The 51,398-nt window shown below is 67.1% G+C and carries 41 protein-coding genes and 1 pseudogene (1 of these 42 cut by a window edge); 26 read left to right on the top strand and 16 right to left on the bottom strand.

Annotated elements, in window-relative coordinates:
* Positions 1-345: 345 nt before the first annotated feature.
* The 3 genes from ABZS43_RS20850 to ABZS43_RS20840 form a co-directional block, all read right to left on the bottom strand.
* The gene (locus tag ABZS43_RS20850) at positions 346-1,275 is read right to left on the bottom strand and encodes a hypothetical protein (RefSeq protein WP_355037568.1); all 930 of its coding nucleotides are present in this window, start codon (positions 1,273-1,275) and stop codon (positions 346-348) included.
* Positions 1,276-1,652: 377 nt separating this feature from the next.
* Entirely contained in the window at positions 1,653-2,021 is a 369-nt protein-coding gene (locus tag ABZS43_RS20845) for a hypothetical protein (RefSeq protein ID WP_355037567.1), read from the bottom strand.
* A gap of 1,028 nt (positions 2,022-3,049) precedes the next feature.
* Positions 3,050-3,664 (bottom strand): helix-turn-helix domain-containing protein, encoded by a 615-nt coding sequence (locus ABZS43_RS20840; RefSeq protein WP_355037566.1) that lies wholly within the window; start codon positions 3,662-3,664, stop codon positions 3,050-3,052.
* Positions 3,665-3,730: 66 nt separating this feature from the next.
* Between ABZS43_RS20840 and ABZS43_RS20835 the strand changes: the two genes are divergently transcribed.
* Positions 3,731-4,225, top strand: coding sequence for a tautomerase family protein (locus ABZS43_RS20835; RefSeq protein ID WP_355037565.1), 495 nt, complete (start codon positions 3,731-3,733; stop codon positions 4,223-4,225).
* A 403-nt stretch (positions 4,226-4,628) separates the two neighbouring features.
* Positions 4,629-6,440: an ATP-binding cassette domain-containing protein gene (locus ABZS43_RS20830; RefSeq protein WP_355037564.1), complete on the top strand. Its 1,812-nt coding sequence runs from the start codon at positions 4,629-4,631 to the stop codon at positions 6,438-6,440.
* Positions 6,441-6,574: 134 nt separating this feature from the next.
* On the opposite strand, the gene ABZS43_RS20825 is transcribed toward ABZS43_RS20830, so the two are convergent.
* Complete coding sequence (locus tag ABZS43_RS20825) at positions 6,575-8,167, bottom strand: HD domain-containing phosphohydrolase (RefSeq protein ID WP_355037574.1); 1,593 nt, start codon at positions 8,165-8,167, stop codon at positions 6,575-6,577.
* A 276-nt stretch (positions 8,168-8,443) separates the two neighbouring features.
* Between ABZS43_RS20825 and ABZS43_RS20820 the strand changes: the two genes are divergently transcribed.
* On the top strand, positions 8,444-9,847 hold the full coding sequence (locus ABZS43_RS20820) for a cellulase family glycosylhydrolase (protein WP_355037563.1): 1,404 nt from the start codon (positions 8,444-8,446) through the stop codon (positions 9,845-9,847).
* On the opposite strand, the gene ABZS43_RS20815 is transcribed toward ABZS43_RS20820, so the two are convergent.
* Both ABZS43_RS20815 and ABZS43_RS20810 read right to left on the bottom strand, forming a co-directional pair.
* Positions 9,785-10,372, bottom strand: coding sequence for a VanZ family protein (locus tag ABZS43_RS20815; RefSeq protein WP_355037562.1), 588 nt, complete (start codon positions 10,370-10,372; stop codon positions 9,785-9,787). The two genes, ABZS43_RS20820 and ABZS43_RS20815, sit on opposite strands and share 63 nt — an antisense overlap.
* Positions 10,373-10,579: 207 nt before the next feature.
* On the bottom strand, positions 10,580-10,945 hold the full coding sequence (locus ABZS43_RS20810) for an alpha/beta hydrolase (protein WP_355037561.1): 366 nt from the start codon (positions 10,943-10,945) through the stop codon (positions 10,580-10,582).
* Between the two features lie 170 nt (positions 10,946-11,115).
* Between ABZS43_RS20810 and ABZS43_RS20805 the strand changes: the two genes are divergently transcribed.
* Positions 11,116-11,304, top strand: coding sequence for a hypothetical protein (locus ABZS43_RS20805; protein WP_355037560.1), 189 nt, complete (start codon positions 11,116-11,118; stop codon positions 11,302-11,304).
* 249 nt (positions 11,305-11,553) lie between these two features.
* Positions 11,554-12,078, top strand: coding sequence for a M15 family metallopeptidase (locus ABZS43_RS20800; RefSeq protein WP_355037559.1), 525 nt, complete (start codon positions 11,554-11,556; stop codon positions 12,076-12,078).
* A 6-nt stretch (positions 12,079-12,084) separates the two neighbouring features.
* Here the strand turns inward: ABZS43_RS20800 and ABZS43_RS20795 are convergent, their stop codons facing one another.
* From ABZS43_RS20795 to ABZS43_RS20780, 4 genes are all read right to left on the bottom strand, one after another.
* Positions 12,085-16,305 carry a TIGR02680 family protein gene (locus tag ABZS43_RS20795; RefSeq protein WP_355037558.1) on the bottom strand — a complete coding sequence of 1,407 codons (4,221 nt, stop codon included), beginning with the start codon at positions 16,303-16,305 and terminating at the stop codon, positions 12,085-12,087.
* A 2-nt stretch (positions 16,306-16,307) separates the two neighbouring features.
* Positions 16,308-17,675, bottom strand: a complete 1,368-nt coding sequence (locus ABZS43_RS20790) for a TIGR02678 family protein (RefSeq protein ID WP_355037573.1) — start codon at positions 17,673-17,675, stop codon at positions 16,308-16,310.
* A 2-nt stretch (positions 17,676-17,677) separates the two neighbouring features.
* A complete protein-coding gene (locus ABZS43_RS20785) occupies positions 17,678-19,216 on the bottom strand; it encodes a TIGR02677 family protein (RefSeq protein ID WP_355037572.1) in 1,539 nt (512 codons plus the stop codon).
* 319 nt (positions 19,217-19,535) lie between these two features.
* A complete protein-coding gene (locus tag ABZS43_RS20780; RefSeq protein WP_355037557.1) occupies positions 19,536-20,675 on the bottom strand; it encodes an XRE family transcriptional regulator in 1,140 nt (379 codons plus the stop codon).
* A 423-nt stretch (positions 20,676-21,098) separates the two neighbouring features.
* Here ABZS43_RS20780 and ABZS43_RS20775 point away from each other — a divergent pair, with 423 nt between their 5' ends.
* Positions 21,099-21,443, top strand: coding sequence for a hypothetical protein (locus tag ABZS43_RS20775; RefSeq protein WP_355037556.1), 345 nt, complete (start codon positions 21,099-21,101; stop codon positions 21,441-21,443).
* 88 nt (positions 21,444-21,531) lie between these two features.
* On the opposite strand, the gene ABZS43_RS20770 is transcribed toward ABZS43_RS20775, so the two are convergent.
* Positions 21,532-22,416, bottom strand: a complete 885-nt coding sequence (locus ABZS43_RS20770) for a PAC2 family protein (protein WP_355037555.1) — start codon at positions 22,414-22,416, stop codon at positions 21,532-21,534.
* A gap of 208 nt (positions 22,417-22,624) precedes the next feature.
* Between ABZS43_RS20770 and metH the strand changes: the two genes are divergently transcribed.
* The 9 genes and pseudogenes from metH (at position 22,625) to ABZS43_RS20725 (ending at position 35,415) form a co-directional block, all read left to right on the top strand.
* Positions 22,625-26,221 (top strand): methionine synthase, encoded by a 3,597-nt coding sequence (gene metH, locus ABZS43_RS20765; protein ID WP_355037554.1) that lies wholly within the window; start codon positions 22,625-22,627, stop codon positions 26,219-26,221.
* Positions 26,222-26,615: 394 nt separating this feature from the next.
* Complete coding sequence (locus ABZS43_RS20760; protein ID WP_355037553.1) at positions 26,616-28,232, top strand: serine/threonine-protein kinase; 1,617 nt, start codon at positions 26,616-26,618, stop codon at positions 28,230-28,232.
* Between the two features lie 30 nt (positions 28,233-28,262).
* A complete protein-coding gene (locus ABZS43_RS20755) occupies positions 28,263-28,934 on the top strand; it encodes an HAD family phosphatase (RefSeq protein WP_355037552.1) in 672 nt (223 codons plus the stop codon).
* Positions 28,935-29,125: 191 nt separating this feature from the next.
* Positions 29,126-29,986, top strand: a complete 861-nt coding sequence (locus ABZS43_RS20750) for an arpA protein (protein WP_355037551.1) — start codon at positions 29,126-29,128, stop codon at positions 29,984-29,986.
* A gap of 34 nt (positions 29,987-30,020) precedes the next feature.
* Complete coding sequence (locus ABZS43_RS20745) at positions 30,021-30,848, top strand: class I SAM-dependent methyltransferase (protein WP_355037550.1); 828 nt, start codon at positions 30,021-30,023, stop codon at positions 30,846-30,848.
* Positions 30,849-31,037: 189 nt separating this feature from the next.
* Entirely contained in the window at positions 31,038-32,843 is a 1,806-nt protein-coding gene (locus ABZS43_RS20740) for a choline/carnitine O-acyltransferase (RefSeq protein WP_355037549.1), read from the top strand.
* 163 nt (positions 32,844-33,006) lie between these two features.
* Positions 33,007-33,270 carry a phosphoribosyl-ATP diphosphatase gene (locus tag ABZS43_RS20735; RefSeq protein ID WP_355037548.1) on the top strand — a complete coding sequence of 88 codons (264 nt, stop codon included), beginning with the start codon at positions 33,007-33,009 and terminating at the stop codon, positions 33,268-33,270.
* Between the two features lie 65 nt (positions 33,271-33,335).
* The gene (hisG, locus tag ABZS43_RS20730; protein WP_355037547.1) at positions 33,336-34,187 is read left to right on the top strand and encodes an ATP phosphoribosyltransferase; all 852 of its coding nucleotides are present in this window, start codon (positions 33,336-33,338) and stop codon (positions 34,185-34,187) included.
* A gap of 345 nt (positions 34,188-34,532) precedes the next feature.
* Positions 34,533-35,415: pseudogene (locus ABZS43_RS20725) on the top strand (putative sulfate exporter family transporter).
* 99 nt (positions 35,416-35,514) lie between these two features.
* On the opposite strand, the gene ABZS43_RS20720 reads toward ABZS43_RS20725, so the two are convergent.
* Entirely contained in the window at positions 35,515-36,423 is a 909-nt protein-coding gene (locus ABZS43_RS20720) for a PD-(D/E)XK nuclease family protein (protein WP_355037546.1), read from the bottom strand.
* 115 nt (positions 36,424-36,538) lie between these two features.
* Between ABZS43_RS20720 and ABZS43_RS20715 the strand changes: the two genes are divergently transcribed.
* The gene (locus ABZS43_RS20715; RefSeq protein WP_355037545.1) at positions 36,539-37,372 is read left to right on the top strand and encodes a tRNA (adenine-N1)-methyltransferase; all 834 of its coding nucleotides are present in this window, start codon (positions 36,539-36,541) and stop codon (positions 37,370-37,372) included.
* A gap of 77 nt (positions 37,373-37,449) precedes the next feature.
* On the opposite strand, the gene ABZS43_RS20710 is transcribed toward ABZS43_RS20715, so the two are convergent.
* Positions 37,450-37,998: a hypothetical protein gene (locus ABZS43_RS20710; protein WP_355037544.1), complete on the bottom strand. Its 549-nt coding sequence runs from the start codon at positions 37,996-37,998 to the stop codon at positions 37,450-37,452.
* Positions 37,999-38,176: 178 nt separating this feature from the next.
* Between ABZS43_RS20710 and arc the strand changes: the two genes are divergently transcribed.
* The gene (arc, locus tag ABZS43_RS20705) at positions 38,177-39,937 is read left to right on the top strand and encodes a proteasome ATPase (protein ID WP_355037543.1); all 1,761 of its coding nucleotides are present in this window, start codon (positions 38,177-38,179) and stop codon (positions 39,935-39,937) included.
* A gap of 206 nt (positions 39,938-40,143) precedes the next feature.
* Here arc and ABZS43_RS20700 read toward each other — a convergent pair whose 3' ends face one another.
* The gene (locus ABZS43_RS20700; RefSeq protein ID WP_355037542.1) at positions 40,144-40,878 is read right to left on the bottom strand and encodes a protein phosphatase 2C domain-containing protein; all 735 of its coding nucleotides are present in this window, start codon (positions 40,876-40,878) and stop codon (positions 40,144-40,146) included.
* 439 nt (positions 40,879-41,317) lie between these two features.
* On the opposite strand from ABZS43_RS20700, the gene ABZS43_RS20695 reads away from it, so the two are divergent.
* The 5 genes from ABZS43_RS20695 (at position 41,318) to ABZS43_RS20675 (ending at position 45,674) form a co-directional block, all read left to right on the top strand.
* Complete coding sequence (locus tag ABZS43_RS20695; RefSeq protein ID WP_355037541.1) at positions 41,318-42,556, top strand: molybdopterin-binding protein; 1,239 nt, start codon at positions 41,318-41,320, stop codon at positions 42,554-42,556.
* A 73-nt stretch (positions 42,557-42,629) separates the two neighbouring features.
* Entirely contained in the window at positions 42,630-43,028 is a 399-nt protein-coding gene (locus ABZS43_RS20690) for a helix-turn-helix transcriptional regulator (protein ID WP_355037540.1), read from the top strand.
* 14 nt (positions 43,029-43,042) lie between these two features.
* Positions 43,043-43,819 carry a molybdate ABC transporter substrate-binding protein gene (gene modA / locus ABZS43_RS20685; RefSeq protein WP_355037539.1) on the top strand — a complete coding sequence of 259 codons (777 nt, stop codon included), beginning with the start codon at positions 43,043-43,045 and terminating at the stop codon, positions 43,817-43,819.
* Positions 43,816-44,628: a molybdate ABC transporter permease subunit gene (gene modB / locus ABZS43_RS20680; RefSeq protein ID WP_355037538.1), complete on the top strand. Its 813-nt coding sequence runs from the start codon at positions 43,816-43,818 to the stop codon at positions 44,626-44,628. The genes modA and modB overlap by 4 nt, the downstream gene beginning before the upstream one ends.
* Positions 44,625-45,674 carry an ABC transporter ATP-binding protein gene (locus ABZS43_RS20675; protein WP_355037537.1) on the top strand — a complete coding sequence of 350 codons (1,050 nt, stop codon included), beginning with the start codon at positions 44,625-44,627 and terminating at the stop codon, positions 45,672-45,674. Before modB ends, ABZS43_RS20675 begins: the two co-directional genes overlap by 4 nt.
* A gap of 130 nt (positions 45,675-45,804) precedes the next feature.
* On the opposite strand, the gene ABZS43_RS20670 is transcribed toward ABZS43_RS20675, so the two are convergent.
* The gene (locus ABZS43_RS20670; protein ID WP_355037536.1) at positions 45,805-46,536 is read right to left on the bottom strand and encodes a peptidylprolyl isomerase; all 732 of its coding nucleotides are present in this window, start codon (positions 46,534-46,536) and stop codon (positions 45,805-45,807) included.
* 252 nt (positions 46,537-46,788) lie between these two features.
* Between ABZS43_RS20670 and ABZS43_RS20665 the strand changes: the two genes are divergently transcribed.
* Positions 46,789-47,397: an ElyC/SanA/YdcF family protein gene (locus tag ABZS43_RS20665; protein WP_355037535.1), complete on the top strand. Its 609-nt coding sequence runs from the start codon at positions 46,789-46,791 to the stop codon at positions 47,395-47,397.
* A 90-nt stretch (positions 47,398-47,487) separates the two neighbouring features.
* Here ABZS43_RS20665 and ABZS43_RS20660 read toward each other — a convergent pair whose 3' ends face one another.
* A complete protein-coding gene (locus ABZS43_RS20660; RefSeq protein WP_355037534.1) occupies positions 47,488-48,930 on the bottom strand; it encodes an aminotransferase class I/II-fold pyridoxal phosphate-dependent enzyme in 1,443 nt (480 codons plus the stop codon).
* A 121-nt stretch (positions 48,931-49,051) separates the two neighbouring features.
* Here ABZS43_RS20660 and ABZS43_RS20655 point away from each other — a divergent pair, with 121 nt between their 5' ends.
* The 3 genes in view from ABZS43_RS20655 to ABZS43_RS20645 are tightly spaced (at most 30 nt apart) and all read left to right on the top strand, a layout consistent with a single transcriptional unit that may run on beyond the window.
* Entirely contained in the window at positions 49,052-49,891 is an 840-nt protein-coding gene (locus tag ABZS43_RS20655; RefSeq protein WP_355037533.1) for a nitrilase-related carbon-nitrogen hydrolase, read from the top strand.
* Positions 49,888-51,309 carry a dihydropyrimidinase gene (gene hydA / locus ABZS43_RS20650; protein WP_355037532.1) on the top strand — a complete coding sequence of 474 codons (1,422 nt, stop codon included), beginning with the start codon at positions 49,888-49,890 and terminating at the stop codon, positions 51,307-51,309. The genes ABZS43_RS20655 and hydA overlap by 4 nt, the downstream gene beginning before the upstream one ends.
* Positions 51,310-51,339: 30 nt before the next feature.
* A protein-coding gene (locus tag ABZS43_RS20645) for a TIGR03842 family LLM class F420-dependent oxidoreductase (protein ID WP_355037531.1) crosses the window boundary here: on the top strand, positions 51,340-51,398 show its start. It continues 979 nt past the right edge of the window; the window shows 59 of its 1,038 coding nt (coding positions 1-59); its start codon is at positions 51,340-51,342; its stop codon lies off the right edge, out of view.

Below are 51,398 nucleotides of genomic sequence, written 5' to 3'. Positions count from 1 at the left end.
AACAACACCGGCGGTGTCCGCGCGGAGCTCCCCATCGTCGGAAAATTCACCGCCCCCTATGCCGATCAGTTGGCCAACTCGATCAAGTAACGGCATATCCGAAATCCCCACCCGGATTTCGTCATCGACAACGCTGTCGCCACCCCTGCCGGGCGGCCAGCTACGACAGTCCGAAGATCAACGGCCCGAGGCCATCTCGGGCCGTTGGCGTCCGCGCGGAACGTCCGGTAATGCCGATTACCGGACGTTCACAGGAAGCCGCCGCGGGCCGTGTGGCGACAGCCGATATCGTCGCGTGACCGCAGGTGCCGATTGCCGGACGGCTGGCGGGCACCGGCGCGGCTCTCATTCGTTACCATCGGCGTTGGCCGTCATCAACCAGTTGACAAAACCCTCCCTGGTGAGCTCCCACTCCTCGAGTTGTGCTTCATCGACGATCTGGGCCGCCTCGAGGTCATCGCCGACCAGAACCAGGTTGCATACACCGCAATGGAACTGTCGGGGACGACTTGTCACCGCCCGAAACGCGGAGTCCTGCTCCGATTCGGTCGCCGCGGGGGCGATGATGCTCTGAACGACAACGTTGTAAATGGTTCGACCTCGGCTGTCGCACGCGGGGCAGGGAGTGCGCCTCGAAATTTCGTACACCTCGAGTCCTTCTTCACCCTCTTCGAGGTACGCCACAGCACTTCGACCGGCGTCGGTGCTCGTCAGCTTCGCGAACCGAGCCTTGGCCGCCGAGATCTTGCGCTCGTACATGGTAAATATCTGCTCGTTGCGAGCCTTCAAGATATCGCTCGCTTGGGCCTCATAGTCAGCCCAATATTCGGCCCAATATGCATCCCGATCGTCATCTCTGTTAAGCATGCGGCGCGCTTCGAGCACCCAGTCAACGAGTTTGACCATCCGGGTCACCGCCCGTTCGTTCGTCTGCGTGTCGACCAATCCCATGTGTACTGCGGAATCGCGAACAACATTAACCAGTTTCAGGTCATCTGCCCTTGCCTGTGGAAACTTTTGCTCGCCGAGCATGGCCAGTAGAACGCTCGCCTCCACTGGCCCTACAGTTCGAATGTCGGGCAGAGGCGGCACCGATGGTTTCCGGTGAAAGCCGGATAGTGCCAGCCCTACTGCTGGATGACCGCTTCGGCCTTCTCGAATCAAGTGAATATCGACGCTTGTGAGCGCAGCCTTCAACAACAGTTCTACAGCGGCACCGACAGAGAACGCTTGGTCAATTAGTTCCAGTGGCTCAGTCGCGCCGATTCCAGTCACAGCGCGATATGCATGTAACTTGGACATATGAGTCAAAGCTCGTGACAGGTCAGCGTACGGGACAGTTCCGAGCGCTGTTGGCCATGAGCTGCGCGTACTAATAGATTCGGATGACATTCGTTCTCTTTCACTGCGGCCGGTCTTCGTGTGAGGCGGCCGCGCGTAGGGTTCCCAGCCTGACGTGTTGCCCTGCGCGGTCAGGTTAGATTGTCGGGTCCGGGCTGCTGCTCACAGGTTGCGTTAGGATAATTGGGAGGTCGACGGTCTCACCCCCCGCACGCGTTCAGGAAATCATCGATCGTGTACTTCGATCAACACGAAGGGCCGATGGGGCGCATCGATCATCTGAGACACTCGAGATCCCACCGTAGACGAGGCTACGGTTGCTCCTGCTTCATCAATGCTCTGATATCGCTTGCCAATTGGTAGCGGCCCGTCTCAATCGAAATCTGAGGGCTCTCCATTGCGCGATCGAGTGAGGCACGGTGTGCGGAGTCAAGTTCCGAGCCCGACTGCAGCCAACCTCGAACGGCGAGTAATGCTTGGTATTGCTCGTAGGCCGACCGCGATTCCCCGATCGCGCGTATAAGTCGTTCGATGTCAACCAGCCTGGAGTCTCCCTGCATCAAAGCGATTGCCATCACTCGGTCGCCATCCCCATTCCGATCGAAAAGCTTTACGGCAGCATCCGAAGGCAACGAGTTGGTCTGAGCAAATGATCGGCCGCCGGCGACCAGATCGTCCATCTTTCGAGTCCGATCGCGCCCCGATGCCTCGGTCGATCGAATACGGTCGTAGCGTGCTGCAGATGGTGCGACCGCGCCCAAGATATCGGCAGCCTCGCGACGGAGTACGTGAGCACGTGAGCACGTGCAGTTTCACCCGCTTCCTCTGCGCGATCAGCACTGTCGATAAGATCTAGCGCAATGTCTGCGGCTGCCAATGCCTGCCCGAGTAACAACCGCGTCAGAAGCCATCCGCAAATGAAACCGGAAATCGCAAAGGATACAACGATCGCACCACCGAATGGGGCACCCGTTTGACCACCGCCTAAAGACGGGGCCATAGCTCCGAACAACTCCCCAGCAGCGTCACGTATAGGGCCGAGCTGGGTCAAGGTCACACCAACGATAATCTTCGTCAGCCAGTCCGAAATCTGCTCGAGATTCGTGTTCCCAGCGAATCTCGATCCGGGAGCCACTTCCGACCGCGCACCGTCGGTGCCAGTGGACGTGAGAGCTCGAGGTACTCCGAACAGGAAGCCCATAAGTGAACCGACGAATAGGCTGCCGATCGCGTACAGTGCGCCGAAACCGATGACACTCAATGGCATTGATGTTTGCGTGCCGACCAGCCCGATAGCGACCAGCCCCACGATCAGAGGGGCTACGGGGATCGCGGCACCCACAACTGCGCGACGGCGAGTATATCTTCCCATGGCACTTCCCCCGAGTCCTCAATCATGACGCAGACTTGAATCATGACGCAGACTTGCTGTGAAACCCTCCCTGCGGACCACAGGAATGTAGCTCAAACTTGCCCGTAGCGCCTACCGCGGCCGCGTTGGTCAGCAGACGGCCCACGCGAGAGGTGCGAGCGGTGTGTGCCGGTGGCCAGGCCGGAGCGAGCGGATAGTGCCAAGCAGTAGATCAGGCAGGTAGACACCCGGAAATACCGCAACTCGCGGTTCGAACCGGCCGGCGAACGGACGCTCATGCCGATGTGCGGTCGCTTGGGATGGGTTGTAGAACAACCGCGTATCGAACAGTTGTCTCTATGAGTTCCGCGTGAGTGTGTCCTGCACGATCATTTCGAGCTGCTCACTGATGCGGTCCAGCGCTCGGGTACTGCGCTCGGCACGGCACATCACCACGCTTCCTTCGACAGCGGCGACGATCAACGTGGCGGTGCGCTCGGCGGCGTCCTGGTCGGCTCCGTGCTGGCGCAGTGATGCTGTCAGAAGGCTGGTCCATTGGGAGAAGGCGGCGGCAGCGGCTTCGTGGGGGGCGGATTCGGCGTCGGGGAGGTCTTCGATCGAGACCGCCAGTACTGGGCAACCGGCCCGGAAGTTCGTGTCCACTACGATCTTTCGCCACATGCCGAGGAAGGCGCGTAACCCCTCCGTCGGTCCGTTTTCGAGCGCACGGGCAAGCAGTGTCGCGGTCAGTTCACCCGCAAAGGTGACGGCTTCGGTGGCCAGCTGCGTTTTGCCGCCCGGGAAGTAGTGGTAGGTAGATCCCAGCGGCGCGTGCGCGTGCTTGGCCAGTTCGCGCACGCTGGTGGCGTTGAGACCGCGCCGCCGGATCATGTCTGCCGCGCCGGCCACCAGTTTCCCGCGTGAATCCTGGGATTCCGCCATCTCCACCTCCTTGTCTATAACGGCCGTCATATAGTAGCGTCTATCGATTATAACGAGTGTTATAAGTCATGGTGCGTGATGAGAAGGAGTACGCCGATGCCGATGATTCACCTGGTCCTACCTGCTGGAGCTCTGAGCGAGCAGGCCCGTGGCGAGCTGCTGAACTCGCTGCCGAAAACCCTGCTGAAGTGGGAAGGTGCTCCCGATACCGCGTTCTTCCGGGCGCAAGCATGGTGCCGCGTGGAGGAAGTCGCCGAGGGCGGTTTCGGCGCGCTCGAAGATGACCTGCCGCGGTTCCGTGTGGATGTGACCGTTCCCGAGGCCGCGCTGTCGGAGCGGCGTAAGGCCGGACTCGTCGAGGAGGTCACCGCACAGATACTCGCCGCCGCAGGTGTGGCCGAGGGTGATGCGCTGCGCGTGTGGGTGCTGATCCACGAGCAGCCGGAGGGCACCTGGGGTGCGGGCGGGAACGTCGTGAAGTTCAAGGAGTTGGCCGCCCTCGCGCGAGGGGAACGCGAGAAGGCTCGAGCTGCAATTTATTCGGACCGATCGCCTGGAATGGCGGAAGCGGCCCGCCCCGGTGCTGCGTGACCCGCGTGACGCGATCACGCGCCCTACACCGCGCACCATCGCACACCCGCGACGACCTGCAGCGAGTCACGCGATGATCGACGCGCACCACGCGCACCTGTTGGCACCGACCTCGAAACAACCATCGCCTTCTGGCGTGACGGATTCGACGGACAGGTCGTCTACGATGCCGAGTTTCGCCGACGCACGAAATGTCTTCCCGCGCATCGGTACCGGACGCGTCCACCGCTACGAACAGCCGCCGAAACACGTGGGACATGGCACCGTTCATCACGTCGCGCATGCGATCGCGCTCGGCGAGGAGCGCCACGTCTGTGACGACCAGACCATCCGGTGGGGGTCGGTGTGCTGTTCGACTGGGTCGACCGCTTCCAGGTGGGCGTTGATTTGAGGCAAACGCCTCATGCGACCACGGCGGCGGCGGGCCGATGATCAGGGCATGACGAAGCGAGTTCAGGAATCACGGAGATCACCGGTCACGACCGAATCGACATTCGAACCGCCGACTGTCGAGCGGTTCGGTACGCGCACTTCGGATCACGCACCTGGAGTGTCGAACGGTGGAAGAGTCGATGCGGTCGACGTGAGCCGACATGTCGGAGCGCGGCAGATTCTCCAGAAGCTGTCGTTGTCGGTCGAACCGGGCGAGTTGGTCGCCATTGCCGGCGGCAGTGGAGCAGGAAAGAGCACATTGCTGGAGATGCTCGCGGGACTGCAACCACCGTCCGCCGGGGAGGTCCGGCATGACGGCGTCGTTCGCGGGGCCCGAGTCAGCGATTCCCGTATCGGCTACGTGCCACAGGAGGACATCATCCACCTCGAGATGCCCCTGCGCCGCACGCTGCGCTACGCGGCGCGACTGCGGCTGCCCGAAGGCACATCGGTGGCTGAGGCGGACCGGGTAGTCGAAGAGACCATGCGTGACCTCGACCTGGCCGATCGGGCCGAGGTGCCGGTCCGTGCGCTCTCCGGCGGCCAACGCAAGCGGGCGAGTATCGCCGTGGAGCTGCTGACCCGGCCACGCCTTTTCTTCCTCGACGAACCCACCTCCGGGCTCGATCCGTCGACCGCGGCCGACGTGATGCGCCTGCTGCGCCGACTCACCCTGCGCGGGGTCACAGTCGTTCTCACGACGCATGAGCCGACCGGCATCGACCGGTGTGACCGGGTGGTATTCCTGGCGCGCGACGGCCATCTGGCCTTCACCGGCAGCCCCACCGAGGCTCGGCGCTACTTCGGCGTCGAGGATCTCGCCGAGGTGTATGACCGGCTGGCTCGTGAGCACACCCCTCAGATCTGGGCACAGCGATTCACCGACAGCGACGGGAAGTCGAAAACCCGGCCCGGCTCGGCTCTACTGCCCGTCCCCGCCACCCGTTCAGAGGTCGAGCGCACAGGCGTGGTCCGGCAATGGTGGCTACTCACCCGACGCAATGTCGATGTTCTCCTTCGCAACCGGTTGACCCTGGCGGTCCTGCTCGGCTCACCGTTGCTGGTCACGGCGATGATGGCGACGCTGTTCGAGCGGGACGCGTTCTATCCGCGTAACGAAGCCGACCTCGGCCCGGTCCAGATCATGTTCTGGATCGCATTCGCGGGCTTCTTCTTCGGCCTCACGTACGGCCTGCTCCAGATCGTCGGGGAGATGGCCGTCTTCCGGCGGGAGCGCCTGGCCGGGCTCAGCGTGGGTGCCTACGTGGCATCCAAGGTGACAGCGCTGCTTCCGGTGCTGGCTGGAGTGAGCGCGCTGCTCCTCGGTGTGCTGCGGGCGCTCGGTCGGCTCCCCGCCGTCGGATGGGACGTGTTCGCCTTCCTGTTCGTGACGATTGTGATCGAGGCGGTCTCGGCACTGGCCCTGGGATTACTCGCTTCGGCCGTGGTCTCCAACGCCGCGCAGGCCGCCCTCGCCCTGCCGATGCTCTGCTTCCCGCAGGTGCTGTTCGGTGGCGCCGTCGTCCCCGTCGACGAGATGACCCTCCCCGGACGCCTGATGAGTCTGGGTCTGTCCAACCGCCACGCGTTCGAAGCGCTGGGTCGCGGCCTGGATCTCGAGCGGTACACCGCCACGCTGCCGACCATGTCCGCCTACGGTGACACCTTCCACGGTGGCACCGGCGGTAGTCTCATCGCGCTCGCCTCGTTCGCCGTTGGCCTCGTGCTGGCCACGATATGGGTCTTGGACCGGCGGTCCCGGCCCGGCGCGTACCGGCGATGACGGCCCCGCGCAGTCGGTCCCGCTGTCGGCTCGGCCAACCGATCAGGCCGCCGAGCCATGTGAGGTCGATATCGCACCGGGCAGCAGCATCGTCGGTGGTTGCCGAGCTGAAGTACCTGGCGCGGGCGGATGCGTCAATTACTCATGGCCGCTTTGACCGGGAAACCCGCCAGACCCCGGTCGATCGCGGCGAGACTGGCCTGGGTGCGGTTGTTGACGCCGAGCTTGGCGTAGACACGTTCGACGTGGTTTCGTACCGTTTTCTCGGCGATGAACAGTTCGGCGGCGATTTCTCTGTTCGATCGGCCCCGCGCGACGAGTCGCAGGATCTCGACCTCGCGGTCGGTCAGCCCGGCCGGCCAGGGTGTCCGCCGCGAGCTCCGCGGACCGGCCACCGCGAGCACGGCCGCGGCAGACTCGGCGTCGAGATGTCCGGCGCGCGCCCGCTTTCGTAACTGATCGGCAGCGCCGCGAGGATCGAGCGGCGGCCGATAGGGACGCGGCTCGAGCAGGCGCTGATAAGTGTCCGCCGCGGCAAGCAGCCGGTCCTGCGCGGTCAACTCCGCGCCGGCGATCCCCCGGGGAAAGCCGGACCCGTCGATCCGTTCGCGGTGCTTCATCGCGATGGGCACCACCGACTCCAAGCCGTTGACTCGATTCAGTATCCGGCCGGTCAGATCCGGATACATCCGTACCCGTTCCCATTCGGCTGTAGTGAGCGGCCCCTTCTTCTCCCAGATCCGATTGGACACTCCCATTTTGCCGAGGCCGTGCACCAGGCCGGCACGGTAGAGATGCGTGATGTCCGACGGCGACATGCCCAGGTGTCGGGCTGCCCCGGCCACCAGGTTCGCGACGCCACGCGAATGCCCCAGAGTGAAAGGGGATTTGAGATCGGCGAAATCGGCCATGGCCTCGAGCAACTCGTCGCTCTCCTCGTCCGTCAGGGTCCGGTCACGATCCGGTGCTTGGGCCAACGCCGCGGTCCAGACGTCGATTTCGAGCAACCCGTCCACGATCGCCGCCGCGTCGCGATCGAACAGCGCCGCCACGGCTGGGCTGAACTGACTGCCGCCCCGAGAACGGACGACATCCTTCGCGTGCTCGAGCCCACCCGTCCGCAGGTGCACCTCGACGACGTCCGCGACGTGAGCGATGTGGATTTCGACCGGGATATTCTCGCCGCGAGAACCGTTGGGCAACCCCCGGCCGTCCCAGCGTTCGAAGACGTGGGCCAGCGCCTTTCCGACCTGCTCGTCCAGGCCCATCCGATCGGAGAGAACCCCGGCGGAACTGCAATGCGACTGGATCAGTGTGGCGACCTGGCTGCGAGCCGTGACCAGAAAGGCAGTGGCACGGACGGCGCGCTCCCAGCCCGGCAATCCGCGTCCGACATGACTCATCATCAGCCGCAGAAACGGCAGGCCGGTCATGTCCACCGTGTAGGTACCGGCCCGGAAGGCGATGTCGTCGCCGAAGAGTGCCGAGAGTTCGTGGGAGTCGGCGTGACAGCCGATCCACCCGACCAGATTGGCGTAGTACACGGTCGCCCGCTGTTGCCGGTCGAGCCTCATGCGCTCGGCGATCCGTGTCGCGATCAAGGACGACCGAAGCATATGTTCCATCGGCTGACCCAGACCGAGATCGATCGCAAGCGATACCGCGGCGAGCAGTTCGGCTCTGCTCAGACCCTTTCCCGAGCCGGGCGGCGTCCCGTGCAGGTGCATCTGCCCATTGTCCACCCGAACAACGGCCATCTCCGCGCGAAAGACAAGACCATCGGGTATCCGCTGCCGCAGCACGCGTGCCGTGATCGGCGCGCCGTCACCCATGCGATCACGCGGGCGACGGGCTTGTCGACGGGGTACGAGAACTGGTCGAGGCATGCGACCTCGCCGGTGTCCAGCGGAGTGTCGCGATCGAATCCGGCCAGCGATATATAGCATTTGCGCATCATCGCCGTGCAGGTGCTGTCGGCGCACACTCGTCGAAAGGTTTGCACGATGACCGTCATGGCCTCGACAGCACGGTGTCTCGGGTTGGTCGTGTTGCTGCTGGGATTGACCACACCGGCCGCGGCGACACCGACAGCTCCGGAACTGGGGCACGCGGGTCGCTGGCTCACCGACGAACAGGGCCGGGTGGTCACCGTGCACGGGGTGAATATGGTCTACAAGAACCCGCCGTACTTCCCCGCGGCGGGAGGTTTCGGCGAGAACGACGCCCAGTTCCTGGCGGAGAACGGTTTCAACGCGGTGCGGCTGGGTTTCGCGTGGAAGGCGGTCGAGCCGCAGCCAGGCGTTTACGACGACAACTACATCGCGCAGATCGAGCAGACCCAGCAGCTGCTGGCCCGACACCACATCTACAGCCTTATCGATTCCCATCAGGACGCGTTCAACGAATCGGTGGGCGCGAGTTGGAGCGGGTTCCCCGAGTGGGCGACGATCACCGACGGGTTCCCCTTGCAGCCCGATCCCGGCTTTCCGTTGGTGTACTTCACGAGCCCGGCGCAGAATCGAACGTGGGCGAACTTCTGGCAGGACCGCGCGGCGCCCGATGGCGTCGGGCTGCAGGAACACTATGCGGCCATGTGGGCGCGTGTCGCGGAACGCTTCGCGGACGAGCCGTACGTGCTGGGCTACGACCTGATCAATGAGCCGTGGCCCGGTTGGGAATACCCGACCTGCTTTCCGCAGGGCTGCCCCCGGTTCGAGAGCGGTCCGCTCGCCACGCTCGAAGCGAAAGCGATGAACGCCATCCGCGGCGTCGACCCGCAACACCTGCTGTTCTACGAGCCGTCCGTCACCAACGACTTCGGTACGCCGAACTGGATGCCGAATCCCACCGGCGATCCGAACGCGGGGATGAGCTTTCACGACTACTGCCTCGGCCCGATCGACACCTGCATCAGCAACGGATTGGATCGCGCCACCGCCGAGGGGGTCGTCGGGCTGGTGACCGAGTTCGGCGCGACCACGGATCGGGCGCGGCTGACTCGCCTCGCCGATACGTTCGACGACAACATGGCTTCCTGGATGTTGTGGTCCCAACCGCAGGACCAGACACCCGGTCACCCCCAGGAGCCACCGACCGGGCCCAATCTGATGGACCCGGCGATCGTCCGGCCGTATCCGCAGGCAATCGCGGGCACCCCGCTGCAGTGGCACTACGACAGCGCGACCGGGACGTTCACCCTCCGATACAGCGCCCAACGCGCGGATTCCGGTCAACCGTTCCCCCGAGCGGCCCGCACCGAGGTATATCTGCCGCAGAGCAACTACCCCGACGGCTACCAGCTCGAAGTGCAGGGCGCCGACGTCGTGTCGGCACCCGATTCCCGGCTACTTCAACTCACCACCAGCCCCGGACAGGACATCGTGCAAGTGACGGTGACACGACGGTGACCGGCATCGAGGCCACCCGCGGTTCTCGGTTGCCGCGCGCGGCGCCCACCAGTGTCGGGAGAGCAGGCCAGCCAGGTAGGCGCCGCCCGCGTTCAACAGCACGTCGTCGACGGCGGAGTGACGGCCGATAGCGAGGGCGAACTGTACGGTCTCCACCGCGATCGACGCTGCTGCTCCCGCCAACAGGATGCGGTACGAGCGGGCGAACCAGGGGTGTCGCACCGGCAACAGGAAGCCGAGAGCGGCGAAGACCAGCAGATTTCCGCCGAACTGCTCGATGACCCTGTCGTCGGCCAGTACCTCGGCCAGATCACGCAGCGGCACGAGATTCACCGAACGACCCGTTCCAGTCGGCGTGAGAATCATCCACAACCACGGCGCGGTACCCATCACCATCCCGACATCGCACAGCGCGGCACGCCACCCGCGCCGCCCAGCCAGCCACCAGGCCGCGAGACCGGCTACCGGTAGCGCCGCGATCGCGGCGATCGCGACCCCACCCCACGCCTCCCACGTCCCGTTCACTCCGCCAGTATCACCCGAATCACTTGCGCCACAGGTCGGCTCCACAAACCATCCACGCAATCCACACCGCACGCGCACCAGCCGGGCGTGCGGGTCCGCGGCGACCAGCCGACCGCTGTGCACCCTCTCGTGGCTACGGCGGCGGCTCAGTCGTTGTGCTGTCGCGCTCGGCGGTCCGGCGTCGCTCGGCGCGGAGGGCAGGGCGCATCATCTCGAGCTGGTCCCGATCGGGTGCCATCCGCTCGGTCGCGGCCGGACTCGCCGCGGGCGGCATGAAATCGTGCGCAGCAGCTCACGTAGTTCGGCGGCGACTGCGGCGGCGGTGCGCGGCAACGGGAGGGGATCGCTGTAGCCGGTGCCCGCCCACGGTCGTACACCACCGGCGGTGATGAACTGCGAAATCTGTTGCTGGACAACGAAATAGTCCAGGCCGACCGCGCCGACGCCAGGCAGGAACACGACGGCTGGTCCGCCGCTGCTCGACCGATGCACGAAAACGCGGCGCCCGTCGATCTTCTGGAACCCTCCGATCGGCGGGGCGAACCGCATCGAGGACGTGTTGCTGTCTGTCATGCGACAAGGCCGCAACCCTGACGTAGGGTCAGGGCAATCTCTGCCGCCGCGGTACCCGAAACCCGGGCAAGCGTGCTCCGAGGTGGTGTTCACCGGCACGCGATCGGCAACGGCGAACTCTCCGCGCGCGAACCGGCCGGTAATGCCTGTCGCGCACTAGTCTTCGTGCCGTGTGGGCGATTGTGGAGACATGGATTCCGGACAGCGAGGGCGGATTCGGTGTGGTGACCACCGAATCTTGTGAATCGATGACGGTGCGCGACGCGCTGGTCGAAGCGGATGTGCCGCTGCGAGCAGGGGATCGGGTGTGGCTGGAGTACGTCGACGCCGAGGTCGTGAAACTGGTGAAGGCGCAGTAGCTCTGGCCGGTCCGGTCGATAGCCGGTCGTCACGCCCAGTGATCCACAACACTGGATAACATTGTGGACAACGGTCTTTCCTGTGGAAAGTAGGCGAACGCGTCGACGCCGAGCATCGGCTATGTCCCGATCGGCAGGCCGCCCGAACAGGTATCTGCGCTGGTCGCAACGCACACGCCCGGTTCGCGACAACCCGTCGTGAGCGCCGTGACCGACCTCACGGAGTGGTACGCGGCTAGTATTTTCCACATGTTGCTGACTGGCGAGACGTTGCGCAGGAGGTTGGTGCTGGGAGTGCTGGCCGTGGTGTCCCCGGCCGTCCTGGTCGGTACCGTGGCGGCTCCCACGGCGGAGGGCGCGCCCGCCGACTCGTTCGCGGCGGTCGGATCCGCGGCGGGCACGGACGGCCTCGACCCCTCCTTGGCGCTCGCGTACTCCCTCGCCGAAGGGGCCGCGCATGCGGAAGAGGTGCCGCTGTGGATCAACTCCGGCTACCGGACGCACGCCGAACAGCAGGCGCTGTGGGAGGACGGCATCGCGACCTACGGAAGTCCCGACGAGGCGCGACGGTGGGTGCTTCCGCCCGAGGAATCCAGCCATGTGGCGGGAAAGGCGATCGATGTGGGTCCGCAGCAGGGCGCGCGGTGGCTGGAAGCCAACGGCAACCGCTGGGGGCTCTGCCGCACGTACCTCAACGAATGGTGGCATTTCGAGTTGGTCACCGTGCCCGGCGGGACATGTCCGCCCGCGCGGGCCGACGCCAGCGAACGATAATCCCTTTCAGCCTACCGGGGCTCGCGAGCCCGGCATATCGTCGAAGGCGAGTCCGCCCTCGATGGAATTGGGAACCCGGCGTCGGTCCGGCGAGCCGAGAGCGGCGGTGAGGTCGCTACCGTCGTGTTCGGCCAGCAATTCACCGCTGTCCCAGACCAGCAGCGTCGCGCTGACGGTGTTGTCAGCGGCCGAGTGGGCCAGGTCGTAGTGCGCGCATCCGGGGACGTGGGGGTAGGTGATCCACAGGTCGTAGCCGGTCATGAAGAGGTCGAGGTCGAATTGCACACTGAGACCGAGCAATTCGCTGCGTCCGTTATCGTCGACACCGGCGAAGGCCTCGTCCAGCGCCAGCAGGCGCGGGGCTTGCGGATCGGCCGAATCGAGCATGACGTGCGCCGCGGCGAACAGCGGCAGATGCAGTGACACCGACTGCTCACCTCCCGAGAGCGCGCTGTGGCGCGCGACCGTGAGTTTGTCCTCACTGCCGTCGGCGGACAGCAGCGTGAACGAGAACACCCGCCAGGTTCGGTAATCGAGTGTGGCGGCGAGGATTTCGGGATAGGAGCGCTCCGGGTGCGCGGCCCTCGCGGCACGGATCTCGGCGGCGAAATGCGAGCGGATGGCCGCCAGATCCTGCGCCCCCAGCGCGGAGGCGTCGCGGTCGAGCAGTTTGCACATGGCGCGGGCGGCATCGGAGAGGCTGTCCGCCAGCACCCAGTGCACGCCGATGGTATTTCCCGACGACATGCGACGCTGCTTCATCTCCGCGCCCATCCTGGCGATGAGTTCGCGGGCGTCGGTGGTGCGTTCGTGGATCTGCTGGGCGAGGCCGGTCAGCAGCGCGTCCTCGAGGATGCGCCGTTCTGCGTCGGTGAGCAGCAGTTCCTGATCGTGGCGGGCCCGGTCGATGCGGCCCGCGAAATCGGCGAGCGCGGAGACGCCCTGCTCGTCGTGCACCTGGACAACGGTGAGTCCGTCTGCGGCGTCCCATTGCAGCCGGTAGTCGCGCCCGGACGCCGCGAGTGCGGCGTCGAATTCCTGTAGTGCGGTGGTGACCGCGCTGCGGGTGGACTTGCGGGCTGCCTCGCCCGCCCGCACCGAGGCGGTCGCGGTGGTGAGATTGTCGAAGAGTTCGGCCACTTCTTCCGGCAGTACCCGCGGCTCGGCATCCGGACCGGCCTGCGAGATCCGGTACAGCAATTGTTCGGAGGTCGACCAGGCCGCGTCGCTGCTCGGCCACCGGCTCTGCTCCGGAGCGCCGAGTAGACGCAGCAGATCCGGTTGGGCGTAGGGGGCAAGGGCTCGCACGTCGGTCAGGACTTCGGTGAGCGCGGTGCCGAGGGATTCGTGCGCGGTGCGGTAGGCCGCCTCCGCGTCACCGACCGCCTCGATCGCCTCGTTCGCGGCCTTGCGCGCGACCTTCTGCTCGGCGCGGGCGGCGTCGATACGCAGGCGAGCCGATTCGAGTTCGCGATCGATATCGGCCGCGCCCGCGCCGAGCGCCTCGCGCAGCGTTTCCAGTTTGCGCAGTTGCTCCTGGTAGCCGGCCTGCGCGGCCTCGGCCTCCTCGGCGAACGCCTCGGCCAGGTCGCGGGCCTCGTCGTGGCGATCCGCGCTCTCGCGTTCGCGTTCGCGTTCGCGTTCGTAGTCGGCGCGCACGCGCAGCACGCCGGTGCCGCTGTTCTCGAAATGCCGGATCGCGGCGGCGAGCGCGTCGATCTCGCGTGCCTCGCGCGGGGTACGGTGCTCGGCGGCGGCGGCGCGCAATTTCTTCTCGACGGCGGCCATATCGGCCACCGCCTGATCCAGATCGCGTTCGGCCTGCGTGGCGGCCTCGGCGCGCGAACGCATCATGCCCGCGGCCTCGGAGACCGCGCGCAGGGCGGCGGTGACCGCGGACGGACGCGGCAGCGTCTTCGCCGCGGCGGCGATGCGCGCGAGTTCGGCGGCGGCGTTCGCCTCGTCGGCCTCGGCCTGCAGCCTGGCTGTCGTCGCGGCGTCGAGCGCCGCCTCCAGTTCCGCGAGGCGCAGCTCGCGACGACGGCTCCTGGCGGTAGCGCCGATGAATTCGGCGTCGAATTTGTGGTGGCGGCCTATCCGGACGCCCTGCCGGAAATCGCCCGTCGTGCCGACGCTGGTATCGGACCCGCGCCGTTCGGCATCGGGGGAGTCCTCCAGCGCGAGGGAGGCGAGGATGTCGGCGACGTCGCGCCTGGGCACCGTCAGCTGATCGGAATCCTCCTCCACCACCAGCACATCGGCGAGGGTGCGCCCGGTCGGGCGCAGCGCGGGCGGCAGCGGGACGAGGAATTGATCGGAGCGATAGTCGGGCGGCACATCGGATTCCGCGCAGACCCACGCGTCGAGCAGGCCCGCCGCCTGCAACGCGGCCTCGATACCCGCGGCGGCGGAGGGATCGACATCGTCGGCGAAACGGACCAACTGCCACAGCGGCGCGCCGGGACGCCCGTCTCTGGCATCGGTGCGGACCGAACTCGCCGGTGGGGCATCGTCGCGCTGGGCCGCGACCCGATCGCGTTCGGCGCTCAGCTCGGCCTGCTGGCCGGTCGCCGCGCTCGCCCGCGTCCTGGCTTCCTGTCGGCGCGTGCGGATCTCGTCGAGCAGCGGTTCGGTCCGTTCGGCCAGCACCTCCGTGACCCCGGCCGACTCCCCCGAACCGGCTTCGCCCAGCGCCGAATCCAGTGCGTCGACGAGTCCGTGCGCGATCGGTGAGTAGATCTCGTGGTGCTGATCCCACCAGGCGCGCAGTTTCGTCGCGGCTTCGGCACGGGCCACCGCGACAGCCGCTTCCGCGGCGGCGACCTCGGACGCGGCCGTCTCGCGCAGTCGCACCGCGCGTTCGGCGAGACGTTCGGCCCTGGTGCGTTCGGCGGCAGCGGACTCGACCAGTCCCAGCGATTTCCTGACCGCGCGCACATCGGCATCGCGTTGCTCTGCCCTCGCCCTGACGGTCGCGGTGAGAGTGTCGGGGCGGGCGTCGGCGGACGGCGCGGTCCAATCGATACCCGCTTCCGCGGCGGCGGTGCGTAATTCGTCCTCGCCCCGCGCCAGCGCGGCGGCCGCGTTCTGGACCGCGACGCGACCGCGCTCGGCCTCCTGGGCGCGCTGATCGAGGGTCTGTGCGGCCTTGAGCGCCTTGTCCCTGTGCACGCTCGCCGAGGTCTCCAGCCTGCGTACCGCGTCGGCGAGATCGTCGAGTTGCTGTTTACCCTCGTAGGCGCTGGATCGCTGGAGGGTCTCGCGGTCGGTCATGGCCTGTTCGTAGGCGCGGTCGGCGTCGTCGGCGCGGGCCTGCGCGGCGGTGCGCTCGGTCTCCCTGCGTCGGCGCAACGCGGTGGCGGCGAACAGGGCGGTACTGGCGTGGGTCACCGCGTCGAGCCGGGCGCGTACCTGATCCAGGTCGGTTTTGGCCTGCACGGCGAGGTATTTGCGGTAGACGCCGACGAAAGCCCTTGTCGCGCTGTCGGCGTGCACAAGGCCCTCGAGGGTGCGCCCGACCTCCTCCATATCGCTGAAGGAGCGGGCCGCGTCGAGGATCATCTGTTCGTCGAGCGGGCGCAGGCCGTCGGTGAGGGCCTGCGACAGTCCGCGCGGGTCGAGATTCTTCGCCAGCTGCGGGCGGCGCAGGGTGAGGATCAGATTGATGAGCTGGTCGTAGCGCTGGGCGCCGAGACCGAACATGCGGGCGTCGATGGCGGCCCGATATTCGACGGGCCGATCGACGATGGCGTCGGTGCCGATCTGCTCGGCCAGCTGTTTGCGGGTGAAGGGGCGATCATCCGGACCGATCAGGGAGAAATCGACGCCGACCCGTCCGTCGGCGACGAAGTACCAGCGCGTCACCTTGTCCGAGGACCGGGTGGCGCGCATACCGATGCCGACGGTGACGGTTTCCGGGTCGTCCCACCCGCCGCGGGCGAATTCCATCCAGACGTAGGAGTAGGCCGATTCCTGTTTGCGATACAGCAGATTCGACTTCATGGTGCGCTCTTCACCCGCGAAGGGATTGAGCCTGCGCGGTTCGATCCGCCCGTCGAGGACGAAGGGGAACAGCACCTCGAGCGCCTTGGTCTTGCCCGACCCGTTGGGGCCGCGCAGCACCAGCCTGCCGTCGGCGAAGCAGAATTCCTGGTCCCGGTAGTCCCAGAGGTTGACGATGCCCGCTCGGGTCGGGATGAAACGCACTCCACCGTGGATGACAGACATGCTCAGATCCCTTCCGTGTCGGCGGCGGTCACGAATAGTTCCTCGGCCCGTTTGGTGCGCACGGTGACCACCGCGCCGCGGTAGCGGGCGAGCGCGGGCAGCACGAGCAGTCCGTCGCCGCTCGCGCTGACCAGTCGCAGCCGTCGCAGCAGCGCCACCACCTCGGTGGTGAGTCCTGGCACGTCGGCCTGCCACTGGGCGGCGAAGGTGACGCCGTAGCGGTCGGTCAACGCCTGCACGGTCTCACCCACCCAGCTGGATTCGACGAAAGGGTAGGTCACCGGATCGTCGTCGGGGATCTCCTCCCCGCGCGGATCGTCGTCGGGGGATTCGCCGGGTGACGGATCGGCCAGCGCCGCGAAGACGGTGGATTCGGGGATGGCGTCGTCGAGTTGCTCGGCCAGCGTTCGCTCCTGGCCGGATGCGGGTGGACGCTGGGGCAGCGGGTTGTCGATATCGAGCACCCGATCCGCGATCTCCCCGACCAACAGCAGCGCGACCTGCGCCAGGGTGCCGGTACCTGGGAAACGGATATCGGAGAGCCGCCCCGAGGTATCGATCAGCACCACACCCTCCGCTCTGCGCTCGGCCTTCAACCCGGTGAACAGTTCCACATCCGCGACGATGCGCTCCTGCGCGAGCAACAGACGCTCCTGCGGCGTCAACTCCCTCGCGTAGACGACGGGACGTTCGACCAGATTCCTTCGCACCCGCCGCGCGGCGTCGGCGGCGGGCTGACCGGTCGCGGGCTCTTCGGCGAGCAGACCGCGCACGCTGTGCAGATGCTGTAGTGCCCGCGGCGGACGGAACAGCGCGAAGACCACCGGCCGGTCGATATCGTAGAGCGCCTCGCCCACATCGGGATCCGACGCCCAACCGCCCGCGTCGCCATCGGCGAGAGTGATCGCGCCGCGCGTCGCCAGCCAGCCCACCGCGTCGACGAACGCGTCGCGGTCCGCCGCCCGATCGGGTGCGAGTTCGAGCCCGTCGATCCGCCCGGTGTAGGCGGCGACCTGCTCGGCCAACTCCGACAGTGTGACCTGATCGCCCGCGCGGCCGAGCACTGCCAGCGCCAGCGCGAGATAGGCGTATCGGCGGCGGTCGAAGATCCGGTCGTTGACGGTGCGGGCGGGCCTTCCCGGATCCAACCGGTCCACGATCGGAAACAGGCGGGCCGTGGTCTCGGTGACCTCGAGGCGGTAGCCGAACAGTTCGGCCAGATCCTCGCGCAGTTCCGTCGCCCACCGGCGGATCAACGGCAGCGCGATGCGATCGGGGTAGGTCCTGGTGATGAGGTGGTTGGCCAGGATCACCCTGGCGGCGCGCTGATAGTTGTCCAGGACCAGCGCATCGATGCGGCGTGCGTGAATCATCAACGGCCCCCGGATAGTTCGGTGCCGCCGGGGCGCGCGCGGCCTGGGCGTACTTCGAGTTTGCGGTTGTTCAGGTGTAGCAGGCCGCGCGTGGTGCGCACGACCGTCGAACCCGGGTGCTCGGAGACGGTGAGGGTGACACCGCTTTCGGATCCCGTCGTCCCCGCCACCCGTCCGCTCACCGGCACCCACGCCGTGGACGCGGCGTCGAGTAGTCGCAGCAGCACCTCGGTTTCGCCCTCGTCCAGTTCGCGGTCGTAGATATCGGCGGCGGCCAGCGATGTCGCGGCCTCGGCGCGGGCGCGCTGGGCGTCGAGTTGCGTTCGACGCAGCCTGCGGATGGTCGCGTCGTTGCGCTGGATGCGCGCGGGCGCACCGGCGGTCGGCGTCCTGCCCGTTTCGGCGAGGGTGCGTGAGATCTCCAGCGGTGGCGCTTCCCACCAGGACCGGGTCGCCGGGATGATGTCGGCATCGGGATGTTCCATCGCCAGATGACGTGGTCGTCCGAGTCCGAAGACCGCGTCGAACAGGGCGTGCGCGCTGTCGGCGGTCGGCGCGGCGGTGAACCATCCGGCCAGATGCCGAAGGGCCGATTCCCTGCTGACCCCGCCTCGGCGGGTCTCGGTCACCCGGCGCAGCAGCGAGAGCACCGCGGCGATCGCGCTCATGGTGGCCTCGCGCAGGCGATCGGCTTCGGTCGACTCGCTCTCACCCGGTTTCGCCGACTCCGGTGCGACGAACCAGGTGCGCAGGCCATGCCAGCGCGCCAGCCAATCCGCGCGACGCTGCGGCGTACTCAGCAGCACCCGTTCGTCGCAGCTCGCGGCGCGTTCGATGAGGTCGTCGACGCCGGTCGCCTCGATCTCGGCGATGGCTCCCGCCAGACGCGGCGCGAACCGGGCCAGATCCGTGCTGAACTCGCGCATATGCGCCAGCAGCGCATCCTTGTGCGCGAGAAATGATTCGGGGGTGATCTCGGTGGTCCTGACCAGATCGCCGAGCGAGAGATAGAAATGCGCGGCCCGCGCCGCCATATCCGTGAGCGCCGCGTCGAGTCGGCGCAACGTGCGGTAGACCCGCTCGGCATCGCCGGTTCGATTGGCCTCGGCCAAGGTCCGTAGATCCGCGAGCAGTTCCGGCAGTACCAGCCGCGACAAGGCGGCTTCGTCCAATCGGGCCTCGAGCACCCCGACCACGGCGCGATAGGCCTGGAACCCGGCCCGCGAGAACTGGTAGACGTAATGCCGGTTGCGGTATTCGGCCAGTGTCGCGGCTCTGGTGCCGTCATAACTGCGCTCGAGCACGCCCCACTGGTGCAGCTGATCGAGCAGCGCACCGATTTCGGCGGCGGCCAGCGGCGGGCTCGCGACGGGAGCCTGCGGCGACGGACCGGCCGAACCGCCGCTCCGCCGAATCCACTCCGCGACGTCGTCGGCGTGCAGCAGCACCACGTACGCGGCACGCGCACTGTCGAACGCCCGCAGCACCCACAGGTACTCGGTGCGCTTCTCGGCCGTCGCGAACGCGAACAGCCGCAGCCGCTCGTCCCAGAGGACGGTATCGGCGCTGAGGGGGCCTTCGGCGGAGTCGGTCACCGGGAACAGGGTAGTAGCGGGCCGGTCGCCGCCAACGGGAAGAACCCCTTGTTCGGCGTGGCTCGGGTCCGGTTCGAGGCGTCTACGCGATGGATGCTCGAGAGTTGCCGGACCCCAGATCAATTCACCGCCGCTTCGTTCAGGGTGGTTGACGCCCCGCGGAAGTGGGGTGACGGAGATATCGAGGGCCCGCACGCGGGATGCGCGCGGGCCACTCGCGAATTCGATCAATTCGACTGCGCCTGTACGAACCGGTCGGTCGCTACTCCACGGATACGGAACGCAACTGGTCGAGGTAGGCCAGGGTGCCGGGGTCGCCCGGATAGCGCTCGCTGATTTCGCGCGCGGTCTCGCCCGCGATCCACATGAGTGAGGGCAGGGAGCGTCGTTTACCGGAGAAGGCGCGGGTTCCCTCGGCCACCGCGAGTTCCAGGTCGCCGTCGCGGACCGCGACCACGGCCAGCGTCAGATGGGCCTCGGAAACCCGCATCGGATTGCGGAGGGTGCCGTCGGCGTTGGTCGACGTGCGAATGACCTCGCGGGCGTAGGTCTCGGCCATCCGGTCCTCACCGGCGACGCGGCAGCAGTCCATCGCGTAGAAATCGAATTTCTGCGGATCGACCACGAAATGGTTGTCGAGATCGGTCGGGTGAACGAGGCGTTCCAGCACCGCTCGTCCGGTGTCGAGCGCGCGCTCCACCTCTCGTCGATCGCCGAGCCTGGCCCACGCCTTGGCTCGTTGCGCCGCGAGTTGCACCGCGACACCGAGGTCGCTCGCCTCGTGCGGCGCGGTGTCGACGGCCTCGATGGCGCCGCGGTAGTTGCCCTGGGTCAAGGCGAACCAGGCCGCCATTTCCGCTGCCCAGCCGATGATTTCGGGATGGTCCGCCTCGTGTCCGAGCGACCGTGCGGCGCGCCGGGTCGCCTCGGCCGAGGTGCGCCTGCCCAGGTCGTACTCGACACAGCCGACCAGCAGCGCGACCCACCCGGCCAGTACCAGGATCTCGCGGTGCTGCGCCAGGGTGAGTCTTCCGTCGAGCAGCGAGGTGATGCGGCGCAACCACGAGGTGCCCTCGGTGTGCAGTTCATGCGGGTCGGCATAGGGGTATTCGCAGCACAGTCGCTCGGCGGTGATCCGGATCGCGTCCAGCGTCGCGGGCGACACGTCCGACATGCGCAGCCTGCCGATGAACTCCACGGTGTCCATGCCGGTGGCGGCGAGTAGTTCGTCGTCCCGGTTCGGCCGCGCCTTCGGGAAGAAGGCGGCGGTCACCGTGTCGAAGGTGGCGGCGATGATGGGGGCGTAGAAATCGTCGGGGCGCGACTCTCCCGACTCCCAACGGCGCCAGTTACGTAGCAGCGTACTGTCGGTCGGCAGGTTGTGAGATGCCTTGGCGCGCATCACACGGACAGCATCTGCCTGTGACCACCCCCTCGCATCACGTTCGGAACGCATTCGGACTGCCCAGACGGGCCGATCGTCTCCTCCGGTCACGTCTGTAGTATCGCACCAGTTAACGATTGGTGGACCGGATAGGGCATGTGGTTGTCACTGGGTTGACAGCTGCATTTGCACGATTGCGTCCGACATCCTGGAAAAGGGAGCGGACAGGTTGCCAGCCCGGTGACCGGACCCCGATTCGCAGGACTCTAGGCGGCGTGGCCGCTATGCTCTATGGTTTGCTGCGGCACCGGGTTTCGGTGCTGTGCCAGGATGCTCGACCGTGTGCTCCGACCCCGCCGTGCGTGCTGTCTCCGGTGTGCGCGCTCCACGTGCGGGGTGATCCAACCAAGAGAACAGCGACCCAATCCAACGGAGGTTCGGGTGGAAGCGTTGATCTATGGATACGTGCGCGACGATCTCGCCGATGGCCACAGTGAGGAACTCGAGGTTGCGATGAGCACTCTCGCTCGTGCGGAAGGACTCTGTTTCGCCGCGACATTCCATGAATCGACTTCGGGTGACGGCACGGCATTCGCCGAGCTCACAGCGGAACTCCGGCGCGCCGACGCGCACCACGTGGTAGTCCCCTCACTCGATCACTTTGCCGGCCAGACGATTCCACGCGACATTCTGATCGCGAAGCTGGCCCAGGACGCGGCGGCCCGCGTGTGGACCGTCGACAATGCCGAACTGTCGCACGAGGTGGCCGCCACCGGAACCGACTGACCACGGCGGCGGCAACGGACCGTCGCCCTAGCATCGCCGCTGTCCGGGCCGTGACAACACCGGCCCGAAGCCACCCAGCTCGAGGCGTTTACAGCCCGAAACTACCGGGACCGCGCCTGCGCAGGTACTTTTCGAATTCGGCCGCGATGGCGTCGCCATCGATCTTGGCGATCGCGTCGTTCATGTCGACCGCCGCGTCGCCGCGTTCCTCGAGCGAGCGCACGTACTCGCTGATCTCGTCGTCGCCGACGGTCATCTCGTTGACCGCGGCCTCCCAATCCTCGGACTGCTTGGGCAACTCGCCCAGCGGCACCTCTATATCGAGTACGTCCTCCACCCGATGCAGCAGCGCGATGGTGGCTTTCGGATTCGGCGGTTGTGAGACGTAGTGCGGCACCGCGGCCCAGAACGACACCGCGGGCACCCCGGCCTTCACGCACTGATCCTGTAGGACCCCGGTGATTCCGGTCGGTCCCTCGTAGCGGGTCTGCTCGAGGTTGAAACGTTCGGCCGCTTCCTTGCTGTACGCCGACCCGGTGACCGGCACCGGGCGGGTATGGGGTGTGTCGGCCAGCAGTGCGCCCAGTATCACGACGGTCTGCACGCCGAGCTGCTCGATGAATTCGAGCAGATCCGCGCAGAAACTGCGCCAGCGCATATTCGGTTCGATACCACGCAGCAACACGACGTCGCGGTCGCTGCCAGGCGGCGAACAGACCGAGAGCATGGTGGACGGCCACTGGATTTCCCTGGTCACACCGTCGACCTGGCGCACCGTTGGACGGTTGACCTGGTAGTCGTAGTAGTCCTCGGAATCGAGTTCGGCTAGCGGTTCGGCGTCCCAGATCAGTTCCAGATGCTCGACGGCGCCGCTGGCGGCATCGCCGGCGTCGTTCCAGCCTTCGAAGGCCGCGACCAGCACCGGATCCCGCAACGTCGGCAGTTCCGAATCGGGAGTATCACTGGGGTTCACTCGGCCAGCCTAATGTCTGTGAAGCGACGGCGCGTACGTGACTCGATGCGATTCCGGAACCCTTCCGCAGAAAAATTTCCGGTTCGAAGGATTCCCGGTGCTATAGAGTCGCCGTGCGCGGTGATGTCATGTGGTGTGGCCCACGCCGGGATCGTCCACGGCGACGTAGCTGCCGAGACTGTCGCCCCCGCCCACTAGGCTTGTAGCCATGTCTGTGTCCAACTCCTCTGCGTTCGATACCACGCTTCTCGACACGCTCGCCCGGCGTGTCGTCATCGGTGATGGTGCGATGGGCACGATGTTGCAGGCCGCCGATCTCACCCTCGACGATTTCCGTGGGCTGGAGGGCTGCAACGAGATCCTCAACGACACGCGTCCCGATGTGCTGCGCGCCATTCATCGCGCGTATTACGAGGCGGGCGCGGACGCGGTCGAAACCAATACCTTCGGCTGCAATCTGCCGAATCTGGCCGACTACGACATCGCCGACCGGATCCGCGACCTGTCCGAGCGCGGAACCAGGCTGGCGCGCGAGGTCGCCGACGACATGGGGCCGAGTTCGGACGGCGCGCCGCGCTACGTCCTGGGTTCGATGGGGCCGGGCACCAAACTGCCCACCCTCGGTCACGCCCCTTATACCGCGCTGCGCGACGCCTACACCGAGGCGGCGCTCGGCATGCTCGACGGCGGGGCGGACGCCATCCTGATCGAAACCTGCCAGGACCTGCTCCAGGTGAAGGCGGCTGTCACCGGCAGTCAGCGGGCCATGGCGAAACTGGGCCGCCGCATCCCGATCATCACCCACGTCACCGTGGAGACCACCGGCACCATGCTGGTCGGCAGTGAGATCGGCGCCGCGCTCACCGCGCTCGAGCCGCTCGGAATCGACATGATCGGCCTGAACTGCGCGACCGGCCCGGACGAGATGAGCGAACATCTGCGGCATCTGTCGCGGCACGCGCAGGTGCCTGTCTCGGTGATGCCCAACGCGGGTCTTCCTGTCCTCGGCGCCAACGGCGCGGAGTACCCGCTGTCGCCGGAGGAACTCGCGATCGCGTTGCGCGGTTTCGTCTCCGAATTCGGTTTGGCGCTCGTCGGCGGCTGCTGCGGCACAACCCCCGAACACATCCGCCAGGTGACGGCCGCGATCCGTGAGATCGAGCCGACGCTGCCGCCGATCGGCGAGCGCAGGCATCCCGAGCACGAGCCGAGCGTGTCGAGTATGTACACGGCCGTCCCCTTCGAGCAGGACGCCTCGGTCCTGATGATCGGCGAGCGTACGAATGCCAACGGCTCCAAGGCATTCCGCGAGGCGATGCTGGCCGAGGACTGGCAGAGATGCCTGGATATCGCCAAGGACCAGACCAGGGACGGCGCGCATATGCTCGATCTGTGCGTCGATTACGTCGGGCGCGACGGCACCGAGGATATGCGGGCGCTCGCGAGCCGTCTGGCCACCGCGTCGACGCTCCCGATCATGCTCGACTCCACCGAGACCCCGGTGCTGCGGGCGGGCCTGGAACATCTGGGTGGGCGCTGTGCGGTGAACTCGGTGAACTACGAGGACGGCGCCGGACCGGAATCGCGCTTTCAGCAGACGATGAAACTGGTCGCCGAGCACGGCGCCGCTGTGGTCGCCCTGACGATCGATGAGGAGGGGCAGGCCCGCACCGCGGAGAAGAAGGTGGAGATCGCCGAGCGATTGATCGCCGATATCACCGGCAACTGGGGTCTGCTGGAGAGCGACATCATCATCGATACGCTCACCTTCACCCTCGGTACCGGTCAGGAGGAATCGCGCCGCGACGGTATGGAGACCATCGAGGCGATCCGGCTGCTCAAGAGCAGGCATCCGCAAGTGCAGACCACCCTCGGCCTGTCGAATATCTCCTTCGGCCTGAATCCGGCGGCGCGGCAGGTGCTGAATTCGGTCTTCATGCACGAATGCGTGCAGGCGGGCCTGGATTCCGCGATCGTGCACGCCTCGAAGATCCTGCCGATGGCGCGCATCGCCGAGGAGCAGCGCGAGACGGCGCTGGATCTGATCTACGACCGCCGTCGCGAGGACTACGACCCGCTGCAGAAGCTGATGGGCCTGTTCGAAGGGGTGTCGACGTCGTCCTCGCGTGCCTCGCGCGCCGAGGAACTCGCCGCGTTGCCGCTGTTCGACCGGCTGGAACGGCGCATCGTCGACGGCGAGAAGGCAGGCATGGAGGCCGACCTCGACGCCGCCATGAAAGAGGTTCCCCCGCTTCGGATCATCAACGAGACGCTGCTGTCGGGCATGAAGACCGTCGGCGAGTTGTTCGGTTCGGGCCAGATGCAGTTGCCGTTCGTCCTGCAGTCCGCCGAGGTCATGAAGACGGCCGTGGCGTATCTCGAACCGCATATGGAGGCCACCGACGATTCGGGGAAGGGCCGCATCGTGCTCGCCACCGTCAAGGGCGATGTGCACGACATCGGCAAGAACCTCGTCGACATCATCCTGTCCAATAACGGCTACGAGGTGGTGAACCTCGGCATCAAACAGCCGATCGCGACGATCCTCGACGCCGCCGTCGACAAGAAGGCCGATGTGATCGGCATGTCCGGACTGTTGGTCAAGTCCACGGTGGTGATGAAGGAGAATCTGCGGGAGCTCAACACCAGGGGCGTCGCCGACCAATTCCCCGTGCTGCTCGGCGGAGCCGCGCTGACCCGCTCCTACGTCGAGAACGATCTCACCGAGGTCTACGAGGGCGACGTGCACTACGCGCGCGACGCGTTCGAGGGCCTGCGCCTGATGGACGAGATCATGACTGTCAAACGGGGCGGCGGCATCGATCCGAACAGCCCGGAAGCCGTGGCCGAACGGGAGAAGGTGGCCGAACGCAAGGCTCGCCACGAGCGTTCCAAGCGCATCGCCGAACAGCGTAAGGCGGCGGAAGTACCGGTCGTGGTGCCGGAACGTTCCGATGTCGCGGCGGATCTGCCGGTGCCGACGCCGCCGTTCTGGGGTTCGCGCGTCGTAAAAGGTCTCGCGCTGCAGGAATATTCGGGTCTGCTCGACGAGCGGGCGCTTTTCCTCGGGCAGTGGGGGTTGCGCGGCCAGCGCGGCGGCGAGGGACCGAGCTACGAGGAATTGGTGGAAACCGAAGGCAGGCCGCGGCTGCGCTACTGGCTGGATCGGCTGTCCACCGAGGGCGTGCTGCAGCATGCCGCGGTGGTGTACGGCTATTTCCCCGCGGTCTCCGACGGCGACGAGGTCATCGTGCTGGCCGAGCCGGATCCCGCCGCGGCGCCGCGGCACCGGTTCGCCTTCCCCCGCCAGCAGCGTGACCGCTTCCTCTGCATCGCCGATTTCCTGCGTTCCGAGGCGCGGGCAAGGGAGACCGGGCAGGTGGATGTGCTGCCGTTCCAGCTGGTGACCATGGGGCAGCCGATCGCCGACTTCGCCAACGAACTCTTCGCCGCCGACAACTATCGCGACTACCTCGAGGTGCACGGCATCGGCGTGCAGTTGACCGAGGCGCTGGCCGAGTACTGGCATCGGCGCGTCCGCGAGGAACTGACGCTGGAAGGGCATTCGATCGCCGAATCCGATCCCACCGACGTGCAGGACTACTTCAAACTCGGCTATCGCGGCGCGCGGTACTCCTTCGGATACGGCGCATGCCCGGAGCTGGAGGATCGCGCGAAGCTGGTGGATCTGCTCGATGCCGAGCGGATCGGCGTGGTGCTGTCCGAGGAGTTGCAGCTGCACCCGGAGCAGTCCACCGACGCCTTCGTGCTCCTGCATCCGGAGGCGAAGTACTTCAACGCCTGAACTCGGCCGGGACTGTGATGGTGCTCACCGCCGGCCGATCCGGCGCGGTCGGCCGCCGCCGCACCCTTCGTGACCTGGACTCGGACCTGGAATACGCTAGTGTCGAACAGATATCGGAGGCGGTGCGCACTGCTCGGCATGGTGCGTTCGCCGGGTCGCCCCACCCTGTTCGGCGCAGCGGTCCGCGTATACGCTCGGGCGCGGCTGGATGTCTGTCGGGTGGGTATGTCATTGTCGACAATGTTGCAACTGCATCCGGAGCAGTCGGCGGATGCCAACGCTGGGTTGTGTGGGTGCAAAGCAGTACGGCGCGTAGGATTTTCGAAGGCCACAGGATCTTCCTGACGCGCGGTCGTACTGGATGGCTCGGCGTGGCGCAGGAGGGCACAACCACATGACGGCGGATCGCTTGATCGCTGGACGGTATCGGCTCGCGGACCCGATCGGCAGCGGAGCCATGGGAGTGGTGTGGCGCGGTACCGACGTCCGCTTACGTCGCACGGTGGCTGTCAAACAGTTGGTGCTCGCCTCCACCCTCTCGCGCTCGCAGGCGCTCGAGGCGAAGTTGCGCGCGATGCGCGAGGGCAGGATCGCGGCCAGGCTGCATCACCCCAACGCCATCACGGTCTTCGACGTCGCCGAGGAAGACGGCCAGCCCTGGCTGGTGATGGAGTACATGGACGCGCCGAGTCTGGCGGCCAAACTCTCCGGCAAGCGCACTCTGCCTCCGATCGAAGTCGCCCGTATCGGCGCGCAGGCTGCCGCCGCGCTCGCCGCCGCCCACGCCGCGGGCATCATGCACCGCGATGTGAAACCCGCCAATCTGCTCGTGGCCGACGACGGCACCGTGAAGATCACCGATTTCGGTATCTCGCGCGCCGTCGGGGACGTCACCGTGACGGCGACCGGATTCCTCGCTGGCACCCCCGCCTATCTCGCGCCCGAGGTGGCCCGCGGGGAGGACCCCGAGCCCTCGTCCGATGTCTTCGCACTCGGCTCGACACTGTATGCCGCGGTGGAGGGTTCGCCGCCGTTCGGCGAGGGTGACAATCCGCTCGCGGTCCTGCACGCCGTGGCCCGCGGCGAGGTCCCGCCGCCGCGCCACGCGGGGCCACTGGCCCCGGTGCTGATGAGACTGCTCGCGGGGACCGTCGACGCCCGCCCGACCATGCAGGAGGCCAAGGAGGCCCTGGAAGCGGTTGCCGCGGGCCGGGTTCCGACGCTCTCCTCGACACCGGCGGTCACCGCGGTGCTGCCCGCGCCGGGCACGGACCACGGGGCGACCGCCATCCTTGCCACCTCGACCGCGGGTATCCCGGGAAACTCCGACGACGCCACGGAATTCGTGCCGACCCCGACCCCACCGCCGCCGGTGCGGCCGGGCGGCGGCACGATCGCGGGCGGCACCGGTCCCGGCGGCCCGGATAAGCGACTCCTCGGTGTCGGCGCCGCCACCGTGGTCGCGCTGCTCGTGGTCATCGTCCTCATCGTGACCGTGCAGAATCGCGACAAGGAAGCGCAGACCGCCACGTCGCCCGCCGGGGGTGAGTCGACCAGCGCCGCGGTCGCGCCGTCCTCCGATGCGGACAGTGGTTCGGTCATGGAACAACCGCCGCAGACCACGCCTGCCGCGCCGTCCTCGACCACGACTACCTCGTCGACCACCTCGTCGTCCACGACGGTCAGCACCACGCCGAGCGGCCCGCCGACTCCCGACAAGATCGCGAGTTTCATCCAGGGGTACTACGGCATGTTGCCGGGCAATATCGCCGGCGCGTGGGCCCAGCTGTCCCCGGCGTATCAGGCCCAGACCGGCGGCTACAACGCCTACGCGTCCTTCTGGTCGTCGATCCGTTCGATCCGGGTCAACAGCGTGACCCCGAACGGCAACCAGGGGGCGACCGCGTCGCTCACCTACGTCAAGAACGATGGAAGCACCGCGACGGAGAGTCGCTGGTTCCAGGTGGCCGCCGACGGTGGGCGTCTGCTCATTTCCGCGTCGAGTGCCTGATCCGGATCGGAATCGAAGGAGAAGTCCAGGGTGACAGCGCGACTCGCCGCGGTTCTGTGGGATATGGACGGGACGCTGCTGGATTCGGAGAAGCTGTGGGATATCGGCGTTCGCGAGCTGGCGGTGGAACTGGGCGGTGTGATGACCGATCAGATCCGGCACGCGCTCATCGGCGCTTCGGGTCCGAACGCGCTGCGCATCCTGTTCACGTCTCTGGGCGTCGAGCCGACCCCCGACGCGATGCGCGCGGCGGGCCATTTCCTCGAGGTCCGCGTGGCCGAGTTGATGACCGGGCCGATCCCGTGGCGTCCCGGCGCCAAGGACGCGCTGTCGCTCGTGCGCACCTCGGGCCTGTCCTCGGCGCTCGTCACCAATACCAAGCGGTCGCTTGCGGAGTTCGGTCTCGATACGCTCGGCCGCGACTTCTTCGATATCTCGGTCTGCGGTGACGAGGTCGCCGAAGGTAAACCGGAACCCGACGTCTACCTGCGCGCCGCCGAACTCCTCGGCCTGCACCCGAAAGAATGCGTCGCGGTGGAGGATTCACCGACCGGCGCCCGAGCCGCGCAGGCGGCGGGCTGCGCGGTCCTGGTCATCCCGTGCGAGATCGCCGTGCCCACCGCTCCCGGCCGGATCTTCCGTGAATCCCTGCTCGGTCTGTCGCTTTCGGATCTGGAACACGCTCTGCGCGCCCGCATCTGACCAGCCGGCGCGGCCGAGGTGGTCGCTGTCGGCCCGGGAAGTGCGGTCGATTCCGGCCGATCCCGTTTACGCCACTGTGAGAGTTACTGTGTCGCAACGCAAGTGATCGCAGCTAGTACCTGTGACCGTAGTCACCGGCAACTTTTCCGAATCCCCGGGCGTGTCGGCCCGCGCTCGGCCAAAATGGCGCAATGGCAGCGACGGGGGTTCTTGACGAGATCATCGATGCCGCGCGATATCCCCTCGCGGATCCGGGGTCGGCGCGGTGTCGCGCGGCCGTCGCGCGGGCGCGGGCGGAGTTGGACGAATCCGGCTGCACGGTACTGCGCGAATTCATCCGGCCCGCGTTGATCGAGACATTGCGCGCACAAGGTGAGGCGATGGCGCCGCACGCCTATTACGAGGTCGAGCGGGTGAACGCCTACAACATCCCGCTGGATTCCGAACTCCCGCAGGATCATCCGGCTCGGATCGTGCTCGAGCGCGGCAATGCCTTCGTCCCGCGTGACCGGATCCCCGCCGACGCGCTCATCCACCGGCTCTACACCAGCGCCGAGTTCCAGCGTTTCATCGCCGAGTGTTTCGGCCTGGCCGAACTGCACGAATTCGCCGATCCGCTGGCCGGACTGTGCCTGAACGTGGTGGCGCCGGGCATGTCGCATCCCTGGCATTTCGACACCAACGAATTCACCGTCAGCATGCTGACCCAACCCGCGGAATCCGGCGGAATCTTCGAGTACTGCCCGAATATCCGCTCACCGCACGCCGAGAACCTCGATGACGTCCGTGCTGTCCTGACGGGGTCGGGGGAGCGGCTCGTCCGCAGGCTCGACCTGCGCCCCGGCGATCTGCAATTGTTCCGCGGGCGTTTCTCACTCCATCGCGTCTCACCGGTAGCCGGTGCCGACCAACGACATTCGGCGATCTTCGCCTATACCGACCGGCCCGGTGTCATCGGCACCGTGGAACGCACCCGTCAGTTGTTCGGCCGGGTGCTGCCGGACCACCTAGCCGCGGCCGACGTTGTCCGCGGCGACCGGCTACTCGACTAGCCGATCTCCGCGCTCGACCGAGAGGAACACACGCGTGCCAGTGCCGTTACATACGACCGGGAAAGCCTCCTTCGACCATATCTACGACCGAGCCGATCCCCGCGAGTACTACGCCCGGATGTCCGAGTTGGACTATCGCATACCGGAACTGGCAAAACCCTTCTTCGAGCAGCAGATTCGCGAATACCGCGCGTCGGCGCGGGTCTGCGTGCCGACCGTTCTCGATATCGGCTGCTCCTACGGTGTCAACGCGGCGCTGTTGCGCACCGGCGCCACCATCGGCGAACTGGCCGAGCACTACCGGGATGGCGGGGAATCCGGTCGCCACGCCCTGATCGCCAGGGATCGGGCCCGCCTGGCCGAGGACGACCGGTGTCCCGATATCCGATTCCTCGGCATGGACGCCGCGCGCCCCGCTCTGGCGTACGCGCGAGAAGCGGGTTTCCTGCACGACTTCGTGCACGCCGACCTCGAGGCGTCCGATCCCACCGAAGAGCAACGTCGGGTGCTCGCCTCGGCCGATATCGTGATCTCCACGGGCTGCATCGGCTACGTCACGGAGAAAACCCTCGCGAGGATCGCCACCGCGCATCCGCGTCGCAGGCCCTGGATGGCGCATTTCGTCTTGCGGATGTTCGATTTCGCGCCGATCGAGCAGGAACTCGCCGCGCTCGGCTACCGCACCGAACAGGCCCCCGGACTGTTCGAGCAACGCCGATTCGCCTCGGCGGACGAACGGCAGCAGGTACTCAATACCCTGGCCGACAAGGGAATCGATACCACGGGAAGGGAAGCCGAGGGCTGGCTCTACGCCGGGCTGTACCTCTCGCGTCCACTTCCGGCACCGGGCGACGACGCCTGAGAACGCCGACGAGCCGCCCGCGCGGGCCACCGAGCCGCGCGGGTGCGGCGGACGACACGCGCCCAAACCCTTCCCAAACCTCGGCTCGACGCCGAGGATCTGTAGTGGAACAGGCGTGCCGTGCGTATCGGGCCGTCGACCCCACCGCAGTCTCTCCCGAACCCATCCCACGCACCCGAGGAATCCGACTTGAGTGACCGCACTTTCGCCGCCGAAGACCACCTGCCCCGGGTACCCCTGCCCACACTGGAGGACAGCGGCGAACGCTTCCTACAGTGGTGCGCCCCGCTGCTGACCGACGACGAATTGGCCACCACCCGCGCGGCGGTCGACGATCTGCTGCGCGTGGACAGCCCGGCCCGCGTCCTGCACGCGGCGCTGCGGGAATTCGACGCCACCCCCGGCGTCGGCAGTTGGCTCGACCAGTTCTGGCCGTCCCGGTACCTGGGCAGACGCGACCGGATCGCCCTGAACGCCAACTTCTTCTTCCTGTTCCGCGATGACACCGTGCTCGCCGCCTCCACCGGCGCGAACCAGGTGGAGCGCGCCGCCGCGATCGTCTGCGCCGCCGTCGATTACAAATTGGCGCTCGACGAGGAGGCCATCGCGCCGGTCACCCAGCGCGGCCAGCAACTGTCGATGTGGCAGAACAAGTACCTGTTCTCCGAAACGAGGATTCCGGGCGATCCGCAGGACACCGTCCGGGTGCCCTACAGCGACGCCGCACCCGGCCCGTCGACCGCCCGCCACATCGCGGTGTTCTTCCGCGGCAACATCTTCCGAATGGATGTGATCGGACCGGAGGGCGCACCCTACGCGCTGGAGGATCTCGCCGAAGGACTTCGCGCCGTGCGCGAGGCCGGTGCGAATCCGGGCCCCGCTGTCGGTCATCTCACCACCGAGGCACGCGCCGAATGGGCGGCCGACCGTGCGGCGTTGCGCGCCGAACCCGCGAATATCGAGGCGCTCGACACCCTCGAAACCGCGCTGTTCTGCCTCTGCCTGGAGGATTTCAGCCCACGCGACACCCTGCACGCCTGCGACCAACTGCTGCACGGCGACAGCGCGAACCGCTGGTTCGACAAATCCGTGTCGTTCATCGTGTTCGAAGACGGCCAGGCCGGGATCAATGTCGAACACTGCGGGTTGGACGGCACCACCATCCTGTCCTTCGTCGACACCCTCCTCGAGACATCGGCCGCCGAGCACGCCGCGCATTCGGGCGCGCAGAAGCAGGGCGCGCCCGCCGTGACGCCGATCGAATTCACCCTCGATGACGCATTGCGCGCGCGTATCGCGGCGGCGGGCGCGGATTTCGCCCGTTACGCCGCCGACAACGCCACGACAACGGTGTCCTTCGATAATTTCGGCACGGCGCGAGCCAAGCAGCTGAAGATCTCCCCGGACGCCTTCGCGCAACTGAGCTACCAGCTCGCGCACCGCCGCAGCAAGGGCATCACCGGCGCCACCTACGAATCGATCGCCACCAGGCAGTACCGCAACGGCCGCACCGAAGCGATGCGCGTAGTGTCCCCGGAACTGATCGCCTTCGTCGACGCCATGGAGGATCCCGCGCTGGATGCCGCGGCGAAGCTGGACGCCGCGCGCACGGCGGCGACCGCGCACGTGGAGCGGGCACGGCAATGCCAGTCCGGTGACGCACCGGAACAGCACCTGTGGGAGCTGCAGTGGATCCAGCGTCGCCGGGGCGCCGAACTGGGCGTGACCGAGCCGATCGCGCTCTACGACAGCCCGGGCTGGCTGATCATGCGCGACGACTACCTGAGCACGAGTTCCGCGCCATCGGTCAACATCGAGTACTTCGGTTTCGGTTCGACCAGCCCCACATGTATCGGCATCGCCTACGTCCTCCTCCCGGACCGCTGGAACCTGTATCTGGCCACCCCGCGCACGGTCGCCGACCAAATGCACGCCTTCGCCGGACATCTGCGCACCGCGGTCGCGGACCTGGAGGCACTGCTCGCGGATAGCTGACGACCCGGCCGCTGCCGCGCCTCGCCGATCATGGGAGCCGCGGCAGCGACACGGTGCGGCCGTGGGATCCCCGCACGTCGCCCCACGGCCGCGACGCCGGTCCTTACCGGCAGGGTGGTGCGGTGTGCGAGGAGTATGCGGGGGTCTGAAAGAATGGTCATCCGTGAAGAACTTCGAAACCCTGTTCGCCGAGCTGCAGGACCGCGCCACCAACCGACCCGAGGGTTCCGGCACGGTGGCCGCGTTGGACGCGGGCGTGCATACCCAGGGTAAGAAGGTGCTCGAAGAGGCCGGTGAAGTATGGCTGGCCGCCGAGCACGAAGGCGACGAATCACTCGCCGAGGAGATCTCGCAACTGCTCTACTGGGTCCAGGTGCTGATGATCGGCCGGGGACTGAAGCTCGAAGACGTGTACCGACATCTGTGACGGCCACGGCCACGATGCCGGGGCAAGCCGCCGATAACACAGTCACCCGAAAGGACACTCTTCCCATGCTGCGCGTCGCAGTCCCCAATAAAGGCGCTCTCTCCGAATCCGCCACATCGATCCTGGCCGAAGCGGGCTACCGCACGCGCACCGATTCGCGCGACCTCACCGTGCTCGACCCCGCCAACCAGGTCGAGTTCTTCTTCCTGCGGCCCAAGGACATCGCCATCTACGTCGGGTCGGGCGAACTCGACCTCGGCATCACCGGCCGCGACCTCGCCCTCGACTCCGGCGCAACGGTCCAGGAACGGCTCTCGCTCGGCTTCGGCCGCTCCACCTTCCGCTACGCCGCCCCCGCCGGCCGTGAATGGAAAATCGAAGACCTCTACGACAAGCGGATCGCCACCTCCTACCCGAACCTCGTGCTCACCGATCTGCAACGCCGGGGCATCGAAGCCGAAGTGATCCGCCTCGACGGCGCCGTGGAGATCTCCATCCAACTCGGCGTCGCCGACGCCATCGCCGACGTCGTCGGCTCCGGCCGCACGCTGCGCCAGCACAACCTGATCGCCTTCGGCGACGTGCTGTGCGATTCCGAAGGCGTCCTGATCGAACGCACCGGCTCCGATCGCCGCGACCGCCCCCGCAACCAACTCATCGCCCGCATCCAGGGCGTGGTCTTCGCCCAGCAGTACCTCATGCTGGATTACGACTGCCCGAGGAACCTGCTCGACGAAGCGGTCCGGATCACCCCCGGGCTGGAATCGCCGACCGTCTCCCCGCTGGCCGACGATTCCTGGGTCGCCGTCCGCGCGCTCGTTCCGCGCAAACAGGGCAACGAGGTCATGGACCGACTCGCCGACCTCGGCGCGAAAGCGATTCTCGCGACAGATATCCGCTCCTGCCGAGCTTTCTGAGATTCGGCGGCCGGGGGGCCGCGAACGGGTCGCTCGTAAGACTCGCTCCGGGCGGGGTCGAGTGGTTCGAAATGGTGGGCGGTAAATTCGCTTGTCCGCGTGATTGATTCACGGTGAACGCAACAGGTGTGGGTGCGCTTCGGCGTCGGTATTCGCGCTGGTTCTGGTCGGGGCCATCCCGGAATGGCTGGTGCCCTGATGTCGGCGCAAGCTCCCGGAGCGGGGGAATCCGAGGCGGACGCGGTGAGGGGGACATCGGGTGACGGCGATGGCTCGGCGATAGCTGCCGCGAGCTCGGCGAAGGTCGATGTCGCGCGGACGGCGGAGGCGGCGCACGGCTCGCCGGTGGCGTCCGAAACCGCCGCATTGCAGGCGATTCCGCGTCCGACGGTCGCGCAGATCGCGGCGGGAATCGCGATTGTGCTCGTACTCGGCGCATTGACGAGATACCTCGAAATCCATATCCCCCGGTGGGTGAAGGACACCCCGTTTCAGCGGGTGGCGAATCGATCGAATATCCCGTGTACGCCATCGCCATCGGTCTGCTCGGCAATGTGATATTGACGAAATTGGACCTACGGGAACGGCTTTCGGCGGGATTTCGCACGGAATTCTTCATCAAGACCGGTGTGGTGCTGCTCGGCGCTTCCATCAATCTGAAAATCCTTGTCACCGCCGCGGGACCGTCCAGGCCCGCCGCGAGCAGATCGCCTACGCGGCCTCGCTGGTGATCATCTTCGCGTTGCCATCGATCTTCCTCTTGCCCTGGCTCGCCGACGTTCTCGGCCTGTCCGACGAGGTGGCGGGCGCGTGGATCGGCGGCAATATCGACACGACCGCAGCGGTAGCCGCCGCCGGCGCGATCGCTCTCACCGCGTATTTCACCCTGCGCGTGGAACGCGTCGCGGGCGGCGCTCGTCCCTCATCGCGTCAGTTCTGGGCTCGTTTCCCGAAATTCGTGCTCGCGTTCATCGCGGCCTCGGTGATCGGCACCCTGTACCTGCAATCGGTCGACAAGAAATCCGGAACCGCGCATATCGCGATCATCAACGATCTGCGCACCTGGTTCCTGATCCTCGCCTTCGTCTCCATCGGCCTGGAATTCTCGCTGCGCGGGTTGCGTGAGGCGGGCTGGCGGCCGATCGCCGTATTCGGATCGGCCGCCGTGGTGAATCTGGCTGTCGGCCTGGGGTTGTCGGTGCTGCTGTTCCACGACTTCACCGTCTGATTCGCGTCGTGCACCCCACCCCGACCGAGCGGGTCCGGGGGCACGACGCGTCCAGACGGGCGAGACGCACACGACCGGTCGACGGGCACGGCCGCGAACTCAATCCGAAACCGCTTCCGCCAGCACCTCATCGGCGGATTCGGTGACACCCGCCGCGGGCCATCCCGGATATGGTGGTGGGGTGCCGCCGTATTCGGGGCACAACGGTTTGTACTCGCAGTACGAGCACAGCCAACCGGTGTTCGGCGGGAAATCGCCGGTGCGCCCGGCCTGAGTGATGGCCGCCCACAGTGCTGCGAGGGTGCGTTCGAAGCGCAGTAACTCCTCCTCGTCGGGCGCGTAGGTGAGGATCTGCTCGTCGGCAAGATAGATCAGCCGTAGTTGGGTGGGCAGGATGCCGCGGGTGCGCAGCACGACAAGCGCGTAGAACTTGAGCTGGAACAGCGCCTTGGTCTCGCCGGTCGGTCCGGGCGCGCGCCCGGTCTTGTAGTCGACGACCCGGAGTTGGCCGGTGGGGGCCACGTCGACGCGGTCGATGAAACCGCGCAGCAGCACGCCGTCGAGTTCCACCTCCACCCCGACCTCCCGCGATTCCGGATCGAAGCGGGTCGGATCCTCCAACCGGTAATAGCTCTCGACCAGGGCGCGCACTTCGGTGAGGAAGCCGTCGACGCCCTCGTCGGCGAACAGTTCGGCGGTTTCCGGTCGGTCGGCGAGCACCCGCTCCCAGGCGGGGCCGACGAGTGTGTCCGCGCGCTCGGGCGACCGGTCGGGCGCGGGCAGTCCGTAGAGGTCTTCGAGCACCGCGTGCACAACGGTGCCGCGCACGGCGTGACGGGAGGGCGGTTCCGGAATTCGATCGATCGCGCGCAAGCGGTACTTCAGCGGACACTGTTTGAAATCCATTGCCCGCGAGGGCGACAGCGCCGGACGCCGGCGGACCTCGGACGACACGGCGGCCGGGGTGTTCTCGGCGTCGGCAGGGGGCGTGGACACGGGCGCTGGCATACCTGGCAGGCTATCCGGCGATACCGACACCGCGGCGCGAACGGCGGTCGCTTGCGTGAGCACGCAGGGCCTCGCGAGCGCCGACAGCACCTTCACGCCAGCGAAACGGAGATACATGACGGCCAGACGGACCGGGCCATTCACCATCGGTGACCGGGTACAGCTGACCGATGCCAAGGGGCGCCTCTACACGGTCGTCTTGGAGCCGGGTAAGGAATTCCACACCCACCGCGGCGGCATCAAGCACGACGACTTGATCGGCGCAGACGAGGGCACCGTGGTCAATTCCACGAACAACACGCCCTATCTGGCGCTGCGCCCGCTGTTGATCGATTACGTGCTGTCGATGCCGCGCGGGGCGGCGGTGATCTACCCGAAGGACGCGGCGCAGATCGTGCACGAGGGCGATATGTTCCCCGGCGCGCGGGTGCTGGAGGCGGGTGCGGGCTCCGGCGCGCTGACATGTTCACTTCTGCGCGCGGTCGGCCCGGAGGGCGAGGTCATCTCCTACGAAATCCGCGATGACCACGCCGAGCACGCCGTGCGCAATGTGGAGACCTTCTTCGGCGAACGTCCGGCTAACTGGTCGCTGACGGTTGCCGATGTCGCGAAGTACGACGGGGATCAGGTCGATCGGGTCGTGCTCGACATGCTCGCGCCGTGGGACGCGCTGCCCGCGGTGTCCGAGGCGCTGGTGCCAGGCGGCGTCCTGATCGTCTATGTGGCGACCGTCACCCAGTTGTCGAGGGTGGTCGAGGCGCTGCGCGAGCAGGAATGCTGGACCGAACCCCGGTCGTGGGAATCGATGGTGCGCGGCTGGCACGTCGTCGGCCTCGCGGTGCGGCCAGAACACCGCATGCAGGGCCATACGGCCTTCCTGGTGAGCGCGCGACGCCTCGCCGAGGGCACGGTGACCCCGAAGCCCCAACGTCGCCCCTCGAAGGGCTGAGCCCCTCCGTAGCTCCCTGCCCCGTGTCTGAGCTCCCGGCCCCGTGCCTGCCCGGGTACGCACGGGGCCGGGTGCGACTACGGCGTGCAGGGCGCCTGGGCGAAGCTGAGCAGGACGCAGGCGCTCGCGTCCGAGATCTTCCACGTGCCGCCCACTCGCTGCCAGGTCAGGGGCATGGGCGGGGCGTCGCCGTTCGGCGAGCTGATGACCACCTGGGCGGTCGCGGTATCGCCGGTGACCTTCACATCGCTCACCACGAACTTCAGCGCCCCGTAGCCGGCGAGGGCCTTGGTCATGGTGTCGATGTTGGTCGCCCGCTTCTCGCCGTCGACGACGATCGCGACCTTGTCCTGGGTCGTCTTGGCCGGGTCGGCCAGGATCGCCAGGGTGGTCTGCAGTTCTTCGGCGGACGGCGTCCCGCTCGCGGCCTGCCCCGATCCGGTGGTTACCGCCGCCCCTGTCGTGGTACTTGCGGTGGCAGTGGTGTTGGACGAGGTTTTCGACGAGGTGCTGGACGCGGTATCGGAGGAGTCATCGGATCCGCATCCGGTGAGCCCGACCGTAACGGCGACGGCCGCCGCGGCGGCGACCACACAGACACGGAGGGTTCTGGTGGGAAGGAGCATTGCTGGCAACCTTTCGGCTCGATCGACGAGAGCTCTCGCCACGTTCGGGTTAGGGCAGGCTAACATGGTCCTTCCGTCGCCGATCGCACGCAGATGTGATCACGAAGAAACCATGTCGGAAAGCGAGAATTGACCACGCCCGGTAGCGTTGATAGACCGGGACTGGGAGGAGCAGCACATGAGCCCCATCGAGAATTCGGATTCGGCGGCCTGGAGAGAGCTCGAGGCGGTACGCGCCGAGGCGGCTGCGCTCCGAAGGCAACTCGCCGATTCGCCGGATCACGCACGGGAATTGGAAGCCCGCATCGATTCGCTGACCATTCGCAATACGAAGCTGATGGACACCCTCAAGGAAGCGCGCCAGCAGTTGGTGGCGCTGCGTGAGGAGGTCGATCGGCTGGGTCAGCCACCGAGTGGATACGGCATTCTGATCGGCGTGTACGACGATCAGACGGTCGACGTGTTCACTTCGGGACGCAAGATGCGGTTGACCTGTTCGCCGAATATCGACACCGCCGTGCTCGAGTACGGCCAGACCGTTCGCCTCAACGAGGCGCTCACGGTGGTCGAGGCGGGCATCTACGACGCGGTCGGCGAGATCGGCACGTTGCGCGAGATCCTCGACGACAACCGTCGTGCCCTCGTGGTCGGCCATGCCGACGAGGAACGAGTGGTCTGGCTGTCGGGCCCGCTGTCCAAACTCGCCGAGAACGACGATCTGGACGATCCCGATTCGCCCATTCGCAAGCTCCGTCCCGGTGATTCCCTGCTGGTCGACACCAAGGCGGGTTTCGCGTTCGAGCGCATCCCCAAGGCCGAAGTCGAGGACCTCGTCCTGGAAGAGGTGCCCGACGTCGACTACCACGACATCGGCGGCCTCTCCCGGCAGATCGAGCAGATTCGCGACGCGGTCGAGCTGCCCTTCCTGCACAAGGATCTGTTCCGCGAGTACGCGCTGCGCCCGCCCAAGGGCGTGCTGCTCTACGGTCCGCCCGGATGCGGTAAGACGCTCATCGCCAAGGCGGTCGCCAATTCGCTCGCCAAGAAGATCGCCGAGGCGCGCGGTGAGGATGCCAAGGAAGCCAAGTCGTTCTTCCTGAACATCAAGGGCCCCGAGCTGCTGAACAAATTCGTCGGCGAGACCGAGCGGCATATCCGGATCATCTTCCAGCGTGCGCGCGAGAAGGCCTCCGAGGGCACCCCGGTGATCGTGTTCTTCGACGAGATGGATTCGATCTTCCGCACCCGCGGTTCCGGTGTCTCCTCCGACGTGGAGACCACCGTTGTGCCGCAGCTGCTTTCGGAGATCGACGGGGTCGAGGGCCTGGAGAACGTCATCGTCATCGGCGCCTCCAACCGCGAGGACATGATCGACCCCGCGATCCTGCGGCCAGGACGTCTCGATGTGAAGATCAAGATCGAGCGGCCCGACGCCGAATCGGCGCAGGACATCTTCTCGAAGTACCTCACCGAACACCTGCCGCTGCACGCCGACGATATCGCCGAATTCGGCGGTGACAAGGTCGCCTGCATCCGCGCGATGATCGAGCGGGTCGTCGACCGGATGTACGCCGAGAGCGAGGACAACCGCTTCCTGGAGGTCACCTACGCCAACGGTGACAAGGAAGTCCTGTACTTCAAGGATTTCAACTCCGGCGCCATGATCCAGAACATCGTGGACCGCTCCAAGAAGTACGCCATCAAGGCGGTGCTCGACAGCGGTAATCCGGGTCTGCGCATCCAGCATCTCTACGATTCGATCGTGGACGAGTTCTCCGAGAACGAGGACCTGCCCAACACCACGAATCCGGATGACTGGGCTCGCATCTCCGGTAAGAAGGGCGAGCGGATCGTCTACATCCGCACGCTGGTCACGGGTAAGAACGCCTCGGCCAGCCGCGCGATCGACACCGAGTCGAATACAGGCCAGTACCTGTAAGCCGGTCGATAACCGGGAAGCCGCGTCTCCGTCGGGGGGCGCGGCTTTTCCGTGACGGCGCGGATACTTCTGTGCGTCACCGGATTCGGCGACCACGGTGCCCCCGTGGTGGGTAGTGCCCACGGGAACTCACGGGCACAACTGAGTCCGCGGCGGCTCGGTGTGCGGTCACCGGATGCGTTCGCGGGCTACCGAGTTCGGACCGATCAGTTGCGGTCGACGACGAAAGCGGAGGCGTTGTCCCGCCCGCCGCTGCGCAGCGCCAAATCCACCATGGATTCCGCTGTCGCACTGGGTGATTCACCGGAGGCGAGCATCGTCTTGATCGTGGCGATATCGAGGCGTTTGTGCACCCCGTCGGTGCTGAGGAGGATCCGGCCGTTGCTGGAGCCGGTGGCGGCGCGGCCGATCTGATCCTCGCGCACGGTGCGCACGGTGGTGGTGATGATGTGATCGGTGCGCGGCGCGGCGAATTGCCCACGCATCCGCAGATATTCGGCGAGGGTGTGATCGGTGGTGATCTGATGCAGCATCCGCCCGTTCCAGCGGTAGGCGCGACAGTCGCCGACCCAGGCGATATCGGCGGAACAGTCGGGTTTGTCGGCGGTCGGCAGCACCGCGACGACCAGCGCGCTATCGGCCTTGGGTTCGGGGAACTCGCGCAGCAGGTGCCGCTGCGCGGCGAGGACGCCCGCCGCCGCTCCCTCGCGCGCACCGTGCTCGGCGGCCACGGTCGCCGCGGCGCGGGCGGCCCTGGCGGCGAGCAGGTGATCCCCGACGCCGTCGGCGACGACGAAGGCGACACGTCCGTTGATCGGATCGGTCCACGAGGCGACGGCGTCGGCATTGATCGACCGCAGTCCGCGCCTGCTCACCGAATCGCCTGCGATACCGGTGAGTCGAACCAGCTCACGGCGGGATGTCGTCATCGCGTTACTCACGGCCTGACCTCCTGGGATCGGTCGCTGCCGGCCTAACGGCCGGACTGTATACCAGTTCACCTCGTCAACCCGTGGCATGCGCCAGAGATGACTGTGGGCTTGCTGAGAACTGGACGTAGCCGAAGTATCCTACGAACCCGGCCCATTGCGGAAGGGGGTCGCGGCGGCTGCTCATGATCTCCGAATACCCCGAGAACCACGCCGCACACCGAGAATGCCGCCGACGACAGCGCACCGCGTGTCGGCATCCGGTCGCCGACCAGCACGCTTGCGCGGCCGATGGGGCCCGTCGCCGGGTCGGGCCGACAACGCACTGTCGCGGGGACCGCGGGGTGAGCGTTTGGTGACCGTCGGGCAACTACGGCGAAAATTGCACGTCATCTCCGAAGATGAGGATCTACTCGCCTTACAGATTGATTTTCGAGCGGACGGAAAAAATGTGAGCGTAGGGCGGGCTGAGTTCGGGCCGGAGACTGTCGCGAGCGTCGAGAGTGTGGTTGTGCCGCCGATCGGCGTCGATGACGTCGCCGATGTCATCCGGTCCGAAGTGACCGCTCTCCCGGCTCGTTTCGCGTTACTCGCCGACTCGCTCGGTGCGACGCTGGCGGCGAGCCTGCTCACGGGTACCCCGTTGCCCCGGGTCGATACGGCGGCGATGGACGGGTACGCGGTGAGCGGTCCCGGTCCGTGGTGGACGCTGCGCGCGGATGTCCGCGTCGCGGGCCACGGCAAGGGACGGCCGTTGCAGACGGGGGCGGCGGTGCGGATCGCGACGGGCGCGGTGACACCGAACGGGACGACGGCGGTGGTGCGCGACGAGTTCGCCGAAACAGCGCGGACGTCCGGGCGACGCGTGGTCAGGCGGGTGCCGGGCGCGCCCATGACAGACGATATGCGCCGCCGCGGTGAGCAGTGGGACAGCGGGGAGATCCTGGTCGCGCCGGGGACTCGGGTGTGCGTGGCGGTGGTGTCCGCGGCGGCCAGCGCGGAGGCGCCGATGGCCGCGGTCCGCGGACCCGTCCGGGCCGACGTCCTCGTCACCGGTGACGAGATCCGGCCGCGCGGCCCGCTCGCGGAAGGCCAGACCCGCGACACTCTCACGCCGGTGCTGCCGCAGTTCCTGAACGCCTGCGATATCGCGTGCGGGTCTGTTCGGCATCTGCCGGACCGGCCGGAGGATATGCACACGTGGCTGACACAGGCGCGCGACGCCGAGATGGTGATCGTCACCGGTGCGACCGGGCGCGGTGCGGCCGATCATCTGCGCGGTGTGCTCGCTGAGATCGGTGCGCGGATCGTCGTCGACGGGGTGGCGATGCGCCCGGGCGGTTCGCAGATCGTGGCATTGCTCCCCGACGGCACCGTGCTGCTGGCGCTGCCGGGCAATCCGTTCGCCGCGGTGGCAGCACTGCTGGTGAGCGGCCCGGCGATCGTGGACGCGCTGACCGCGCGCACCTCGCGACCACAACTGTGGGGGCGGATCAGCGACCGGTCCGGATCGGGCGACGAGGTGACCGCGGTGGTGCCGGTACGTCAGTTGCCCGGTGGGGTGTGGCAGAGCATCGGTCCGGTGCACACCTCGCACCTGGCCGACCTGATCGGCTGCCAAGCGTTGGCGCTGCTCGGACCGCACAGCGGTCGCGGCAGCGTCGCCGCGCTCCTACCCCTTCCGCGGTAATCGCGCGAGTAGATCGGCGTTCACGGATCTGTTCGGTTATCTATTCCGTGGATACGGCAATATGATGTCGATCGTGTCGAATTTACGGATCAGTGAGGTGGCCGCTCTGGCGGGTGTCAGCGATGACACGGTGCGCCGGTGGATCGATCAGGGCCGGTTGAACGCGATCCAGCTCGACAACGGACGTAAGGGCGTCAGCGGCCGTGAACTCGCCCAATTCCTGCAAGTCAACGCCGAGGCCCCGGCGCCGGGGACGACGATCGCGGCGTCCGCGCGCAATCGGATGCGCGGCATCGTCACCAGGGTCGTCAAGGACACCGTGATGGCGCAGGTCGAGATGCAGGCCGGACCATTTCGGCTGGTGTCGCTGGTGAGCAGGGAATCGGTCGATGAGCTCGGTGTGGAAGTCGGCACCATCGCTGTCGCCTCGGTGAAGTCCACCCATGTCGTGGTCGAGATTCCGGAAAGTTGACGAGAATGAGAGTGATGCGCACCGGGGGCGTCGCGGCAGCGACAGTGCTCGCGATGGTGACCGTGGCCGGCTGCGGTTCCGACGAGACGATCGAATCCGCGGATCCGTCCTCGGTCTCCGGCACCGTGACGGTCTTCGCCGCGGCATCGCTGACGGAGACCTTCACCGAACTCGGCAAGCAGTTCCACGCCGCGCACCCCGGCGTGCGGGTCGTCTACAGCTTCGGCGCGAGTTCGGCCCTGGCCGAACAGATCAACCAGGGCGCCCCGGCCGACGTGTTCGCCGCCGCGGCGCCCAAGAATATGCAGCAGGTCCGCGATAAGGGCGAAGTCACCGTCGCACCGGTCGTATTCGCGCGCAACCGGCTCGAGATCGCGGTGCCCGAGGGCAATCCGGGAGCCATTACCGGGCTGGCCGATTTCGGCAGGACCGAGCCCAAGATCGCGTTGTGCGCCCCGCAGGTGCCCTGCGGAGCGGCGGCCGAAAAGGTGTTCGAGGCCGCGGGCATCACGCCCCGGCCCGACACCCGCGAGCAGGACGTGAAAGCCGTGCTGACCAAGGTGACACTCGGTGAGGTCGACGCGGCGCTCGTCTACCGCACCGATGTGAAGACGGCGGGCGACAAGGTCGATGGCATCGAATTCCCCGAATCGGCCGAGGCCGTCAACGACTATCCGGTGGCGCCGCTGGCACATGCGCCGAACGCGGCGGCGGCGGCGGCCTTCGTCGAATTCGTCACCTCCGACAAGGCCGGATCCGTATTCACGGCGGCGGGATTCGACACCCCGTGAGAACGGCCTCGCGGCGGCGTGCGGTACTGGGGCGGCCGCCCGTCGCGCTGATTCTGCCCGCCCTCTGCGGGCTGGCATTCCTCGTCGTCCCGCTGATCGGGCTGTTGCTGCGGGCGCCCTGGTCGACGCTGCCCGAGCGGCTGACGAGTGCGGAAGTCGCCCAGGCGCTGCGGCTTTCGCTGGTGTGCGCGACGACGGCGACGATCGTCTGCCTGGTGCTCGGCATTCCGCTGGCGTGGCTGTTGGCCCGTGCCGACGTGCCGGGGCGTTCGCTCATTCGCGCTCTGGTCACGGTGCCGCTGGTGCTGCCCCCCGTGGTCGGCGGTGTCGCGCTGCTGTTCGTGCTCGGCAGGCGGGGGTTGCTCGGGCGCTACCTCTACGAGTGGTTCGGGTTCTCGTTGCCGTTCACGACCGCCGGGGTGATCGTGGCCGAGGCATTCGTGGCCATGCCGTTTCTGGTGATCTCGGTCGAGGGCGCGCTGCGCGCGGCGGATCCGCGATTCGAGGAGGCGGCGGCCACCCTCGGCGCGAGCCGCTGGCACACCTTCCGCCGGGTCACCCTGCCCTCGATCCTGCCGGGCGTCATCGCGGGAGGAGTGCTGTGCTGGGCTCGCGCGCTGGGCGAATTCGGCGCGACCATCACCTTCGCCGGGAACTTTCCCGGCCGGACGACGACGATGCCGCTGGCGGTCTATCTCGCCCTCGAGACCGATCCGGACGCCGCCATCGTGCTGAGCCTGGTGTTGCTCGCCGTATCGGTTCTCGTCCTGGTCGCACTGCGGGAACGCTGGATTCGGGGCGCGCTATGACCTTGAGCGCCGAATTGCGCGTCGACCGGGGGCATTTCGCGCTCGATCTGCCCCTCACGGTGGAACCGGGGGAGGTCGTCGCGCTGCTCGGTCCCAACGGGGCGGGCAAGACCACCGCGCTGCGGGCGCTGGCGGGACTCATCGCGCTGACGGGTGGGCGGCTGCGAGTGGGCGAACACCTCTGGGACGCACCGCCTTCGGTCTTCGTGCCCGCCGAACGACGCGAGGTCGGCGTGGTGTTCCAGGACTATCTGCTTTTCGCCCATCTGTCCGCGCTGGACAACGTCGCCTTCGGGCTGCGCGCACGCGGTCGCCGCAGGGCCAAGGCGCGCGAGCAGGCCGCGGCGTGGCTGGCCAGGGTCGGGCTCGCCGAGCACGCGCAGCGCAAACCGCGTGCCCTGTCGGGCGGCCAGGCCCAGCGTGTCGCGCTGGCCCGCGCGCTGGTCACCGAACCCCGATTGCTGCTGCTCGACGAACCGCTGGCCGCACTCGACGCGGGCACCCGGCTACAGGTCCGCTCCGACCTCGCGCACCACCTGCGCGACTACCCCGGCTATACGGTGCTGGTCACCCACGACCCGCTCGACGCGATGGTTCTCGCCGATCGGCTCGTCATCCTGGAGAACGGCGCGATCGTGCAGCAGGGTCCGCCCGCGCGGGTGGCCGCCGCACCACGGTCGGATTACGTCGCCGACCTGATGGGACTCAACCTCTACCGCGGCACCGCCACGGCGACCCACGTCGACCTCGACACCGGGGGAAGTCTCACGATCGCCGAACCCGCCGACGGCTCCGTGTACATCGCCTTCCCCCCGAACGCCGTCGGATTGCATCCGCAACGTCCCGTCGGCAGCGCGCGCAACAGCTGGCCCGTCGTCATCACGGGTATCGAGCAGCACGCGCATACGATCCGCGTGCGTCTCGACGGCGCCCCGCCCGTGCTCGCCGACATCACCCCGGCCACCGTCGCCCAGCTGGGACTGCATCCGGGTCAGCGACTGTGGGCGGCGGTCAAGGCCACCGAAATGCGTTCGTACCCGGCATGATCGAGTAGTCGCGCCGATGATCTCCGCCGACGCGCCGCGATTCGGCCCGGCCCACTCGCGCCGAGCGGGAACTGTGCCGCGACGGATATCCGGCAGGACGACCGCCGGGTGCGGCCGACCTGCCGGGATCTCACCCGCGGGTGACGCTCACCGAGTTCAGGACGATATCGGTGGCGGGGGCTCCATCGCCGGAACCGTCGCGTACCCCCGCGTCGGCGATTCCGGTCAGCACGCCGAGACCGTCGACCACGCGGCCGAACGGCGTGTAGTTCGGCGGCAGCTGGGTGTCCTGGTAGACGAGGAAGAACTGGCTGCCGTTGGTGTTCGGACCCGCGTTCGCCATGGCGAGCGTGCCCGCCGGATACGTCGCGCCCGCCAGGTTCTCGTCGGGGAAGCGGTAGCCGGGCCCGCCGGTGCCGACCGCGGTCGGATCACCGCACTGGAGCACGAAAATCCCCTGCGTGGTCAGGCGATGGCACCGGGTGTGATCGAAATATTGTTGATCGGCCAGGAAGACGAACGAATTCACCGTGCGGGGAGCGCGGGCCGCCTCCAAGGCCACCGTCACCGTTCCGCAGTTGGTTTCCAAGGTCGCGGTGTATCCGGTCGCCGGATCGATCGCCTGCCCCGGCTCGGCGGGCCACTGCTTGCCGTTCGGCGCACCCGCGGCCGGAGCGGCGCACCCCGCCGGACTCCGATGCGCGGGCGACGGCTGCGCGGCCACCCCGCCCGCCGCGTGCAGTGTCAGCGCCGCGGCGGCGACCAGCACACTCAACCCAGGCAGCGTCCGCCGCGTCACCGCACCGCGGCGCCGCGCGCCCTTCGCCCGGCCGACCGCGCGCTCCCGCACTCCGTTGCTCACAGTAGGGATCTCCTTCATCAGGGTTTCGCGCACCGGACGATGCTCGCCCGCATCCTGCCATCTGCCACGCCCTCCCCGTCGCCGAACCACCCGGTTCGTCCCCTTTCCCGCGTGCCGCGTCGGGAGAATCGGTCCCGCACGCGCCCGCGCCGTCGGGCACCACCCGCGCCGGCAGGTCGTGGCGGCGGTTGCGGGGGAACGGCTCGACGGTACGGTTGCGTACGGACCGAACGTGGCACGAAGGAGTCGACGATGAGGGGTGGCGGGCGGCCAGGTCGGATCATCGGGGTCGGACTCGCGTTCGCGGCCGGGCTCGTGCTGGTCGCGGCGGGCGCGAACGGTGCGCTGTGGGCGCTGTCGTCGGGACATCGTTTCGACGTGGCCTCGGCGCCCTCGACGCCGGTCGTGATCGTCCCCGGCGCCAAGGTGGGTCAGGACGGGTCGCCGATGGCCTATCTGCGGGGGCGCTTGGACGTCGCCATCGAGTTGGTGCGGGCCGGGAAGGCCCGCGAGATCCTGCTCTCGGGTGACGCGGGAGGCGACTCGGGGGACGAGATCGCCTCGATGCGGCGGTACCTGAACGAACACGGCGTCGATCCCGCGCTCGTGCGATCCGACGGTGGGGGCCTGTCGACGTGGGAGACCTGCGACCGCGCCCGCGATCAATTCGGCGTCCACCGCGCGATCATCGTCAGCCAATACCAGCATCTGCCGCGCGCGGTCGCGCTGTGCAGGGCGGCGGGTATCGATGCCGACGGGGTGATCGCCTACTGCGAATGTCGTCGATCGACCGAGGTGCGCAACAATTTTCGCGAATGGCTGGCCGCCCCGAAAGCCGTGGCGCATCTGATGCTGAGCTGACCTGCGTCGCCGAGTTGCCGGTGCGGGGCCGCCGGGCTCGTATGGAGCGCGGTCGATGATCCGTGACACGCTGGGGCGCCCACCTGTCGCTCACGCGCGGCGGATGCGGCGGTAGGTGGGGGCGGCGGTCGTCGCGGCGGCCAGTTCGGTGGAGAGCCAGGGGAGTTCGGCGTCGGTGACGGGGGAGACGGTGAGGCGGAGGTGGTCGGAGCGGGGAGTGTCGGCCACTTCGAATGGCCCGCCGGGCGCGGCCTTGATACCCGCGGCGGCGAGGGAGATCATGGCGGCGTTCTCGTCGGCGACGGGAAGCCAGAGGTTGATCCCGTCGGCGCGGGGCACCGCGATGCCGTGGGCGGCGAGCGCGCGACGTAGTTCGGTCGAGCGCCTTCGGTATTCGGTGCGCGCGGCGGTGACGGTGTCGGCGGCGGACGGATCGTCGAGCATGGTGATCAGGACGCGTTGGAGCAGCCGACTGGTCCAGCCCGCACCGAGCATGCGGCGTTCGATGACGGGGTCGAGCAGGTCGGTGGGGCCGCCCGCGACAGCCAGGCGCAGGTCCGCGCCATGGGATTTGGAATAGGAGCGGACGTGGACGGTGCGGCGGGGGAGTCTGGCGCCGAGGGAACGCAGTGGGGCGGAGGCGATTCCGGCCGAATGGTCGTCCTCGATGATCAGGGTGTCGGTCTCGCGGAGGACGTCGGTGAGTTCGCGGACGCGGCGCGCGGTGAGGGAGACACCGGTGGGATTCTGGGCGCGGGGTTGCAGGATGAGCGCGCTGACCCCGAAATCGCTGACAGCGCGGGATAATTCCGCGGGGATGAGGCCCGATTCGTCGAGGTGGACCGGCACCGGGCGGGCGCCGAGGCGGGCGAGCAGGTCCAGGAACGGCGGGAAGCACGGATCTTCGACGGCCACCGCGTCGCCGAGGCGGACGTGGAGGGTGAGCAGTCGGTCGATGGCGTCGAGGGCCCCATCGAATACGGCGAGGCGTTCGGCCCGAGCGGGCCAGTCCGGGCGGACCAGGGCGGCGAGTTCGGGCAGTACCGCGTCGCCGAGATAGTCGGCGGCGAGATCCCCGGGGTCGGCGGCGGTGATGGCTCGCAACGCGGTAGCCAGATCGGGGAGCAGGTCCGGGTCGGGGGTGCCGCGGGACAGGTCGATGCGGAACGCGCTGTCGGAGGGCGGGTGCAGCCGTTGATACCGGCCCGCGGCCGGGCGGCGGATCTGGAGTTCCCCTACGAAGGTGCCCGCGCGGCCCCTGGCGACGATGGCCCCGGTCGCGGCGAGGGCGCGCCACGCCTGGTTCACGGTGGCCGGTGATACCCGCAGTTCGCGGGCCACCTCGCGCACCGTCGGCAGTCGTGATCCGGGCGCCAAAGCGCCGGAGCGGATTCGGCGGCTGACGGCGGCGGCGATACCGGCCGGGGTGCGGTCGTCGAGATCGGCCGCGAACTCGGCGGGCGACATCACGGCGGGGCCGGGCGGCACCCGGTCCTGTTCCGCGTTCTCGGTCGCCGCCGGTTCGATGGTCACACCGCCATTCTGCGACCCCTACCGGACCCCGACCCCGCTCACCCCCAGTATTTACGGCGAGGAAACTGTTTCCGCCCAGATGTAACACAACGAACGTGGTTCAGGGTGCACGATAACAATCATGGCAACCGTTCGTTCCGCGCTCGTCCAGACGAACTGGACCGGCGACAAAGAGTCGATGATCAAGGCGCACGAGGACTATGCGCGGCAGGCCGCCGCGCAGGGAGCGCAGGTGATCTGCTTCCAGGAGTTGTTCTACGGGCCGTACTTCTGCCAGTCGCAGGACGCGAAGTTCTACGACTACGCGGAATCGGTGCCAGGGCCGACAACGGAGCGATTCGCCGCGCTGGCCCGTGAGCTCGGCATGGTGATGATCCTGCCGGTATACGAACAGGAACAGCCCGGATTGCTGTACAACACCGCTGCGGTGATCGACGCGGACGGCAGCTATCTCGGCAAGTACCGCAAACACCATATTCCGCATGTGAACGGCTTCTGGGAGAAATTCTATTTCCGTCCGGGCAACCTGGGCTGGCCGGTTTTCGACACCGCGGTCGGCCGGGTCGGGGTCTATATCTGCTACGACCGGCATTTCCCCGAGGGCTGGCGAGCGTTGGGTTTGGCGGGCGCGGAGATCGTGTTCAATCCTTCGGCCACCTCACGCGGCCTCTCCGCGTACCTGTGGAAATTGGAGCAGCCCGCGTCGGCGGTCGCCAACGAGTATTTCATCGGGGCGATCAACCGCGTCGGCATCGAATCCGAGTACGGCGACGACGATTTCTACGGCACCAGCTATTTCGTCGACCCGGAGGGCAAATTCGTCGGTGACGTCGCCTCCGATACCGGTCCCGAACTGCTGATCCGCGACCTGGATATGGATCTGATCAAGGTGGTGCGCGATCGGTGGGCGTTCTACCGCGACCGCCGCCCGGACGCCTACGGCCCGTTGGTGACGCCATGACAACCACCTTCATCCACGGCGGCACGGTGGTATCGGCCACCGGATCGCAATTGCTCGACGTGCTGATCGACGGTGAGACGATCGCCGCGGTGCTGCGACCGGGTTCGCGCGCCCTCGGCGCCGACCTCGCCGAATCCGCCGATACCGTCATCGACGCGACCGGCAGATACGTCATTCCCGGCGGGGTAGACGGGCATACGCATATGCAGATGCCCTTCGGCGGAACCGAGGCGTCGGACACCTTCGAAACCGGCACGAGGGCCGCGGCGTGGGGCGGTACCACCACGATCATCGATTTCGCGGTGCAGAAACCGGGCGAGCGGGTGCAGGACACCCTCGGACTGTGGCACCAGAAGGCCGCGGGCCGCTGCGCCGTCGATTACGGCTTCCACCAGATCATCGGTGATGTCAACGACGAATCGCTGAAGGGGATGAGCGAATTGGTGACCGAGGGCGTCACCAGTTTCAAACTGTTCATGGCCTATCCGGGGGTTTTCTATTCCGACGACGGCCAGATCCTGCGCGCCATGCAATCGGCCGGAGAACTCGGCGCGCTGCTGATGATGCACGCGGAGAACGGCATCGCCATCGACGTCCTCGTCGCACAGGCCGTCGCGCGGGGTGAGACCACCCCGTATTTCCACGGCGTCACCCGGCCGTGGCAGATGGAGGAGGAGGCCACCCATCGCGCGATCATGCTGGCGCAACTGACCGGCGCGCCGCTGTATGTGGTGCACGTGTCGGCCAAACAGGCGCTGGAACAGATCGCCACGGCACGGGGCAACGGACAGAACGTCTTCGGGGAAACCTGTCCGCAGTATCTGTATCTCTCGCTCGAAGAGCATTTGGGCGCACCGGGTTTCGACGGCGCGAAATGGGTCTGTTCGACGCCGTTGCGCGCCAGGGCCGAGGGACATCAGGACGAACTGTGGCGATATATCCGTACCGGCGATGTCACCGCGATCAGCACCGACCACTGCCCCTTCTGCATGAAGGACCAGAAAGAGATGGGGCGCGAGGATTTCAGCAAGATTCCCAATGGCATCGGCGGTGTCGAACACCGCATGGACCTCATGTTCCAGGGTGTCAAGAACGGCTTGATCTCGCTGGAGCGCTGGGTGGAGGTCTGCTGCACCACACCGGCCCGCATGTTCGGCATGTACCCGCGCAAGGGCGTGATCAGCCCGGGTGCGGACGCCGACATCGTGATCTACGACCCCAACGGGCACACCGGCATCGGCTACGGCAGAACCCATCACATGAATATGGATTATTCGGCCTACGAGGGTTTCGAGATCGATGGCCACGTCGACACCGTGCTCTCTCGCGGTCGCGTGATCATCGACGGCGGACAGTACCTGGGCGCGACCGGACACGGCCGCTTCGTGAAACGCGAACTGTCGCAGAACCTGATCTGACGCCGAATCGAACCGAATGGAGAGTGCCGCATGGATATCGGCGTGGTGCTGCAATGCACACCTCCCGCCTCCCGCGTGATCGAACTCGC

This window comes from Nocardia sp. NPDC005366, from assembly GCF_040606855.1.
Taxonomy (GTDB): domain Bacteria; phylum Actinomycetota; class Actinomycetes; order Mycobacteriales; family Mycobacteriaceae; genus Nocardia.
Note: the sequence above shows the minus strand (reverse complement) of the source record. Positions and strands in the feature narration are given on the sequence as shown.

Coding starts and splice junctions, on each gene's coding strand:
- ABZS43_RS20760 (WP_355037553.1), top strand. CDS start 26,616: ATGACGGCGGATCGCTTGATCGCTGGACGGTATCGGCTCGCGGACCCG.
- ABZS43_RS20710 (WP_355037544.1), bottom strand. CDS start 37,998: ATGCTCCTTCCCACCAGAACCCTCCGTGTCTGTGTGGTCGCCGCCGCG.
- ABZS43_RS20780 (WP_355037557.1), bottom strand. CDS start 20,675: ATGCGCGCCAAGGCATCTCACAACCTGCCGACCGACAGTACGCTGCTA.
- ABZS43_RS20835 (WP_355037565.1), top strand. CDS start 3,731: ATGCCGATGATTCACCTGGTCCTACCTGCTGGAGCTCTGAGCGAGCAG.
- ABZS43_RS20655 (WP_355037533.1), top strand. CDS start 49,052: ATGGCAACCGTTCGTTCCGCGCTCGTCCAGACGAACTGGACCGGCGAC.
- hisG (WP_355037547.1), top strand. CDS start 33,336: ATGCTGCGCGTCGCAGTCCCCAATAAAGGCGCTCTCTCCGAATCCGCC.
- ABZS43_RS20800 (WP_355037559.1), top strand. CDS start 11,554: ATGTTGCTGACTGGCGAGACGTTGCGCAGGAGGTTGGTGCTGGGAGTG.
- ABZS43_RS20830 (WP_355037564.1), top strand. CDS start 4,629: ATGCGACCACGGCGGCGGCGGGCCGATGATCAGGGCATGACGAAGCGA.
- arc (WP_355037543.1), top strand. CDS start 38,177: ATGAGCCCCATCGAGAATTCGGATTCGGCGGCCTGGAGAGAGCTCGAG.
- hydA (WP_355037532.1), top strand. CDS start 49,888: ATGACAACCACCTTCATCCACGGCGGCACGGTGGTATCGGCCACCGGA.
- modA (WP_355037539.1), top strand. CDS start 43,043: ATGCGCACCGGGGGCGTCGCGGCAGCGACAGTGCTCGCGATGGTGACC.
- metH (WP_355037554.1), top strand. CDS start 22,625: ATGTCTGTGTCCAACTCCTCTGCGTTCGATACCACGCTTCTCGACACG.
- ABZS43_RS20715 (WP_355037545.1), top strand. CDS start 36,539: ATGACGGCCAGACGGACCGGGCCATTCACCATCGGTGACCGGGTACAG.
- ABZS43_RS20845 (WP_355037567.1), bottom strand. CDS start 2,021: ATGGACGATCTGGTCGCCGGCGGCCGATCATTTGCTCAGACCAACTCG.
- ABZS43_RS20820 (WP_355037563.1), top strand. CDS start 8,444: ATGACCGTCATGGCCTCGACAGCACGGTGTCTCGGGTTGGTCGTGTTG.
- ABZS43_RS20810 (WP_355037561.1), bottom strand. CDS start 10,945: ATGACAGACAGCAACACGTCCTCGATGCGGTTCGCCCCGCCGATCGGA.
- ABZS43_RS20665 (WP_355037535.1), top strand. CDS start 46,789: ATGAGGGGTGGCGGGCGGCCAGGTCGGATCATCGGGGTCGGACTCGCG.
- ABZS43_RS20750 (WP_355037551.1), top strand. CDS start 29,126: ATGGCAGCGACGGGGGTTCTTGACGAGATCATCGATGCCGCGCGATAT.
- ABZS43_RS20675 (WP_355037537.1), top strand. CDS start 44,625: ATGACCTTGAGCGCCGAATTGCGCGTCGACCGGGGGCATTTCGCGCTC.
- ABZS43_RS20795 (WP_355037558.1), bottom strand. CDS start 16,305: ATGTCTGTCATCCACGGTGGAGTGCGTTTCATCCCGACCCGAGCGGGC.
- ABZS43_RS20720 (WP_355037546.1), bottom strand. CDS start 36,423: ATGCCAGCGCCCGTGTCCACGCCCCCTGCCGACGCCGAGAACACCCCG.
- ABZS43_RS20840 (WP_355037566.1), bottom strand. CDS start 3,664: ATGACGGCCGTTATAGACAAGGAGGTGGAGATGGCGGAATCCCAGGAT.
- ABZS43_RS20825 (WP_355037574.1), bottom strand. CDS start 8,167: ATGCACCTGCACGGGACGCCGCCCGGCTCGGGAAAGGGTCTGAGCAGA.